At 61.4% G+C, this 56032-nt stretch carries 52 protein-coding genes, 2 tRNA genes and 3 pseudogenes (2 of these 57 running past the window's edge); 35 read left to right on the forward strand and 22 right to left on the reverse strand.

The window, feature by feature from the left end:
- Window positions 1–2832: pseudogene (locus tag QM694_RS00835) on the reverse strand (efflux RND transporter permease subunit) (it extends 280 nt beyond the left edge of the window).
- The gene (locus QM694_RS00840) at window positions 2829–4073 is read right to left on the reverse strand and encodes an efflux RND transporter periplasmic adaptor subunit (RefSeq protein WP_415005062.1); all 1245 of its coding nucleotides are present in this window, start codon (window positions 4071–4073) and stop codon (window positions 2829–2831) included. The pseudogene QM694_RS00835 and the gene QM694_RS00840 overlap by 4 nt, the downstream one beginning before the upstream one ends.
- Before the next feature lie 296 nt (window positions 4074–4369).
- Between QM694_RS00840 and QM694_RS00845 the strand changes: the two genes are divergently transcribed.
- From QM694_RS00845 to lon, 3 genes are all read left to right on the forward strand, one after another.
- Window positions 4370–5002, forward strand: a complete 633-nt coding sequence (locus tag QM694_RS00845; RefSeq protein WP_415005063.1) for an ATP-dependent Clp protease proteolytic subunit — start codon at window positions 4370–4372, stop codon at window positions 5000–5002.
- 181 nt (window positions 5003–5183) lie between these two features.
- Complete coding sequence (clpX, locus tag QM694_RS00850) at window positions 5184–6467, forward strand: ATP-dependent Clp protease ATP-binding subunit ClpX (protein ID WP_415005064.1); 1284 nt, start codon at window positions 5184–5186, stop codon at window positions 6465–6467.
- 238 nt (window positions 6468–6705) lie between these two features.
- On the forward strand, window positions 6706–9144 hold the full coding sequence (gene lon / locus QM694_RS00855) for an endopeptidase La (RefSeq protein ID WP_415005065.1): 2439 nt from the start codon (window positions 6706–6708) through the stop codon (window positions 9142–9144).
- A 48-nt stretch (window positions 9145–9192) separates the two neighbouring features.
- Here the strand turns inward: lon and QM694_RS00860 are convergent, their stop codons facing one another.
- Window positions 9193–9873 (reverse strand): transglycosylase domain-containing protein, encoded by a 681-nt coding sequence (locus QM694_RS00860; RefSeq protein ID WP_415005066.1) that lies wholly within the window; start codon window positions 9871–9873, stop codon window positions 9193–9195.
- A gap of 370 nt (window positions 9874–10243) precedes the next feature.
- Here QM694_RS00860 and QM694_RS00865 point away from each other — a divergent pair.
- The 3 genes from QM694_RS00865 (at window position 10244) to QM694_RS00875 (ending at window position 11444) form a co-directional block, all read left to right on the forward strand.
- A tRNA-Val gene (locus QM694_RS00865) sits at window positions 10244–10319 on the forward strand.
- A gap of 294 nt (window positions 10320–10613) precedes the next feature.
- Window positions 10614–11150 (forward strand): super-infection exclusion protein B, encoded by a 537-nt coding sequence (locus tag QM694_RS00870; protein WP_415005067.1) that lies wholly within the window; start codon window positions 10614–10616, stop codon window positions 11148–11150.
- Window positions 11151–11237: 87 nt separating this feature from the next.
- Window positions 11238–11444 carry a hypothetical protein gene (locus tag QM694_RS00875; RefSeq protein ID WP_415005068.1) on the forward strand — a complete coding sequence of 69 codons (207 nt, stop codon included), beginning with the start codon at window positions 11238–11240 and terminating at the stop codon, window positions 11442–11444.
- Window positions 11445–11513: 69 nt separating this feature from the next.
- On the opposite strand, the gene QM694_RS00880 is transcribed toward QM694_RS00875, so the two are convergent.
- The gene (locus QM694_RS00880) at window positions 11514–11843 is read right to left on the reverse strand and encodes a hypothetical protein (RefSeq protein WP_415005069.1); all 330 of its coding nucleotides are present in this window, start codon (window positions 11841–11843) and stop codon (window positions 11514–11516) included.
- Window positions 11844–12213: 370 nt separating this feature from the next.
- Here QM694_RS00880 and QM694_RS00885 point away from each other — a divergent pair, with 370 nt between their 5' ends.
- Window positions 12214–12498 carry a hypothetical protein gene (locus tag QM694_RS00885; RefSeq protein WP_415005070.1) on the forward strand — a complete coding sequence of 95 codons (285 nt, stop codon included), beginning with the start codon at window positions 12214–12216 and terminating at the stop codon, window positions 12496–12498.
- A gap of 30 nt (window positions 12499–12528) precedes the next feature.
- Here QM694_RS00885 and QM694_RS00890 read toward each other — a convergent pair whose 3' ends face one another.
- Window positions 12529–12948, reverse strand: coding sequence for a MerR family transcriptional regulator (locus QM694_RS00890; RefSeq protein ID WP_415005071.1), 420 nt, complete (start codon window positions 12946–12948; stop codon window positions 12529–12531).
- 73 nt (window positions 12949–13021) lie between these two features.
- Between QM694_RS00890 and QM694_RS00895 the strand changes: the two genes are divergently transcribed.
- Window positions 13022–15157 carry a heavy metal translocating P-type ATPase gene (locus tag QM694_RS00895; RefSeq protein WP_415005072.1) on the forward strand — a complete coding sequence of 712 codons (2136 nt, stop codon included), beginning with the start codon at window positions 13022–13024 and terminating at the stop codon, window positions 15155–15157.
- A gap of 170 nt (window positions 15158–15327) precedes the next feature.
- Window positions 15328–16086 carry a hypothetical protein gene (locus QM694_RS00900; RefSeq protein ID WP_415005073.1) on the forward strand — a complete coding sequence of 253 codons (759 nt, stop codon included), beginning with the start codon at window positions 15328–15330 and terminating at the stop codon, window positions 16084–16086.
- Window positions 16087–16089: 3 nt separating this feature from the next.
- On the opposite strand, the gene QM694_RS00905 is transcribed toward QM694_RS00900, so the two are convergent.
- The 3 genes from QM694_RS00905 to QM694_RS00915 form a co-directional block, all read right to left on the reverse strand.
- Window positions 16090–16842, reverse strand: coding sequence for a hypothetical protein (locus QM694_RS00905; protein WP_415005074.1), 753 nt, complete (start codon window positions 16840–16842; stop codon window positions 16090–16092).
- 124 nt (window positions 16843–16966) lie between these two features.
- Window positions 16967–17908 carry a DMT family transporter gene (locus tag QM694_RS00910; RefSeq protein WP_415005075.1) on the reverse strand — a complete coding sequence of 314 codons (942 nt, stop codon included), beginning with the start codon at window positions 17906–17908 and terminating at the stop codon, window positions 16967–16969.
- Window positions 17909–18068: 160 nt separating this feature from the next.
- On the reverse strand, window positions 18069–18794 hold the full coding sequence (locus QM694_RS00915) for an arginyltransferase (protein ID WP_415005076.1): 726 nt from the start codon (window positions 18792–18794) through the stop codon (window positions 18069–18071).
- A gap of 133 nt (window positions 18795–18927) precedes the next feature.
- Between QM694_RS00915 and QM694_RS00920 the strand changes: the two genes are divergently transcribed.
- On the forward strand, window positions 18928–19818 hold the full coding sequence (locus QM694_RS00920; RefSeq protein ID WP_415005077.1) for an NAD(P)-dependent oxidoreductase: 891 nt from the start codon (window positions 18928–18930) through the stop codon (window positions 19816–19818).
- A 12-nt stretch (window positions 19819–19830) separates the two neighbouring features.
- On the opposite strand, the gene hemB is transcribed toward QM694_RS00920, so the two are convergent.
- The gene (gene hemB, locus QM694_RS00925) at window positions 19831–20832 is read right to left on the reverse strand and encodes a porphobilinogen synthase (protein WP_415005078.1); all 1002 of its coding nucleotides are present in this window, start codon (window positions 20830–20832) and stop codon (window positions 19831–19833) included.
- Between the two features lie 175 nt (window positions 20833–21007).
- On the opposite strand from hemB, the gene QM694_RS00930 reads away from it, so the two are divergent.
- From QM694_RS00930 to QM694_RS00990, 13 genes and pseudogenes are all read left to right on the forward strand, one after another.
- Window positions 21008–21688, forward strand: a complete 681-nt coding sequence (locus QM694_RS00930) for a hypothetical protein (RefSeq protein ID WP_415005079.1) — start codon at window positions 21008–21010, stop codon at window positions 21686–21688.
- Window positions 21689–21979: 291 nt separating this feature from the next.
- Window positions 21980–22501 carry a transcriptional regulator LdtR gene (ldtR, locus tag QM694_RS00935; protein WP_415005080.1) on the forward strand — a complete coding sequence of 174 codons (522 nt, stop codon included), beginning with the start codon at window positions 21980–21982 and terminating at the stop codon, window positions 22499–22501.
- Window positions 22502–22785: 284 nt separating this feature from the next.
- The gene (locus QM694_RS00940) at window positions 22786–24183 is read left to right on the forward strand and encodes a L,D-transpeptidase family protein (protein WP_415005081.1); all 1398 of its coding nucleotides are present in this window, start codon (window positions 22786–22788) and stop codon (window positions 24181–24183) included.
- Window positions 24164–24637: a hypothetical protein gene (locus tag QM694_RS00945; protein ID WP_415005082.1), complete on the forward strand. Its 474-nt coding sequence runs from the start codon at window positions 24164–24166 to the stop codon at window positions 24635–24637. Before QM694_RS00940 ends, QM694_RS00945 begins: the two co-directional genes overlap by 20 nt.
- Before the next feature lie 174 nt (window positions 24638–24811).
- Window positions 24812–26176, forward strand: coding sequence for a serine hydroxymethyltransferase (gene glyA / locus QM694_RS00950; protein ID WP_415005083.1), 1365 nt, complete (start codon window positions 24812–24814; stop codon window positions 26174–26176).
- 34 nt (window positions 26177–26210) lie between these two features.
- Window positions 26211–26690 (forward strand): transcriptional regulator NrdR, encoded by a 480-nt coding sequence (nrdR, locus tag QM694_RS00955; RefSeq protein WP_415005084.1) that lies wholly within the window; start codon window positions 26211–26213, stop codon window positions 26688–26690.
- Window positions 26687–27679 (forward strand): annotated as a pseudogene (ribD, locus tag QM694_RS00960) (bifunctional diaminohydroxyphosphoribosylaminopyrimidine deaminase/5-amino-6-(5-phosphoribosylamino)uracil reductase RibD); the annotation flags it as partial. The gene nrdR and the pseudogene ribD, both read left to right, overlap by 4 nt.
- Window positions 27680–27706: 27 nt before the next feature.
- Window positions 27707–28288, forward strand: a pseudogene (locus QM694_RS00965) (riboflavin synthase); the annotation flags it as partial.
- A complete protein-coding gene (ribH, locus tag QM694_RS00970) occupies window positions 28285–28785 on the forward strand; it encodes a 6,7-dimethyl-8-ribityllumazine synthase (protein WP_415005085.1) in 501 nt (166 codons plus the stop codon). The pseudogene QM694_RS00965 and the gene ribH, both read left to right, overlap by 4 nt.
- Window positions 28782–29255, forward strand: a complete 474-nt coding sequence (gene nusB / locus QM694_RS00975; RefSeq protein ID WP_415005086.1) for a transcription antitermination factor NusB — start codon at window positions 28782–28784, stop codon at window positions 29253–29255. The genes ribH and nusB overlap by 4 nt, the downstream gene beginning before the upstream one ends.
- Entirely contained in the window at window positions 29252–30457 is a 1206-nt protein-coding gene (locus QM694_RS00980) for an MFS transporter (RefSeq protein ID WP_415005087.1), read from the forward strand. The genes nusB and QM694_RS00980 overlap by 4 nt, the downstream gene beginning before the upstream one ends.
- A 158-nt stretch (window positions 30458–30615) precedes the next feature.
- Entirely contained in the window at window positions 30616–32715 is a 2100-nt protein-coding gene (locus tag QM694_RS00985; RefSeq protein WP_415005088.1) for a sodium-translocating pyrophosphatase, read from the forward strand.
- A gap of 70 nt (window positions 32716–32785) precedes the next feature.
- Window positions 32786–33181: a hypothetical protein gene (locus tag QM694_RS00990; RefSeq protein ID WP_415005089.1), complete on the forward strand. Its 396-nt coding sequence runs from the start codon at window positions 32786–32788 to the stop codon at window positions 33179–33181.
- Between the two features lie 68 nt (window positions 33182–33249).
- Here QM694_RS00990 and QM694_RS00995 read toward each other — a convergent pair whose 3' ends face one another.
- The 6 genes from QM694_RS00995 to QM694_RS01020 form a co-directional block, all read right to left on the reverse strand.
- On the reverse strand, window positions 33250–33411 hold the full coding sequence (locus QM694_RS00995; protein ID WP_415005090.1) for a hypothetical protein: 162 nt from the start codon (window positions 33409–33411) through the stop codon (window positions 33250–33252).
- Between the two features lie 39 nt (window positions 33412–33450).
- On the reverse strand, window positions 33451–34698 hold the full coding sequence (locus tag QM694_RS01000) for a hypothetical protein (protein WP_415005091.1): 1248 nt from the start codon (window positions 34696–34698) through the stop codon (window positions 33451–33453).
- Between the two features lie 33 nt (window positions 34699–34731).
- Complete coding sequence (locus QM694_RS01005; protein ID WP_415005092.1) at window positions 34732–35526, reverse strand: DUF2189 domain-containing protein; 795 nt, start codon at window positions 35524–35526, stop codon at window positions 34732–34734.
- Window positions 35523–36527 (reverse strand): polyphosphate kinase 2, encoded by a 1005-nt coding sequence (ppk2, locus tag QM694_RS01010; RefSeq protein ID WP_415005093.1) that lies wholly within the window; start codon window positions 36525–36527, stop codon window positions 35523–35525. Before ppk2 ends, QM694_RS01005 begins: the two co-directional genes overlap by 4 nt.
- 81 nt (window positions 36528–36608) lie before the next feature.
- Complete coding sequence (locus tag QM694_RS01015) at window positions 36609–37736, reverse strand: amidohydrolase/deacetylase family metallohydrolase (protein WP_415005094.1); 1128 nt, start codon at window positions 37734–37736, stop codon at window positions 36609–36611.
- A gap of 1 nt (window position 37737) precedes the next feature.
- Window positions 37738–38118: an outer membrane protein assembly factor BamE gene (locus tag QM694_RS01020; protein ID WP_415005095.1), complete on the reverse strand. Its 381-nt coding sequence runs from the start codon at window positions 38116–38118 to the stop codon at window positions 37738–37740.
- Window positions 38119–38127: 9 nt separating this feature from the next.
- On the opposite strand from QM694_RS01020, the gene QM694_RS01025 reads away from it, so the two are divergent.
- The 9 genes from QM694_RS01025 (at window position 38128) to QM694_RS01065 (ending at window position 44216) form a co-directional block, all read left to right on the forward strand.
- The gene (locus QM694_RS01025) at window positions 38128–38808 is read left to right on the forward strand and encodes a ubiquinol-cytochrome C chaperone family protein (RefSeq protein ID WP_415005096.1); all 681 of its coding nucleotides are present in this window, start codon (window positions 38128–38130) and stop codon (window positions 38806–38808) included.
- On the forward strand, window positions 38805–39311 hold the full coding sequence (locus QM694_RS01030; RefSeq protein ID WP_415005097.1) for a YceD family protein: 507 nt from the start codon (window positions 38805–38807) through the stop codon (window positions 39309–39311). The genes QM694_RS01025 and QM694_RS01030 overlap by 4 nt, the downstream gene beginning before the upstream one ends.
- 83 nt (window positions 39312–39394) lie before the next feature.
- Window positions 39395–40453 (forward strand): phosphate acyltransferase PlsX, encoded by a 1059-nt coding sequence (gene plsX, locus QM694_RS01035; RefSeq protein ID WP_415005098.1) that lies wholly within the window; start codon window positions 39395–39397, stop codon window positions 40451–40453.
- 20 nt (window positions 40454–40473) lie between these two features.
- Window positions 40474–41445 (forward strand): beta-ketoacyl-ACP synthase III, encoded by a 972-nt coding sequence (locus QM694_RS01040; RefSeq protein WP_415005099.1) that lies wholly within the window; start codon window positions 40474–40476, stop codon window positions 41443–41445.
- Between the two features lie 98 nt (window positions 41446–41543).
- Window positions 41544–41858, forward strand: coding sequence for an integration host factor subunit alpha (locus tag QM694_RS01045; RefSeq protein WP_415005100.1), 315 nt, complete (start codon window positions 41544–41546; stop codon window positions 41856–41858).
- A gap of 28 nt (window positions 41859–41886) precedes the next feature.
- Window positions 41887–42381 (forward strand): MerR family transcriptional regulator, encoded by a 495-nt coding sequence (locus tag QM694_RS01050; protein ID WP_415005101.1) that lies wholly within the window; start codon window positions 41887–41889, stop codon window positions 42379–42381.
- A 66-nt stretch (window positions 42382–42447) separates the two neighbouring features.
- On the forward strand, window positions 42448–43743 hold the full coding sequence (locus tag QM694_RS01055) for a lipopolysaccharide biosynthesis protein (protein ID WP_415005102.1): 1296 nt from the start codon (window positions 42448–42450) through the stop codon (window positions 43741–43743).
- 55 nt (window positions 43744–43798) lie between these two features.
- Window positions 43799–43875 (forward strand) — tRNA-Pro (locus QM694_RS01060).
- A gap of 98 nt (window positions 43876–43973) precedes the next feature.
- Window positions 43974–44216, forward strand: coding sequence for a GIY-YIG nuclease family protein (locus QM694_RS01065; protein WP_415005103.1), 243 nt, complete (start codon window positions 43974–43976; stop codon window positions 44214–44216).
- A 12-nt stretch (window positions 44217–44228) separates the two neighbouring features.
- On the opposite strand, the gene QM694_RS01070 is transcribed toward QM694_RS01065, so the two are convergent.
- The 5 genes from QM694_RS01070 to QM694_RS01090 form a co-directional block, all read right to left on the reverse strand.
- Window positions 44229–45332, reverse strand: coding sequence for a 2OG-Fe(II) oxygenase (locus tag QM694_RS01070; protein WP_415005104.1), 1104 nt, complete (start codon window positions 45330–45332; stop codon window positions 44229–44231).
- Window positions 45333–45356: 24 nt separating this feature from the next.
- Window positions 45357–46616, reverse strand: coding sequence for an O-antigen ligase family protein (locus tag QM694_RS01075; RefSeq protein ID WP_415005105.1), 1260 nt, complete (start codon window positions 46614–46616; stop codon window positions 45357–45359).
- Window positions 46613–48142 carry an undecaprenyl-phosphate glucose phosphotransferase gene (locus QM694_RS01080; RefSeq protein ID WP_415005748.1) on the reverse strand — a complete coding sequence of 510 codons (1530 nt, stop codon included), beginning with the start codon at window positions 48140–48142 and terminating at the stop codon, window positions 46613–46615. Before QM694_RS01080 ends, QM694_RS01075 begins: the two co-directional genes overlap by 4 nt.
- A 142-nt stretch (window positions 48143–48284) precedes the next feature.
- Window positions 48285–49379 carry a glycosyltransferase family 4 protein gene (locus tag QM694_RS01085; protein ID WP_415005106.1) on the reverse strand — a complete coding sequence of 365 codons (1095 nt, stop codon included), beginning with the start codon at window positions 49377–49379 and terminating at the stop codon, window positions 48285–48287.
- A gap of 7 nt (window positions 49380–49386) precedes the next feature.
- On the reverse strand, window positions 49387–50070 hold the full coding sequence (locus tag QM694_RS01090; RefSeq protein ID WP_415005749.1) for a polysaccharide biosynthesis/export family protein: 684 nt from the start codon (window positions 50068–50070) through the stop codon (window positions 49387–49389).
- A 197-nt stretch (window positions 50071–50267) separates the two neighbouring features.
- On the opposite strand from QM694_RS01090, the gene QM694_RS01095 reads away from it, so the two are divergent.
- Together QM694_RS01095 and QM694_RS01100 are read left to right on the forward strand one after the other, a co-directional pair.
- Complete coding sequence (locus QM694_RS01095) at window positions 50268–52460, forward strand: GumC family protein (RefSeq protein ID WP_415005107.1); 2193 nt, start codon at window positions 50268–50270, stop codon at window positions 52458–52460.
- Between the two features lie 238 nt (window positions 52461–52698).
- Complete coding sequence (locus QM694_RS01100; RefSeq protein ID WP_415005108.1) at window positions 52699–53652, forward strand: polysaccharide deacetylase family protein; 954 nt, start codon at window positions 52699–52701, stop codon at window positions 53650–53652.
- Here QM694_RS01100 and QM694_RS01105 read toward each other — a convergent pair.
- A complete protein-coding gene (locus QM694_RS01105; protein WP_415005109.1) occupies window positions 53649–53861 on the reverse strand; it encodes a DUF2842 domain-containing protein in 213 nt (70 codons plus the stop codon). The genes QM694_RS01100 and QM694_RS01105 overlap by 4 nt on opposite strands.
- Window positions 53862–53961: 100 nt before the next feature.
- Here QM694_RS01105 and QM694_RS01110 point away from each other — a divergent pair, with 100 nt between their 5' ends.
- Complete coding sequence (locus tag QM694_RS01110; protein ID WP_415005750.1) at window positions 53962–54990, forward strand: COX15/CtaA family protein; 1029 nt, start codon at window positions 53962–53964, stop codon at window positions 54988–54990.
- Here the strand turns inward: QM694_RS01110 and QM694_RS01115 are convergent.
- On the reverse strand, window positions 54959–56032 hold the 3' portion of the coding sequence (locus QM694_RS01115; protein WP_415005110.1) for an O-acetylhomoserine aminocarboxypropyltransferase. Its footprint extends 204 nt past the window's final position; only the last 1074 of its 1278 coding nucleotides appear in the window; the start codon falls outside the window, past its right edge; the stop codon is at window positions 54959–54961. The genes QM694_RS01110 and QM694_RS01115 overlap by 32 nt on opposite strands.

A 56032-nucleotide genomic window follows, 5' to 3' on the forward strand; every position in this document is an offset into this window, starting at 1 on the left:
CGCGCACTCATTCCGGAGCGCCTCAACGTCAGCGCCACGTCGATCATCATGATGGCGTTCTTCTTCACGATGCCGATGAGCATGAGAAGGCCGATCACCGCTATCAGCGACAGGTCGAAGCCGAACAGTTCCAGCGCCAGCAGCGCACCCGCCGCCGCCGCCGGGAGGCCTGAGAGAATGGTGAGCGGATGGATGAAATTCTCATAGAGAATGCCGAGCACGATATAGATGGTGATGATGGCGCCGAGGATCAGCCAGCCCTGGTTGGCGACCGAATCCTGAAACGTCTTGGCCGTGCCATAGAAGGCGGTGGAGATCGATTTCGGCAGGCCGATCTGCTCTTTGAGCTTGTCGAGTTCGGCGATGCTGGAGCCAAGCGACACGCCTTCCGGCAGGTTGAAGGAGAGGGTGACGGCGGGAAGCTGGCCAAGCTGGTTCACGGTGAGAAGGCCAGCGCCCGTCTCGATCTTCGCAAAGGCGCTTAAAGGGGCAAGGCCGCCGCTCGCGGTGCCCACCTCGATGGCGCCCAGCCGCTCCGGCGTCCAGTCGATTTTGGGATCAAGCTCCATGATCACGTCGTAGCTGTCGGCGGAGCCATAGATGGTGGCCACCTGCTGCGTGCCGAAGCCGCCATAAAGTGTTGAGCGCAGCACGTCCGAGCCGATGCCCAGCGCCGCCGCCTTGTCACGGTCGATGACGAGGCGCACTTGCAGCGAGTTGTCCTGCAGGTCGGAGCTCACATCGGTGAAGAAGGCGTGGTCGTTGCGCATCGCGTCGATCAGCTTCTGCGACCACTCGTTCATCTGCGCCTGGTCGAGCGCCTGCATGACGATCTGGTATTGGCTGGAGGAGGAGCGCGCACCCACCGAAGAATTCTGCACCGGGTTCATGAAGGTGTTCATGCCGGGAATGCCGCCAAGCTGGCGGCGGAGATCGGCGAGCACCTTTTGCAAATCCGGGCGCTGCGTCTTGGGTTTCAGCTCCACGAAGAGACGGCCGGAATTCATGGCGCCGTTGAAGGCGCCGGTGACATTGACGACATGCGCGACGTAAGGCGATTTGGCGAAGACATCCGCCACCTCGGCCTGCAGCGCCTTCATCGCGTCGAAGGAAACATCCTCGCGGGCCTGCGTCGTCACCTGAAGCTGGCCGATATCTTCCTGCGGGAAAAATCCCTTGGGGATGGTGTTGAAGACCATCACCGTGACGGCGATGGTGGCAAAGAACACCAGAAGGATGAGAAACTGGAATCTCAGGCAAACGCGCAAGAGGGCGTGATAGCCGTTGACGACCGCCTGAAAGCCGCGCTCCAGCCATGCGTTCGAAGCCCTTTTCCTGCGCATGGGCATCGCCTTCGCCCAAAAGGCGCGACGCCAGCATGGGCGTGAGCGTGAGCGAGACGAACATCGAAACGATGATTGCTGCTGTCACGACGACCGCGAATTCGTTGAAGATGCGGCCGATGACGCCGCCCATCAGCAGCACGGGAATGAACACTGCGACGAGCGAAACGGAAATCGACAGAATGGTGAAGCCGATCTCGCGCGAGCCTTTGAGCGCCGCCTCATAGGCGTTGAGGCCGTCTTCCTCCATGTGGCGCACGATGTTTTCGAGCATGACGATGGCGTCGTCCACCACGAGGCCAACGGCGAGGGTGAGGCCCATCAGCGAAATATTGTCGATGGAAAAATCCATCAGATACATGATGCCCAGCGTGCCGATAAGCGAGATCGGCACGGCGAGTGTCGGGATGAGCGTGGCCCACACGCGGCGCACGAAGAGATAGATGACGAGGATCACCAGCACGATGGTGAGGCCCAGCGTGAACTCCACATCATGCACGGCCTGGCGGATCGAACTGGAGCGGTCGTTGAAAACCTCAAGCCCCACATCTCCCGGAAGCTGGTCGGCGAAGGTGGGAATCATGGCCTTCACCCGGTCCACCACCTGAACGGTGTTGGCATCGGGCTGGCGCTGGATGGCGAGAACGATGGCGCGCGTGCCGTCATACCAGCTGGCGATCTGGTTGTTGGCGACGGAATCGATCACCCGCGTGACATCGCCAAGCCGCACCGGATTGCCGTTGTGGGTGGCGATGATGAGGCGGCTGAAATCGGCGGCGTTGTTCAACTGCGTGTCGGCGACGATGGTGAGCTGCTGCTTGTCGTTCACCAGCGTGCCGAGCGGCGTGTTCTTGTTGGCGGCTGAGATAGCCGATTGCAGCTGGGCGATGGAAATGCCGCGCGCCGCCAGAGCGGACGGATCGATCTGGATGCGCACCGCATATTGCTGGCTGCCGAAAATCTGCACCTGCGCCACACCATCGAGCGTCGAAAGCGACGGCGAGATCACCTGCTGCGCAAAGGCGTCGAGATCGGTGAGGGGCGTGGTCGAACTCTTGAGCGCCAGCAGCAGGATGGGCGCATCCGCCGGATTCACCTTCCGGTAGGAGGGAGGCGACGTCATGTCATCCGGCAATTGCCGCTGCGTGCGCGTGATGGCCGCCTGAACGTCCGCCGCCGCCGCATCGATATCGCGATTCAATGCGAACTGGATGGCGATGGAGGTCGAGCCCAGCGAGTTGGACGTCGAAATGCTTTCAATGCCGGCGATGGTGGCGAATTGCTTGATGAGCGGTGTTGCCACCGAGGTCGCCATGGTGTCGGGCGAAGCGCCGGGCAGCGAGGCCGACACGTTGATGACCGGGAATTCGGCGCGCGGCAGCGCAGCCACGGGAAGCAGCGACCATGAGAACAGGCCGCCGATCACCGCGGCGATCGACATGAGGATCGTCGCGACCGGGTGGCGGATGCAGAATTCGGAAATGTTCATGGGGTGGTCTGCGCTGTTTCATTTTTGGGAGCGGCGGCAGCGGAGGTGGAGCTCTCCTTGGGCGGGATGACCTTCACGGCGGCATTCGGCTTGAGCCTGAGCTGGCCTTCCACCACCACCTGCTCGCCCGCCTTGAGACCCGCTGATACGGCGGATTTGTCACCTTCCATGCGGGCCACGGTGACGGGGCGCATCTCGACGGTCTTGCCGTCCTTCACCACCCACACATAGGGGCCGCTCTGGCCAGGCTGGATGGCCACGGTGGGAACGATGGCCACATTGGGCAGCGTGCCATACTGAACGGCCACGTCCACATGCTGGCCCGGCCACAGCATGAGATTGGCATTGTCGATGGTGGCCATCATGGTGATGGTGCCAGACGCGCTGTCGATGGTGGAATCGATGAAATCAAGCTGCCCGCTGCCCAGCACATCCGTGGTGGCGCTGCGCAGCACCTGCACGGTGATCTTGCCGTCCGCATCGCGCGTCTGCCGCATCGCCTGCAGATCGCGCTCCGGGAACTGGAAGCTGATGCGCAGCGGATCCATCTGCGTGATAGTCATCAGCGTGGGCGTGCCGCTGGCGCTGACGAGATTGCCGACCGTCGCCGCCACCGTGCCGAGGCGGCCGGAGATGGGCGCGATGATTTTCGTGTAGCCGAGCTGCACGGTGTCCGCATCGACAGCCGCTTGATCGGACGCGACGGTGGCGTTGGCGGCGAGGCTGGCGGCCAGCGCCTGATCATAGGCCTGCTGGGTGCCGGCGTTTTTTTCCGAGAGCGTCTTGGCGCGCTGGAGATCGAGCGCCGCGCTTTCGGCCAGCGCCTTGTCTTTTTCCAGAATGGCGCGGTTCTTGGCGGCTCCGGCCTGCAACGCCCGGTCATCGAGGGTGACGAGCAGATCGCCCGCCTTCACCATCTGCCCGTCCTTCACATGGACGGCGGTGATCTGGCTCGCCACCTGGGCGCCGATCTGCGCCACGGCGGGCGACTGCATGATGCCATAGGTGCGGTCGATCACCGGGAAGGCGCCATCATCAGCCGCCACGGCAGTGACGGCGATGGCATTGCCGCCCGCCTTCTTGCCTGCATCGGCGGAAGCGGCCTGCGTTTCGGCGGCGGGCAGCCAGCCTTGCGCGACGGCCGGAAGATGCGGCCTCACGGCCTCTCTCACCGGAGGCACGAAGCGAATGATGGCCAGAACGGCCACCACGGTGAGGAGCAGGCCCAACAGTTTTTTCATCCGCTTATCCCAATCCCTCACCGTGCCGCAGGCGCGCGCTCTGGGCATTTCAACTGCAAGACGCATGAATCGCCGCAAACCGTCGCTTAATCATGGCGAAAGGCCGTAGCGAGTGAAAATCATTTCAGGCGGGATTTGCGTGTGTTTCCGCTGCATTGAGCGGAATGGGGGCTGGCCCCGCGTTTCGCGCATGGGGCGCTTTTAACCCTCTGACGGAAGCCTCTTCCCGTTTGCCGGGGCCTCCCCTATCTATGGAGCATTCTTCATCGAACTGATTCACGAAAGACAAGAATTCCATGCGCGATCCCCTAGACATTGTGACAACCGGCTCGTTCTGGCCGTCGGTCATCCAGCAGGAATTGCGCGGCGAGCGGGTGTATGATCTGCCGTCGAGGCTTCTGCGCGAACGCATCATCTTCATCACCGGCGCCATCGACGATACCGTGGCGGCCTCGGTCTGCATGCAGCTTCTCTTCCTCGAGGCCGATAACCCGAAGAAGGAAATCTCGATGTACATCAACTCGCCGGGCGGCGTGGTGACATCGGGCCTGTCGATCTACGACACCATGCAGTTCATCCGCCCGCAGGTTTCGACCATCGTCATGGGGCAGGCAGCCTCCATGGGCTCGCTGCTGCTGTGCGCGGGCGAGAAGGGCCAGCGTTTCGCGCTGCCGCATTCGAGCGTGATGGTGCATCAGCCTTCCGGCGGCTTCCAGGGCCAGGTGACGGACATCCTGATCCATGCCCGGAACGTCGAGAACCTCAGGAAGCGGCTGAACGAGATTTACGTGAAGCACACCGGCCGCACCATCAAGGACGTGGAGGACGCGCTGGAGCGCGACAACTTCATGACCGCCGAGCAGGCCAAGGAGTTTGGCCTCGTCGACAAGATCCTCGACAAGCGCCCGGTTCCATCGGACGGCAAGTGAGCGCAGGAATTGCAATTGGAAGTTGTTCAAATCAATTCTTGATTAACCATATCGGCCCATGCTGAAATTGAGTTGGTTGAAGCAAGAGGCCGGGAGAATAAGGGCAAAATCGCGCAAGGCGCGGTGAATTCCTGTTAAAGTCCGCACGTCTATGGTGCGGACGTCTGGCCAAGGAGAGCACATGAGTAAGGCAAGCGGGAGCGACAACAAGAACACCTTGTACTGCTCCTTCTGCGGCAAGAGCCAGCATGAGGTGCGGAAGCTGATTGCCGGCCCCACGGTTTTCATCTGCGACGAATGCGTTGAGCTGTGCATGGACATCATCCGCGAGGAGAACAAGTCCTCGCTGGTCAAGTCCAAGGATGGCGTTCCCACCCCGCACGAAATCCGCAAGGTTCTCGACGATTATGTCATCGGCCAGGAGCACGCCAAGAAGGTGCTGTCTGTTGCGGTGCACAATCACTACAAGCGCCTGAACCACGCCCAGAAGAACAATGACGTCGAACTGGCGAAGTCCAACATCCTGCTGGTCGGCCCCACCGGCTCCGGCAAGACGCTCTTGGCCCAGACGCTGGCCCGCATCCTCGATGTGCCCTTCACCATGGCCGACGCCACGACGCTCACGGAAGCGGGCTATGTGGGCGAGGATGTGGAGAACATCATCCTCAAGCTGCTGCAGGCGGCCGACTATAATGTCGAGCGCGCCCAGCGCGGCATCGTCTATATCGACGAGGTCGACAAGATCAGCCGCAAGTCTGACAACCCCTCGATCACCCGCGATGTTTCGGGCGAGGGCGTGCAGCAGGCGCTACTCAAGATCATGGAAGGCACGGTGGCGAGCGTTCCCCCGCAGGGCGGCCGCAAGCATCCGCAGCAGGAATTCCTGCAGGTTGACACCACCAACATCCTGTTCATCTGTGGCGGCGCCTTCGCGGGGCTGGAACGCATCATCAGCCAGCGCGGCAAGGGGTCCGGCATCGGCTTCGGGGCGGAGGTGAAATCCGCCGATGACCGCCGCACCGGTGCGCTGCTGCGCGAACTGGAACCGGAAGATTTGCTGCGCTTCGGCCTGATCCCCGAATTCGTCGGCCGCCTGCCGGTGGTGGCGACGCTCGAGGACCTTGACGAACCGGCGCTGATGCAGATCCTGACCGAGCCCAAGAACGCGCTGGTCAAGCAGTATCAGCGGCTGTTCGAGATGGAGGGCGTGAAGCTCACCTTCCCGGACGAGGCGCTGCATGCGATTTCCCGCCGCGCCATCGAGCGCAAGACGGGCGCCCGCGGCCTCCGCTCCATCATGGAAGCCATCCTGCTCGAGACCATGTTCGACCTTCCCGCCATGAACGGCGTGGAGGAGGTGGTGATCTCGAAAGAGGTGGTGGAAGGCGATGCCAAGCCGCTGCTGATCTATGCCGACCGCGACAAGCAGGCCAACGCAAAGCTGGCGCCTGCGGCCTCGGCCTGAGCCTGAATGACCCATTGCAAGCCATGGCCGGAACGCAAGTTGTTCCGGCCATGCGCGTTTTCCGCCGGCATTGAAAACCCGTTCACGCGTCGCCATTTTTGCAATCGACCAAGAGGCCGGAGTGGTGTGAAGTCTCTCATGAAGTGATTTACAGCGACTGCGGCCTTGAAGCCACACAGGGCGCCACGGGTTTGCGGCAATTCTGCGCAAACTCAAGTGCGGCCCGCCCGCGAAAGGAATGATGATGTCGAAATCTCCCAAGTCTACCGCCGAAGGCAAGCCGGAAACGCTTCCCGTTCTGCCGTTGCGCGATATCGTTGTCTTCCCGCACATGATCGTGCCGCTCTTCGTGGGGCGCGCGAAATCGATCAAGGCGCTGGAAGAGGTGATGCGCGAGGACAAGCGCATTCTGCTGGTGGCGCAGAAGAACCCCTCCGATGACGATCCGGCGCTGGATGCGATTTATGAAGTGGGCACGCTTGCCCAGGTGCTTCAGCTTCTGAAGCTGCCCGACGGCACCGTGAAGGTGCTGGTGGAAGGCGTCGAGCGCGCCAAGGTTCACCGCTTCACCGACCGCGCCGATTTCTTCGAGGCCGAGGTGGAAGTGACGCCCGCGCCCGCCGGTGACACGGCGGAAGTCGAGGCATTGGCGCGCACCGCCGTGTCGCAGTTCGAGAGCTATGTGAAGCTCAACAAGAAGGTGCCGCAGGAGGTGATCGCCACCATTGGCCAGATCACCGACTTCTCCAAGCTCGCGGATACCATCGCCGCGCATCTGGCGATCAAGATCCCCGAGAAGCAGGAACTCCTCGAGATGGCCTCCGTGCAGGAGCGCCTCGAAAAGGTGTTCGCGCTGATGGAAGGCGAAATCTCCGTCCTCCAAGTGGAGAAGCGCATCCGCAGCCGCGTGAAGCGGCAGATGGAGAAGACGCAGCGCGAATATTACCTGAACGAGCAGATGAAGGCGATCCAGAAGGAACTCGGCGACGGCGAGGAAGGCCGCGACGAGATCGGCGAACTGGAAACCCGCATCAAGAACACCAAGCTCTCCAAGGAAGCGCGCGAGCGCGCCGACGCCGAGATCAAGAAGCTCAGGCAGATGAGCCCCATGTCGGCGGAGGCCACCGTGGTGCGCAACTATCTCGACTGGCTGCTCGGCATCCCGTGGGGCCAGAAGAGCAAGGTGAAGAAGGACCTCTCCTTCGCCGAAGGCGTGCTGAACGCCGATCACTTCGGCCTCGACAAGGTGAAGGAGCGGATCGTCGAATATCTCGCCGTCCAGAGCCGCACCAACAAGCTGCGCGGGCCCATCCTGTGCCTCGTCGGCCCTCCGGGCGTCGGCAAGACCTCGCTTGGCAAATCGATCGCCAAGGCGACGGGCCGCGAGTTCATCCGCATGTCGCTGGGCGGCGTGAGGGATGAGGCGGAAATCCGCGGCCACCGCCGCACCTACATCGGCTCGATGCCCGGCAAGGTCATCCAGTCGATGAAGAAGGCGAAGAAGCAGAATCCGCTCTTCCTGCTCGACGAGATCGACAAGATGGGCATGGATTTCCGCGGCGACCCTTCGGCGGCTTTGCTCGAGGTGCTTGATCCCGAGCAGAACGCCACCTTCATGGACCACTATCTCGAGGTCGAATACGATCTCTCGAACGTGATGTTCGTGACCACGTCGAACACGCTGAACATTCCGCCGGCGCTGCTCGACCGCATGGAGATCATCCGCATCGCCGGATACACCGAGGAAGAGAAGCTCGAGATCGCCAAGCGCCATCTCGTGCCGAAGTCCATGGAGCATCACGGCCTGCAGAAGAAGGAGTTCGAGATCACCGACGAGGGCCTCTATGAGGTGCTCCGCCGCTATACGCGGGAAGCCGGCGTGCGCTCGCTGGAACGCGAGATCAACACGCTCGCCCGCAAGGCGGTGAAGGACATCATGCTGTCCAAAAAGAAAAAGGTGAAGGTCACGCCGGAAGTCGTGAACCAGTACCTTGGCGTGCAGAAGTTCCGCTATGGCGAGATCGACCGCGAAGATCAGGTCGGCGTCGTGACGGGGCTGGCCTGGACGGAAGTGGGCGGCGAGATCCTGACGATCGAAGCGCTCATGATGCCGGGCAAGGGCAAGATGACGGTGACGGGCAATCTCAAGGACGTGATGAAGGAGTCGATCTCGGCCGCTTCATCCTATGTCCGGAGCCGCGCCACCTCGATCGGCCTCAAGCCGCCGGTGTTCGACAAGCGCGACATCCACGTGCACGTGCCGGAAGGCGCCACGCCCAAGGATGGCCCTTCGGCTGGCATCGCCATGGTCACCGCCATCGTCTCGGTGATGACCGGCATTCCCGTCCGCAAGGACGTGGCGATGACGGGCGAGATCACGCTCAGGGGCCGCGTGCTGCCAATCGGCGGCCTGAAGGAGAAGCTGCTGGCGGCGCTCCGCGCCGGGATCAAGAAGGTGATGATCCCCGAGGAGAACGCCAAGGACCTGGCCGACATTCCGGAGAATGTGAAATCCGGCATGGAGATCATCCCCGTCTCGCGCATGGACGAGGTGCTGAAGCACGCGCTGGTGCGGATGCCCGAGCCCATCACCTGGGACGAGGAAGCCGAGGAAGCCGCCGCCGCCGCCAAGGCCGCGGCGGGCGCCAGCACGGGCGAACCCGCCCGCGCGCACTGAAAGTCCTTGTACGAATGAAGAAGGGCGGGAGAGCAATCTCCCGCCTTTTTATTTTGCAATGAGGAGTTCAGCCTTTGCGGCAAGTGCGTCTGCATCGGAAATCGCGCCAGCGCTTTGCATCCCGTCGATGATTGTGTTCCGGCGCGACAGGGCTTCGTTGGGATGGAGGCCGGGATCGTAAAATGATGGAGCTTTTAGCAGCCCTGCCAGCGCAACCGTTTCACTAAGGCTGAGTGCGGATGGGCTTTTGCCGAAATAGACCTGCGCCGCGCAGGAAAATCCATAGGCGCCGCGCCCGAAAGAACTGTGCTGGAGCACGGCCTCCTCAATCTCATCCTTGCTGAGGTGAAGCGCCATCCGGTCGGTCTGAACCAGCCAGTTCAACTGCGAGCGCATTGTCCGCTGAGCGGTCTTCGCAAGTTGCAGACGCGCGGCAAGGGCCGGGAGCGGCAGGTTGTGAGCATCCCAGCCGAACAGCAGGTTGAGGCTGGGCAATCCCCGTTTCTTCGGGAAAGCCGGGTCTTCCGCCGCGATAAGCGCCGCCCTGATTGCCGGTGGAATGTTCGCATCAACGAAAGCAGGAGGTGCCGGGCAGGGCGCGGTTTCAGGATCGAGGACAGCGCGCGGATCAGGCAGATCGCTGGCAATCCAGAACCATGCCGCAACCGGCGCGATGACAAGCAGCGCGCACAGGCCGCCGAGGAGATAGAGGAAGGCTCTGAGGATCATGCGCTATCCTCATGGCGTTTTCATGCGCCTGAATTGTGATGGTGAAGCGAACGTCCTTCTCCCCCTGTGGGAGAAGGTCCGGCGAAGCCGGGGATGAGGGGGCGCGCTGGCCTCAACCACCCCCTCATCCGGCGCTTCGCGCCACCTTCCCCCGCGAGGGGGGAAGGATGAAATCCGGGCGTGCAAATCCTTGCCAAACCAGCCGAATCGCCTGAATTTCATGGGCGTCACCCAAGGGGCAGGAGGCAGCGCACCCGGAAGCTGAACGGAACGTTCAAATCACATCAGCCCCGTGCGCCCTCAGAACCCGCACGGGGCATTTTTGTGGGCGCTTGCGTTGCGGGAATGCCGCCGCTAAGAGCCTGCGCGGGGGCGATTAGCTCAGTTGGTAGAGCGCTTCGTTTACACCGAAGATGTCGGGAGTTCAAGTCTCTCATCGCCCACCAGAATTTGATTTTGAAATCAATTGCTTAAAAGAAATCTTGCTCGGTTTGTGTAGCAACAATGCGTAGCAAGTATGTGTAGCAGCCACGAGTTTCAGATCCCTTTTTGTTTTCATGGCCGGATCGTGCCATGAATCCCGGTCATGTCGCATCAATCATTCCGGCCAAGGTTCCCGCCTCTATGGGAGATTAAGGTCAACTCCGAGTTGTTCACTGTCGCGTGCGGCTTCAAGTCATTGACCGAACGTAAAGTCGAGTATTAGCTGAACTGAAAGAATCGCGTTTGCCGGGGTCTGTATGGGCGATTGGCTCAAGTTTTTAGAGATGAAATATAACGTAGTCGCGGGCGTGTTTTTGGCATGCCTGATTGCGCTATTTTTTCTGTCACCATCTGAATTTCGGGCGCAGCCTGGGTGGGTGCATCCGGCCATCGAATTGTTAGCGGTGCTGTCTGGTAGTCTGACAGCGATGAATATTTTCAAGTTCGGTGCGGACAAAAGCAAAACTTGGCTTCAGAATCGTTCGCTTGATCAAAAAAAGCAATTAGCTCTTCAAAGCACCTTTGCCTATCTCGAAACACTGAGTGAAGAGGAATACACTATATTGGCGTGTTTAGTGACTCGCAATCAGCAATCGTTCAACGCAAAATTGGTTGAGCCTAAAATTCAGACTTTGCTACAAAAAAGATTGTTGATCCGGGCAAACGGCGCTGCAAATTTCTTTAATGTCGCGTATATGGTTCCAGATGCGGTTTGGGCAGAACTAAAGCGGCGTTCTGAGGAATTCGTGTATGCGGGTAATGACAAACCATGGACTAGTCATGCGCCATACTAGAAAAGCGACCGCGGTCGAGCCAAGCCGAAGAAAATTACTGTTCGTTGTGTAAAAATATTTATTCGTGCAAACAAGTGGAGGGCTTGTATGAATAGTTATGAGACAAAGGAAGCACTTAAGAAAATCGGCGACAAACTATCACGAGCCAATCAGGAGATTGGCTTATACGTGATGGGAATGAAGGATGGCGAAAAGAAAGAACTGAACAAAATCGCTTTTGACGTAACGGAGTGTCTCGATAGCTTGAATGATGTCATTGCAAATCTAGCAATCGACCACATTAAGAACAAATAAAACAGGCGCGGCCGCAAGGTCGCGCCCATGTCAGGATTGTTCCTGGCCTAGATGGGATAACCCGCCACCTTAAGCTCGTATGCCTTTCGCGCCCATGTCATTGGCGCTCCCGATGGCGGGCTCGTAATAGTCATCAACGCAAGTTCGGAATTTTGTGGAAAATTCGCAGAGGTAGTCAGCGCAGCTTTCGAGGGATTCAAAATCGCCTTCATTGCCGCTGTTGGAAATTGTGCCCTCAACAATGCCCTTTATTGTATTAAGAATATTTTTGATAACGTCACTTTGAAGGTGGGCGAGGAAAATCTCGGCATTTGATGAACCCTGTATATCCTCCAAGTTCCATGCGCCAGGGATGCTCTTCTTCGTAAGGGTGTTCAAAAACTCACTAAACTTTTTCATCTTTAATCCTCTAAACTCTGTGCTTAAGTCAGCGCGTGGCTGTCCATTTTGCGCTATAGCGTCAAATCTGAGGATTGCTCGTAATATCTGCTATGCAAAGCTTGCAAGTTCCTCATGTGGAAAAAATAAAGGCACGGCCTCTTAGGTCGCACCTTTCACGTCGACCTTTATCGAGGTCGGCCAGATATCCCTACTTCGCCCAAAGCAACCCTGATCGTATAATGGTGAACAGAGATAAGCATTGTGGACAGGTGGATTGAGTTCCGCTTCCTGTGCGTAAAGTAGGGCTTTTCCAAAATCCTGAAATTCGCGTAATAATCCTTTCGACACAGCCGGGCAGGGTGCTGCCCGGCTATTCCGGAGTGCCTAAATGATCAAAGCCATCATGGTCACGATGATGATAACAACCTCTCCGCAGGGGGAAGTTAGCCTCGCGTTGCCAATCGTAAACTATGAGGTGATGGAGTTCGCTAAATGCGGCCGCCTTGCCAAACAGCTAGACGACCAAGAGGAACTGCTCAAGCAGGCGAAGAAAGATGCGAGCGCAAATGTCACTGAAATCAGAGTTACGCGGCGTCAATGTATTCCTGTCCGAGTTCAGGATATGGCCGTGTTCATGACTACGTTCTCCGATCCTGGCAATCCCAACGACTGATCTTCCGGCCAGACGAGCGCGCATTTCCCCTCAATGCTCGCCCCCGCAGTGCCTATGGTCCTTCAGCACTTCGAGCACGCGGCAGTTTCCGGCTCTGCCATGCGTGCCGTCGTCCACCATGCGGCGGAGTTCCTTGCGGAGCGCCTGGAGTTTCTTGATGCGCAGCTCCACCTGTTCGAGATGGGTTTCGACCATCCGGTCGGCGGCGGCGCAGCTTGTTTCGGGATTGTCGGAAAGCTTGAGCAGTCCTCGAATCTCGTCAATGCTGAAACCCAGCTCGCGCGCGTGGCGGATGAATTTGAGGCGCTTGGCATCCTCCGCGTCATAAAGCCTGTGCCCGCCTTCCGAGCGCATGAAGGGGCGGATGAGGCCAATCTCCTCGTAATAGCGGATGGTCTGCACCTTGGTTGAGGCCATTTCCGCCAGCCTGCCGATTTGAAGCGTGGCCATCGCTTTTCTCCTTGAAGCTCCAGTGACTGGAGATTCTATGTAAGGGAGAGTTTCCGTTCAAGCCCGAGGCCCCATGACCACATCAGCCAAGTTCCGCGTCCACGGCATGGATTGCGCGGCCTGCGTGACCAAGATCGAGACGGCGGTGCGCCGGATCGACGGCGTGTCGGATGTGGCGGTGGGATTGCAGACCGAAACGCTTTCCATCACCTATGCGGGCGAGGCCAAAGATGAGGCCGTGACGCGCGCCGTGACGGCGCTCGGCTATGCGCTGGGTGGCGCCGATGGCGCAGCGGTGCATGATCACGCAGGCCATGACCATGATGATGACCACGGCGCGCCCATCGAAGGGCCGTGGTGGCAATCCGATCGCGGCAGGCTGGTGATCGCCACCGGCCTCCTTCTGGCGGCGGCCTATGCGGTGGATCATCTTCTGGGGCAGGGCGGCTGGTACGTGTTTCTCGCCGCCGCGTTGATCGGCGCGGCCCCGGTGGCGAAGCGCGCCTTTGCGGCCCTGCGCTCGGGGTCGGTCTTCACCATCGAACTGCTGATGACCATTGCGGTGGCGGGCGCCATCGCCATCCACGCGGTGGAGGAGGCGGCGGTGGTGGTGTTCCTCTTCGCGGTGGGCGAAATGCTGGAGGGGATCGCCGCAGGCCGGGCGCGCGCCGGCATCCGCGCGCTGGCCAAGATCGCGCCGGCCACCGCCATGGTGGAAACGCCGTCCGGCCTTGCCGAAACGCCGGTGGGCGACATTGCCGTGGGCAGCATCATCGTGGTGCGCCCGGGCGACCGCGTGCCCGCCGACGGGGTGATCGTCTCGGGCCGCTCGGCGGTGGATGAATCGGCATTGACGGGCGAATCCGTGCCGCGCGGGAAGGGCGAGGGTGATGTGATCCTCGCCGGTTCCATCAACACCGAGGCCGTGCTCAGGATGCGCATGGAAAAACCGGCGGGAGACACGCTGATCGCCCGCGTGGTGCGCCTTGTGGAAGAGGCGGCGGACGCCAAAGCCCCCTCCGAACGCTTCATCGAACGCTTCGCCCGTTGGTACATGCCGCTGATCTGCGGCCTGGCTTTGGCAGTGGCAGTGCTGCCGCCGCTGGTCTGGCAGGAGCCTTGGGCCACATGGATTTATCGCGGGCTGGCGCTGCTGCTGATCGGCTGCCCCTGCGCGCTGGTGATTTCAACACCTGCCGCCATTGCCTCAGCACTTGCTGCGGGTGCGCGGCGCGGCCTTCTGGTGAAGGGTGGCGGCGTGCTGGAACAGATCGGCAAGGTGAAGCACATCGCCTTCGACAAGACGGGCACGCTGACGGCGGGAAAACCTGTCGTCACCGATGTGGTGACATTCGGCGCGGCGAAGGAAGAGGACGTGCTGCGGCTGGCGGCGGCGGTGGAGCAGGGCTCGTCGCATCCCCTGGCACTCGCCATCGTGGCGGCTGCGGAGGCGCGGAAGATCATTGTCAAGGCCGTGGCCTCGCAGGTGCTGCCGGGCAAGGGCGTAGCGGGCCGCGCCGAGGGCAAGATGATTACCGTGGGCGCCGCCGCGCGGTTGAACGTGGTGGACAAGGATGTGCTGGCGCGCGCCGCCTCTCTTGAATCTCAAGGCAAGAGCGTCTCGGTGGTGCTGGCCGGCACAACACCTCTGGGCCTGATCGCCATGCGCGACGAACCGCGCGCCGATGCGGTTTCGGGCGTGGCCGAGATCAAGGCGCTGGGCATCACGCCCATCATGCTGACGGGCGACAACCGCGCCAATGCGGAAGCGGTGGGGCAGATCGTCGGCATGGCGGTGAAGGCCGAGCTTCTGCCCGAGGACAAGCTGGCGGTGATCCGCGCGCTTTCGGGCGATGGCGGCATCGCCAAGGTGGGCGACGGCATCAATGATGCGCCGGCCCTTGCCGCCGCCACGGTGGGGATCGCCATGGGCTCCGGCACCGATGTGGCGCTGGAGGCGGCGGATGCGGCGGTGCTCAACAACCGCATTTCCGATGTCGCCAATCTGGTGCGCCTGTCACGCCGCACCCTCAGCGTGATCTGGCAGAACGTGGCGATCGCGCTGGGGTTGAAGGCGGTGTTCCTGGTGACCACGGTTCTGGGCATGACCGGCCTGTGGATCGCCATTCTCGCCGATACCGGTGCCACCGTGCTGGTGACGCTGAACGCGCTCCGCCTGCTTGGCGCAAGCAAGGGCAATTTAAAGTAAAACGGCAACGGAAAATTAACGCAAACCCAAGCCCCCCTTTGGTGAACGGAACTTCAACCATATTTGAGGGCTTTGCCAATCGGAAGAAAACGGGGGGTGAGACTTAAGACTTCATTTCACCAAATCCGACAGAGTTCGGATTGGATGAACGTATAAATTCGGAATCGACGATGCCCGCAGGCACAATCTGGGTTCATAAGGCAGAGGTGACGGCGCCCCCGTTGGCGGCGGACGGCCTGCCGGACGAACGCGACCTGCTGCACCGGCGCGGCTACGTGAAGATCACCGAGGATGCAGGCGGCACCACCGTCAAGTGGACCATGTTCACGCCCAACTGGGCCTCGCTCTATTTCGCCATCGAATACATTCTCAACAGCCCCGGCCCCTATCATCTCAATTATTATTCCGCCGGCTGGTTTCAGGAGCGCTTTGATCTCGCGTCCGACGCCGCTGACCGCCTGACGCAGCTCATCTACAAGAGCGACATTCACCTTTCGCGCACCGTCTATATCCAGCCCGCCAGCGAGAACAATCCGCGCGTGCCGCCGCTGCTGCGCGCCGCGCTGGAAAAGAACGAGATCGACGAGGAACATTCCGTCGATTGCATTTACGACCAGCAGTCGCAGAAGTTCCGCGTGCAGCGCGTCGGCGCCGAATCCACCATCGCCAAGCTGTGGGGCATGAGCCCGGTGTCCTATCCCTGCCTCACCGGCCACAGCTATGACCAGGCGGTGAGCCGCATCTATCCGGAAGTGAGCCGCACCGGCGATCCCCACTATGATCACATCTATGCGGCGATGACCTCGCCCAATGGCGAGGTGGTGTGGGTGCCCTATCAGCGCGTGGTGCTGCCGCTTAAGGGAACCCGCAGCAAGAAGGGCGTGCGCATCGTCACCGAACTGGCGCGGGTGGATATTTCGCCGCTGTAGATTTCAGCTTTCGGCCGCCGCTTCCGCGTTGATTGCCATTTCGGCGACGCAAAATTCGAGATGCCGCCGTTCGGCGATGGCAATCCATTCGTGAGGTTCAGCGCCTTCCGGTTCCCAGTCCCAGGTGAGGAAAGAGGGTTCGAGATGGCCGTAGCCCATGCGGATCAAATGGCCGCGCGTCGCCATCGAGTCACCCGTCAGCGCCCATATGGCGTCGGGCTGCCATTTCACCAGTGCCAGCAGCATGCCGAGGCGGGGAAATACGTTGAAGCAGCCTTTGGAATGTTTCTCGATCCACAATTCACCGTGATAGACGGCCTTGCCGCGGATCAGGGCGGCGAGCGAATGATCGGGCGCGTGAAGCTGGTTGGGCACGATCATTTCGCGCCGCTTGGCATAAAGCCCCATCATCCAGCCCAGCACCCAATCGGCAAGATTTGGCGAGGCATCATCAAGGCGGAAGGCCTGGATGCCTACCGTTTCGCCTGCCGCATTGTGGGCGGACAGCCAGAAGCCGGTTTCGCCCAATTCGCGGCTGACCGTGATATCGAACATCGGCGAGACGGCGGAGTTGCGTACCGCAAGACGCTCGCGGGCGAGCGCAGCGAAGTCAGAGGAAATCTTGAAGGTGTAGCCGATCGCCTGGCCTTCATCGATGAGGCGGGCAATGGCCGAAACAGTGCGCAGCGGATCGGACAGGCCGTGCGCTTCCGTCAGCGGCTGGGCTCCACGTAACCCCACTCCCAACGCATACATGCTCTGACGCCCTTTCGTACTTCGCTTCGCGGCAAGCCCGTGGAAGGCAGGTCCCGCGTGGGAAGTCTCGCATTTTTCTCCTACATTAACGTTACCAAATACCCCAACCGGGTTAACGTCAAGGTCAATCTGCCGGGCAATCCGCATTGGCTGTTTCGCCATCGCAACCGCGCAGCGTCATCCTGAGCCGCCACCAGCTATGGACGATGAGCGTGACAATCACCAGCATGCCGCCAAACAGTACCATGGAACTCGGCACCTCGTTGAACAGCATCCAGATCCACAAAGGTGTCAGCACTGTTTCCAGCAGAAAGAACATCGACACATCAGCGGATGGAATGAAGCGCGGCCCGTTGGCGATGAGCGCCGTGGCGAGCGGAATGGCGATGAGGCCGTTGAGTGCGATCCACACCCAGGCCGGTACCTGATAGGCGCTTGTGGCGGTCAACGCGCCAAAGTCCACATGCGCAAAAAGAAGCGCGATGATCGCTGAAAGCAGGCTGCCGACGGCGACGCTGGTGGCGACGTTCTTGCCGCTGGCCCGGATAATCGTGAAATTGGTGGCCGTGCATATGGCCGAGACAAGCGCCATGAGATCGCCCATGACATGGCCGCTGCCAATGCCATCCCAGACGATAAGCCCCACGCCGAGGAAAGATGCTGCAATGGCAGCCCATGTGAAAGGATGTACCCGCTCGCCGATGAACAGCCGGGAAAAGCATGCGGCGAGGAGGGGAATGAGGGCGATGATGAACACCACATTGGCGCCACTGGTGGTCTTGATGGCGCCGATATAGGTGATGTTGGAAATCGTGTTGCTGATGATGACCGCCAGCCCGGCGATGCCAGCGATATAGGGTGCGCGTGACTTGCCGGACGCGCGGATGAGATACCAGCAGGCGGTGATGGAGAGAAACAGGAAAACGCCGCGCGCGAAGACGAGAGTCCAAATGTCAGCGCCCGCCAGCCGCAACAGCGGCAGGTCGAGCGTAAAAAGCAAACCGCCGATTGCCGTGATGGCAAGGCCCTTGCGAACCTGAGCCGCGGCGCTTGCTGGGGACGTCATGATCGCGGTTGCTTCCAAGATCTCAATACTGCGCCAGTTCTAGGGCCGGAATCATTAACGCAGCGTCAGTATGGAGAGCGGATTTGAACCGAGCAAGTGCCTATTTCCTGGGCGAAAGCTGTTTTAATGTTGGCTGGCCATCAAATGGTAAACGGCCGATTTAACGGCGCACCAGATCCCAGCCATTGGGTGTCAGCCGTTCCTGCGGCATGAATCGCGCCTTGTAGTCCATCTTGCGCGAACCGTTCACCCAGTACCCCAGATAGAGGTAAGGCAGCCCCAGCCTGCGCACCCGTTCGATATTGTCGAGGATCATGTAGGTGCCGAGGCTGCGGCTGGCGAAATCCGGCTCATAGAAGCTGTAGATCATCGAAATGCCGTCGCCCAGAATGTCGATCAGCACCGCGGCGATGAGGGCGCCGTCCTCGCCAGCCAGACGATACTCCACCAGCCGGTTGTCGACGAAGCTGTCGTCCACCATGGCGGCGAAATCCAGCACCGTCATGTCGGCCATTCCGCCGTCGCCATGGCGCGCGTCGATATATCCGCGGAACAGGGAATAATGTTCGCTCGAGGCCTTGGGCTTCACCACCTGCGACTGAAGGTCGGCATTGCGCTCCATCACCCGCCGGAAGGAGCGCGATTGGGTGAATGTGTTGACCGGCACGCGCACCGAAACGCAGGCCTGGCATCCCTCGCAGGCCGGGCGATAGGCGATGTTCTGGCTGCGGCGGAATCCCCCTTGCGAAAGCTGGGTGTTCAAGCCGCGCGCATCCGCCCCGACGAGATGGGTGAACACCTTGCGTTCCAGCATGCCGGGCAGATAGGGACAGGGCGCGGGCGCGGTGATGAAGAACTGCGGAAAGTTGCGGCGTTCGATACTCACGGAATTTGCGCTCCGGTGAAGGCAGGCGGAAAACTCGCATATTGCAAGCGGCGGGCATCCCGTTTCAAGTGTCTTCTCGGCCTTGCGCCGGGCAATTAAATCTGAAGTCAATCCACCGGGCAAACGGCATAATATGCAGGAGAATGCGATGAAGGCGGCATGGATCGGGCTGGGCGTGATGGGATATCCGATGGCGAGGCATCTCGCCGCGAAAGGCGGCATACCCGTCACCGTCTACAACCGCACCTCTGCCAAGGCCGCGAAATGGGCGGCGCAGAACAAGGGGGCGAGCGCGCCAACGCCGCGCGAGGTTGTGAAAGACGCGGATTTCGTTTTCGCCTGCGTCGGCAATGACGATGATCTCAGGCAAGTGACCATCGGCCCCGATGGCGCGTTTCAGGCCATGAAGCCGGGCGCGGTGTTTGTCGATCACACCACCGCCTCCGCCAACGTGGCGCGTGAACTTCACGCGGAAGCAAAGACGCGCGGGCTTGGCTTTGTCGACGCGCCGGTCTCGGGCGGGCAGGCGGGGGCGGAGAATGGCGTCCTCACCGTGATGTGCGGCGGCGATGAAGAAGACTATGCCAGGGCCGAGCCGCTGATCGCCCATTATTCGCGCATGTGCCGCCTGCTGGGGCCCGCCGGATCGGGCCAGCTTGCCAAGATGTGCAACCAGATCGCTATTGCAGGCCTGGTGCAGGGGCTGGCGGAGGCTGTCAATTTCGGCATGAAGGCGGGGCTCGACATGCAGGCCGTCACCGAGGTGATCTCCAAGGGCGCCGCCGGTTCATGGCAGATGGAGAACCGCCACAAGACGATGATTGCCGGGAAATTCGACTTCGGCTTCGCGGTGGACTGGATGCGCAAGGACTTGGGCATCTGCCTCGAGGAATCCCGCCGCAACGGCGCGCCGCTGCCTGTGACGGCGCTGGTCGACCAGTTCTATGCCGAAGTGCAGAAGCTGGGCGGCAATCGCTGGGACACGTCGAGCCTGATTGCGCGATTCCAGAAGCTCGGTAAGTAAATTTAGTTACGCTCAGCGCAGCTTGCGCGCGATCTCGAGTGCGAAATAAGTCAGCACCCCGTCCGCCCCGGCGCGCTTGAAGGCCATGAGGCTTTCGGGGATCACCCTGGCGGGATCGAGCCAGCCGTTCTGGCACGCCGCCATGATCATCGCATATTCGCCCGACACCTGATAGGCGAAGGTGGGCACGCCGAAGGTCTGCTTCACGCGCGCCACGATGTCGAGATAGGGCATGCCCGGCTTTACCATCACCATGTCCGCGCCTTCGGCGAGGTCGAGCGCCACTTCGCGCATCGCTTCGTCGGTGTTGGCGGGATCCATCTGATAGGTGCGCTTGTCGCCGGTGAGGGTTCCTGACGAACCAACCGCATCGCGGAAGGGGCCATAAAACCCGCTCGCATATTTGGCGCTGTAGGCCATGATCTGGACGTGCTGGAGCTTTGCTGACTCGAGCGCCGACCGGATGGCCGCCACCCGGCCGTCCATCATGTCGGAGGGGGCGATGATGTCGCACCCCGCTTCAGCCTGCACCATGGCCTGCTTCACCAGCGTTTCGAGCGTCAGATCATTGACGATCTGGTCGCCCTCCATCAGCCCGTCATGGCCGTGGCTGGTATAGGGATCGAGCGCCACATCGCACATGACGCCGATCCTGGGCACGGCCTTTTTGATGGCCCGCACGGCGCGGCAGACAAGGTTGCCGGCATTCAGCGCCTCAGAGCCATCCGGCGTGCGGAGCGCCGGGTCGGTATAGGGAAAGAGCGCGATGGCGGGGATGCCAAGATCGGCGGCTTCCTTTGCCTTTTCCGTCACCAGATCGACCGACACGCGCTCGACACCGGGCATCGAGGCTACGGGAACTTTGGTATTGGCGCCCTCAACCACGAAAACCGGCCAGATGAGATCGGAGGCGAGCAGGGTGTTTTCGCGCACCAGGTCGCGCGACCACGGCGCCTGCCGGGTGCGGCGCATCCGCAAGGCCGGGTATTGCGCGGAAGGATAGGACCGTTTCATGCCCGCTCCTTAACAAGTCTGAACGGCAGGCGGAAGCACCCCTGCCGCCGCACCCTTTGCGTCAGCTTTGTGATTTGGTTAACCCTGTTATCCGGAATTCCTTTGGATTTGATTCAATTTAACAGGCCTCCCTTAACCTGCGCGGCCAGTCACAAACCCGCCGGGGCCTTTGCCGATGCCTGTTTCCCGAATGCTGATCTCCTTGCCGATCCTCGTGTTGCCGCTGGCCGGAATGAGTGTGAATCCCGCGCACGCGGCAAGCCCGTCTGAAGAAGCCGTGCGCTACCTTGCCCGCGCCCAGCAGACCGACAGCAAGTGCCATTTCCTGTCATCCCCGCAGCGCAACGAACTGGCGCGCTATGCTGCCCGCGCCCAGCTTGCCGCCGCCAGCCAGATGTCTTCAGGCGCGGCGCGCAATGCCGCCAGCCGGGGTGCCGCGGAAGGCCGGGCACAACCCTGCACCGCCGCCACCAAGAGCGATGTGGTGGACACGCTTGTGGCCGCCCGCACGGCAGTTGCCGCAGCGGATCGTGGGCAGAATACGCCAACCACGGCTGCGCCAGCGTCAAATGCTTCGATCGCCCTGGCGTCCGGCCCACGCGGTGGCCTGAAATTCTATAGTGGGCAGGTGAAGGCCTATTACATCGAACGCAAGTGCAAGCACCTCTCTGCAAGCCAGGACAGGCGCTACTGGCAGGCCATCGGCGACCTGCACCGGGAGACGGTCGCCCGCAACGGCTCCGCATCCGTGGCGCCGGTGATGCGCAATGCCGAGGCGAGCGCCAATTCGCTCTCCTGCGGGGCCGCCACCGAAGCGGCCGTTGAACAGGGATACGAGACCGTCGCCGGAGACTGAATTCTTGCCCGCGGTTGGGGACGCGGGGTGAGGGGCGTGGGGCGCAGGTGCCGTGGTTAACGGACCGCCCCACGCCCCTTGCATTTTGCGCCACACCTTGCCGGATTTATTAAGAACGGTCGAAAAGACTCTGCTAACTCTCTGATACAGCAATGCAAATCTTCGAAAATATAAGGACAAATTTACTCAGATCATTGAGCACCCCTTAAGCCGCCCGAACGTAAGGTGAGGTCATTCGAGGACTGGGATCGATACAGAGTTCCGGCCCGGATTAAGGGATAGGTGGTAAACATGCGTACAGACGTTTTGGGCGCGCAGCGCCCGCTTGCGGTGGTTGGGGAAACCGTCCGCAATCCGGTGAAGACCCGGTATCTTGAAGCTCTCACCCTCATTGAACGGCTGCATCGCCGCCTGCTGGATGTCATCAAGGATGACTTCGAGCGGTCCGGCGAGCCGGAAGTGAACCCGGTGCAGGCGCTTCTGCTTTTCAATATCGCCGACTCGGAGCTGACGGCTGGAGAACTCAAGACCCGTGGGCACTATCAGGGCTCCAACGTGTCTTACAATCTGAAGAAGCTGGTCGAGGCGGGCTATGTGAACCATGAGCGTTCCAGCGCCGACAAGCGTTCGGTGCGCATCAAGCTGACGCCCAAGGGCCAGGCGATCCGCGAGCGCGTGGACCAGCTCTATAATCGCCAGCTCGCCTCGGTGGAGCAGGTGGTGGGCCTGAGCGTCGAGGAGTTCGACCGCCTGAACAAGGCGCTGACCCGTCTCGAGCGCTTCTGGACCGACCAGATCCTCTATCGCCTCTAAATTCTCCTGCAATGTCCTGACGCTGCCCTGTGGCCCAAAAGCCGCAGGGCAGTTGTTTTTGGGCACCGCTCTACACTTCAATCACCCAAAACCGCATTCTCGCCCCACTTGGTGCCATACCGGAGGCAGAAACATGGCCGGCTTTTGACGAGTCGGGCCATGGATGATACGCTTTTCCGGTCGTGATTGGAGTGCAGAGCATGGGTCTTTTCAGGTCGAATACGCAGCGTCTGGGTGCGCATATTTGTTCAGCGGCATTCGCGGCTGCCCTGGTTGTTCCCCTGATGATGGCGCATCCAGCGCTTGCCGGGAGCGGAGAACCCGCCAACCAGGTGCTCAAGAAGATGAAGGGCGGCGCTGACAAGAACATCAACGTCACCAACAACGCGACCGGCGGTTTTGGAAATGACGATGACGACGGCGCGCCGACCGTCCTCTCAAACTGGACCCACGCGGGTGCTGGCGGCGGCAAAGCCACCACGCTGACGCAAGTGGTGACTGATGGCACGGTAGCGCCCTTCCTCTCGGCAGACAGTTCCTCTGCCATGCAGGCGCTTGAGGCGCATTATGCGTCAATCGTTTCATCTGGTGGCTGGGGCACCGTGTCGGGCAGCCGCCTGAAGCTGGGCTCGACGGGAAAAGCTGCCGCCGCACTGAACCGCCGCCTGTCTATCGAGGGATATCTTGGAGCGGATGCGGGTGGGGACACCTATACCGCCGCCACGGCTGAAGCCGTGAAGCGCTTCCAGCGCAACAATGGATTGTTCGTGACCGGCGCGACAGACGCTCCCACCGTGGCGGCGCTGAATATCTCCGCCGACAAGCGTCTCGCCGCCATCCGCGCCAACCTGCCGCGCGTGGCCGAATACTCCAAAGACCTGGGCCCCCGCTATGTGGTGGTGAACGTGCCCGCCCAGCAGATCGAAGCCATCGACAACGGCAAGGTCTATTCGATCCACAACGCCATCGTGGGCCGCCCGTCGCGCCCGACGCCGGTTGTGGAAACCCATCTGGTGACGGTGAAGTTCAATCCCTACTGGAACGCCCCGGCTTCCATCGTCGAGCGCGATCTGGTGCCGCGCATGCTGTCGACCGGCCCCTCGCGCGTGCTCGACTCCATGAACATCAAGGTATTTGACGGCGTGGGCGGCCCCGAAGTTGACCCCGACACCATCGACTGGCGCACGGCGATCGTCGACAACTATCATTTCCGCCAGGAACCGGGCGGCAGCAACGCCATGGCGACCGCCAAGATCGAGTTCAACAGCCCCTTCGGCATTTATCTGCACGACACGCCGGAGCCGCAGCTCTTCTCGACCAGCGACCGCTTCTATAGCTCGGGCTGCGTGCGCGTCGAAAAGGTGGCGGTTCTCATCAACTGGATCATGAATGGTCAGGACGGGATCAATCCCGCCCGCATTGCCAATCTTGCCCAGACCAAGGAACGGCTGGACGAGCAGATCACCAACCCCCCGCAGTTGCGCGTGGCCTATCTCACGGCCTGGCCGGCAGGCGGCAATGTCGCGGCGTTTCGCAACGACATCTATCAGCTTGATGGCACCGGCTTCGTGACCGGCCAGCCGCTGCCGGTGGGCGAAAGCATGAATGGCCAGCGCTTCGTGTTGAAGCCGGTGCCGCGCACGCCATCCGCCGTGGACGCGGATGAGGCCTCGGGTTTTTAGCGCCTTCGCCAGCCCGCGCAAGGCGAAGTCGCAGAGCGGCGTTCTGCCCGGCTCTGACAGCATGGCCTCCGCCAAGCCGGGCAAGCTTGGCAAGCCCGACGATACGGTTTCGGCCAACAACTGGGTGAGCAGCAAGCCCAACGCCCCGGTGAAAAAACTGGCCAAGAAGCCGGTCACCACAGCCAAGGCCGGTACGGCCTCAAAGGACAAGCTGGCGGCAAAGAAGACCTTGAAGAAGGCAACCGAGGTGGCCTCCGCCTCGCCCGACACGGCCAAGAAGGCTGCAACCGTGAAACCGGTGAGCAAGCCTGCCGCGGCAACCGCCAAGGCGCCTGCCACAGCCGACAAGTGCAAGCCCGGCGCGGATGGCAAGCTGTCTTCGGGCTGCAAGTCCGCCACCGCCACGCCTGCCAAGCCCAAGGTGAAACCAACGGCCGAGACGGCTGCCAACTGATCTGTTCGATCTGAACGGGAAACGGCGCGGAAAATTTCCGCGCCGTTTGTTTTTGCGGCGCGTTTTCATGCTGCGAGGTCGCTCCCCCGTCAGCGGTAGCATGCGCCACAATGTATCTGGACCGCCATGCCGCAATCTGTCATGTGCAGCGGCACGCTCTGAAGGGGAATTGCGATGGCGAAGGCAGCGAAGAAGAAGCCGGTGAAGAAGATGGCGAAGAAGGCGGTGAAGAAAGCCGCGAAGAAGCCGTCAGGCCCCAGGCCGCTGTTCCTCGGATTTTTCAACGAGACCTTGGCCCGCAGCGACGCGAAGGTGGCAAAGGCGATTGCTGCCGAACTGGGCCGCCAGCAGCATGAGATCGAACTGATCGCCTCCGAGAACATCGTCTCGCGCGCCGTGATGGAGGCGCAGGGCTCGGTGATGACCAACAAATATGCCGAGGGCTATCCGGGCCGTCGCTATTATGGCGGCTGCCAGTATGTGGATATCAGCGAAAACCTCGCCATTGACCGGGCGCGCGAACTGTTCGACTGCGCCTTCGCCAATGTGCAGCCCCATTCCGGCGCGCAGGCCAATCAGGCGGTGTTCTTCGCGCTGCTGCAGCCCGGCGATACTTACATGGGCCTCGACCTTGCCTGCGGCGGTCACTTGACGCACGGCTCGCCCGTCAACCAGTCCGGCAAGTGGTTCAATGTGTCACCCTACAAGGTGCGTGAGGACAATCACCAGATTGACTATGATCTCCTCGCCTCGCAGGCGCTGGACATGAAGCCCAAGCTGATCATTGCGGGCGGCTCCGCCTATCCGCGCACGCTCGACTTCAAGCGCTTCCGCGAGATCGCCGATTCCGTGGGCGCTTACCTGATGGTTGACATGGCGCATTTCGCCGGGCTTGTGGCGGGCGGCGCGCATCCCTCGCCGCTGCCACACGCCCATGTGGTGACGACCACCACCCACAAGACATTGCGCGGCCCCCGCGGCGGCATGATCCTTTCCAATGATGAGGCGATCGGCAAGAAGATCAACTCCTCGGTGTTCCCCGGCCTTCAGGGCGGGCCTCTGGAGCATGTGATTGCCGCCAAGGCTGTCGCTTTCGGCGAGGCGCTGAAGCCTGCTTTCAGGAAATACGCCAAGGCCGTTGTCGACAACGCGCAGGCACTGGCCAAGGCGATGAGCGATGGCGGCTGCGATCTCGTCTCCGGCGGCACCGATACGCATCTGATGCTGGTTGACCTCCGCAAGAAGGGCGTGACCGGCAAGGCCTCCGAGCAGGCGCTGGGCCGCGCGTGGATCACCTGCAACAAGAACGGCATTCCCTTCGATCCCGCACCCTTCACCATCACCTCCGGCATCAGGCTCGGGACACCAGCGGGCACCACCCGCGGCTTTGGGCCGAAGGAGTTCGCCGAAATCGGCGCGCTCATCACCGAGGTGCTGGACGGCCTTGCGAAGAACGGCGAAGAAGGCAATGCTAAGGTCGAGGCGTCGGTGAAAAAGCGCGTCAAGGCATTGACGGACCGGTTCCCGATCTATTCATAGGCTCTCCCGCACGGGGAGAGAGGGGATTTGAAGGTTGCGCTGTCCGTTCTGTTCCAATGAAGAGACGCAGGTGAAGGATTCCCGTCCGACCGAGGACGGGACAGCCATTCGCCGGAGGCGCTATTGCCCCGATTGTTCGGGCCGCTTCACGACATTCGAGCGCGTGCAACTGCGCGAGCTGATGGTGCTGAAACGCTCGGGCCGCCGCGTGCCCTTCGACCGCGACAAGCTGATGCGCTCGATCCAGGTGGCGCTCAGGAAGCGCCCGGTGGACCCCGAGCGGGTGGAGCGCATGGTCTCCGGCATCGTGCGCCGCCTCGAGGGCCTGGGCGAAAGCGAAATCCGCTCCGAGACAGTGGGCAAGCTCGTCATGGAAGCGCTGAAGATGATGGACGATGTGGCCTATGTGCGCTTCGCCTCCGTCTACAAGAATTTCCGCGAGGCCAAGGACTTCGAGGAACTGCTGGGCGAGCTTTCGGGCGATGAGGCCGAAGGCCAGGGCGAGCGCGATTGACCACCGACAGCCGCTGGATGGACTACGCCCTGCGGCTTGGCCACAGGGCGCTGGGGACCACCGCCGAAAATCCCCCCGTGGGCTGCGTGATCGTGAAGGACGGCGCAGTCGTGGGCATCGGCTGGACTGAAGCCGGCGGCCGCCCGCATGCCGAAACGCAGGCCCTCGCCATGGCCCGGGAGAAGGCCAGAGGGGCCACCGCCTATACAACCCTTGAACCCTGTGCCCACCACGGGCGAACGCCGCCTTGCGCCGATGCGCTGGTGAGGGCCGGCGTGGCGCGTGTCGTCTCGGCCATCGTCGATCCCGATCCGCGCGTGGGCGGCAAAGGGCTTTCGATTTTGCGTGCGGCGGGGATCGAGGTTCAAAGTGGAGTGCGGGCCCGGCAGGCGGCGCGCGACCTCGATGGTTTCTTCCACCGCATTGTGCGGGATCGCCCGCAAGTGATTCTGAAGCTTGCGGTTTCCGCCGATGGCAAGATCGCTGCCGAAGCCGGAAAACCCACCGCCATCACCGGCGAGGAAGCCCGGGCGCGGGTGCATTTATTGCGCGCCCAATGCAATGCGATCATGGTCGGCATGGGCACGGCGCTGGCCGATGATCCCGCACTTGATTGCCGCTTGCCGGGGCTGGAAAGCCGTTCGCCGAAACCCTTCGTGCTGGGTTCCAAAGGAAAGACCCTGCCGCCCGCAAGCAGGCTGGCGCAGCGCGGGGCCGAGGTTCTGTCCGGGCCCCTCAATGTGATCCTGCCGGACCTCGCGGGGCGCGGCATCAACCGGCTGCTGGTCGAAGGCGGTGCCAGGGTGGCGCGGAGTTTCCTGGGGCAGGGGCTGGTGGATGAATTTCACCTCTACCGTTCGCCGAAGGTGCTTGGGCCTCAAGGCGTGGATGCGCTGGCGGGCATGGCGCTGGCGGAGGCGCTCGATGAATTCTCCCTCATCGAAACGCAAAGGCTTGGGAACGACGACCTCTACGTCTATGAACGGCGCGAGAAAGGATCGACCATGTTTACAGGAATTGTGACCGACATCGGTACGGTGCGCCGGGTGGAGAAGCGTGGCGATACCCGCTTCGTGATAGGCACAGGATACCAGATGGTGGGGATCGACATTGGCGCTTCGATCGCCTGCTCGGGCGTGTGCCTGACGGTGGTGGAAAAGGGCAATGACTGCTTCAGCGTCGATGCCTCCGCCGAAACCCTGTCCAAGACCAATCTCGACGAATGGAAAGAGGGCACGCGCATCAACCTCGAGCGGCCGCTCAAGATGGGTGACGAACTGGGCGGGCATGTCGTCTCTGGGCATGTCGATGGCGTGGGCACCATTGCCTCGATCAGGCCGGAAGGTGACTCGAAGCGTTTTGTCATCAAGCTGCCCCATCACCTCGCGCGCTTCGTGGCGCCCAAGGGTTCCGTGGCGGTGGACGGCACATCGCTGACCGTGAACGAGGTCGAGGGCGCGAGCTTCGGCGTCAACATCATTCCCCACACGCAGGCGGTTACCACATGGGGAGCCATGCGCGAGGGGCAGGCTGTCAACATTGAAATCGACATGCTGGCGCGCTATGTGGCCCGCCTCACAGAGTTCAAGGCATCATGAAAGTCGAAAAGAAATCCGGCGCGGCTGAAAAGACCAAGGCGCATCTCCTCATCCTCGAAGCGCGCTTCTATGGCGACATGTGCGACGAGCTGGCGAAAGGCGCCATCGCCGCCATCGAGCGCGCGGGGGCGACATGGGAACGCATGGCGGTGCCGGGCGCGCTGGAGCTTCCAGGCGCCATCGCACTGGCCGAAGCGAGCAGCCGCTATGACGGCTATGTGGCGCTGGGCTGCGTGCTGCGCGGCGAAACCACGCATTACGATATCGTCGCCAATGAAAGCGCGCGCGGCATCATGGAGCTGACGCTCTATGGCCTTGCCATCGGCAACGGCATCCTCACCTGCGAGAACGAGGCGCAGGCCTGGGCGCGCGCCAAGGTGAACGAGATGGACAAGGGCGGGGGCGCTGCTGACGCGGCGCTGACGATGATCCGCTTTGCCCGCGCCATGGCGCCGAAAAAGAAATCCGCCGCCAAAAAGAAAAAGGCCGGCAAGTGAGCAGCAAGCCGAGACCCGCTCCCGTTGAACGCGCCGCCGCACGGCTGGGCGCGGTGCAGGCGCTCTACCAGATGGACATTGCCGGAACCGATGTGGGCGAAACGCTGGCGCAGTTTTCTTCGCGCGCGGCGGGCGATGATTTCGAGGACGGCCAGTGCGGCGAAGCCGACTACAAGCTGCTGAAGGAAGTGGTCGACGGCACGGTGCGCGAGCAGAAGGCCATCGATCCGGCACTCGACCGGCTTCTCGATACCGGCTGGCCGGTGCACCGCCTTGATGCCACGGTGCGCGCCATCCTCCGCGCCGGGGCCTATGAGCTGATGTTCATGCCGCGCGTGCCCGCCCGCGTGGCGGTGAGCCAGTATGTGGATGTCGCCTCCGCCTTCTTCGACGGCGAAGAGCAGAACTTCATCAATGGCGTGCTGGACAGGCTGGCCCGGCAATCGCGCGCCGCCGAGTTTGCCGCGTGACCACGTCCTCGATGGTGTATGACGACGGCAAGGCCCGCCGCAACGCCATCATCCTCGCCTTCGCCAGCGCGCTCTATGGATCGGTGACGACGATGCTGACGGCCACCGTAGGCCTTGTCGGCGCGCAGCTTGCACCCGATGTCTCCTGGGCGACGATGCCCATGTCGACCTTCGTGATCGGCTCGGCGATCAGCACCTTTCCCATGTCATTGCTGATGAAGCGCATCGGCAGGCGGGCGGGTTTCACACTGGGAGCATCGGGCGGCATCATCGGGGCCGCGCTCGGCGTGGTGGCGATCTATTATCGCCTGTTCGGGCTGTTTCTGCTGGCCACCATGTGCGTGGGGCTGTTCCAGGCCTCTTCTTCCTATTACCGCTTTGCCGCCGCCGACATGGCAAGCCCCGCCTTCCGCCCCAAGGCGATCTCCTGGGTGATGACGGGCGGCGTGGTGGCGGCGCTCATCGGCACGCTGCTGGTGATGGGCACGGTTGATCTCTTCGCGCCGGTGACTTTCGCGGGCTGCTACGCCGCCATGGCCGTGCTGGCGATGGGCAGCATCGGCGTTCTCTCGTTCCTCGATGCTCCGTCCACGGAACATAAGGATTTGCATGGCGGCAGGCCGTTGGCTGAAATTGCCCGGCAGCCGCGCTATGCCGTGGCGGTGCTGGTGGGCATGCTCACCTATGCCATCATGGTGATGGTGATGACGGCAACGCCCGTGGCCATGCTGGGCTGCGGCTTCCACGTTCAGGATTCAAGCTGGGTGATCCAGTGGCATGTGCTGGCGATGTTCGTGCCTTCGTTCTTCACCGGCAGCCTGATCCAGCGCGTGGGGGCGGAGAAGATCGCCGCCATCGGCCTCATGCTGCTGACCGGCGCTGCCATTTCGGGCCTCATGGGCATAAGGTTCGAGAACTTCGCGGCCGGATTGATTCTGCTGGGGCTGGGCTGGAACTTCGGCTTCATCGGCGCCACCACCATGCTGACAAGCTGTTACAGGCCAGCCGAGCGCGCCAAGGCGCAGGGGCTCAATGATTTTCTGATCTTCGGCAGCAACGCCGTTGCCTCGCTCAGCGCCGGGAAGCTGCTGGCGATCAGCTGGAGTGCCGTAAACTACGCCGTGTTTCCGCTGGTTCTGCTGGGTGCCGCGGCCATCATCTGGCTGCTGCTGCAAAGGCCTGAGGCCGCAGCCGAACACTAAGGCATCCGTGCCTTGCGCCGCTCAACTCCTGATGGAATGAACGCAAGGCATCACAAGGGCTTGCCCCATTGCACTCATGCCCTTGATTTGGCATACGCATGCCACATTCCGGGGCAGGGGCTTCGGGGAACAGCAACCATAAACAGGGGTTTGATCCCATGACTTCACTTTGGCTGATCGTGCTCGCGGGCGCGCTCTCCATCGTGTACGGCATCATCACGACGCGCGGCCTGATGGCTGCGGATGCCGGCACGGCACGCATGCAGGAAATTTCCGCCGCCGTGCGCGAAGGCGCGCAGGCCTATCTGAAGCGCCAGTACACGACCATCGGCATCGTCGGCATCGTGATCTTCCTGATCGCCTTCTGGCTGCTGGGCTGGGAATCGGCGGTAGGCTTCGCCATCGGCGCCATCCTCTCGGGCGTCGCCGGCTTCATCGGCATGAACGTCTCGGTGCGCGCCAACGTGCGCGTGGCGCAGGCGGCCACCAAGTCGCTGGCCGGCGGCCTTGACCTCGCCTTCAAGTCTGGCGCGGTGACGGGCCTTCTCGTGGCGGGCCTCGGCCTTCTGGGCATCACCCTCTATTTCATGTTTCTCGTGTACGGGCTGAAGCTCGAGCCTTCGAGCCGCGCGGTGATCAACGCGCTGGTCGCCACCTCCTTCGGCGCTTCGCTGATCTCGATCTTCGCGCGTCTTGGCGGCGGCATCTTCACCAAGGGCGCCGACGTGGGCGGCGACATGGTGGGCAAGGTTGAAGCGGGCATTCCCGAAGACGATCCGAGGAACCCCGCCACCATCGCCGACAACGTGGGCGACAACGTGGGTGACTGCGCCGGCATGGCCGCCGACCTGTTTGAAACCTATGTGGTGACGACCGTCGCCACCATGGTGCTGGCGGCGATCTCCCTGGCGACGCCCGAACTCAAGCTGGCCGGCATGATCCTGCCGCTGGCGATCGGCGGCGCCTGTGTGGTGACCTCGATCATCGGCACCTATTTTGTGAAGCTGGGCGCCTCGAACAACATCATGGGCGCGCTCTACAAGGGCGTGATTGCCACCGGCATCCTGTCGCTGATTGTGCTCTATCCGCTGATGTCCTATGCCTTCGGCGGCATGAACGTCGATCTCGGCGGCTTCACGCCGATGAGTCTGTTCTGGTGCGGCGTGGTGGGCCTTGTCATCACCGCCCTCATCATCTGGATCACCGAATACTACACCGGCACCGGCAAGCGCCCGGTGAACTCGATCGCCGAGGCCTCGATCACCGGCCACGGCACCAACGTGATCCAGGGCCTCGCCGTCTCGATGGAAGCGACGGCACTTCCGGCCCTCGTCATCGTGGCGGGCATCATCATCACCTATTCGCTGGCGGGCCTGTTCGGCACGGCGGTGGCGGTGACGACCATGCTGGCGCTGGCGGGCTTCATCGTGGCGCTCGACGCCTTCGGCCCCGTCACCGACAATGCCGGCGGCATTGCCGAAATGGCGGGACTGCCCAAGGAAGTGCGCCACAACACCGACGCGCTGGACGCCGTGGGCAACACCACCAAGGCCGTGACCAAGGGCTATGCCATTGGCTCGGCGGGCCTGGGCGCGCTGGTGCTCTTCGCCGCCTATACGCAGGACTTGAAGACGTTCTTCCCCGAAACCCCGGTGAGTTTCGATCTCTCGAGCCCCTGGGTGGTGGTGGGCCTGCTGTTCGGCGGCTTGCTGCCCTACCTCTTCGGCGGCATGGCGATGACGGCCGTTGGCCGCGCCGCGCAGTCTGTCGTGGTGGAAGTGCGCCGCCAGTTCAAGGAAAACCCCGGCATCATGGCGGGCACCTCCAAGCCCGACTATGCACGCGCGGTTGACCTTCTCACCCGCTCGGCGATCAAGGAAATGATCATCCCCTCGCTGCTGCCGGTGCTGTCGCCGATCGTCGTCTATTATGTCATCAAGGCGATTGCCGGCCAGGCGCAGGCCTTCTCGGCGGTGGGCGCCATGCTGATGGGCGTGATCGTGACGGGCGTGTTCGTCGCCATCTCCATGACGGCGGGCGGCGGCGCCTGGGACAATGCGAAGAAGTCCTTCGAGGACGGCTTCGTGGACTCCAAGGGCGTCAAGCACTTCAAGGGCTCCGACGCCCACAAAGCGAGCGTGACCGGCGACACCGTCGGCGATCCCTATAAGGACACGGCGGGCCCCGCGGTGAACCCGATGATCAAGATCACCAACATTGTGGCGCTGCTGCTCCTCGCGGTGCTGGCGGGACACTGATCGCCAGCCAACGGACGAAAATGAAGCCGGAGCAAAAAGCTCCGGCTTTTTTTATAGAGGGAGATTGAAAATGCCAAAGTCCGACATCACGCCTCTCGGATCGGCTTTTTTGCGCGCTCTATCCTCGGATAAGAGAATGCCTCCCTACATGGCCGCCAACTCCCCTCGATGCCTCGTGACGTTTCCGGCCATGAACCCTGAAACAGGCCCGGTGATCGTTGATGATGACGAGGAGGAGTTGACGATTTTCTTCGGCAGCATCACCCACATTCACGTGGGCAACGACGATGAAGGGATAGCTGCGGATGAAAGAATAAGGAGGATCGTGGCGCGCGCGACAGATACGCTCGCCGATTTTTTCGAGGGCCGCACGGAGGTTTGCCAGAGATCTTGGGGAGGTAGCTACGTTCCGAAAGGAACAGGTAAAGGAAAAATCTTCCGCTGGTCTGGCCCTGCCGAAAAGTGAAACGCAGACTGGATGGCTGGGTCAAGCCCAGTCAAGGAGAGAAATGGTGCGATCCCATTTCAGCGAGGTTATTTCCTATCGCTGTCTGGCGGCTGCTTCAGCTCGTAACGATCCAACAGGATTCCTTTTAGGCCCTCCTCAATAAGTTCATCCAGAGATCGCTTTTCCTTCGCAGCAATTGCTCGCGCTTCAGCGAGAAGCTCGTCAGGGATGTCCAATGTCAGGTCCATGATCAAAGACTATCACAAACTGCCAACTTTGCACTGCCCTCAATTAAACCACGCCGCATAGCCGAAGAAATTTCCTTCAAACAGGCCCATGATGCGGTTCCAGTCGCTGCTTGAGGCGATGGGGCCGGTTTCGAGATAGGGGATCGCGGCATAGCCTTGCGCCCACAGGATGGGATCGAAGGTCTGGGGCTCAAGGAATACGCGGCGCAGGTTGATACCCTTCTCGAAACGCCAGTGCGGCAGCAGCACTTTGCCCTGTAGCATGCCATCGAAGGAATTGAGGAAGGCCATCCATGCGGTGACGGTTTCCTGCGTGACGGGAATGCCGAGCACGCCGTTCTTCTGCCGGGGCGAGGGGATCCATTCCGCATCATCGTCGGTTTCGGAGAGGATGAAGCTCCAGCTTTCACGGCTCATCGCCACCACAGTTTCCAGATGCGCGAGCGAGGCTTTCATGCGCTCGGGCTCCGTCACCGGCCAGTGGGCGAGATGGATGAACGTGATGAGGTCTGCGAAGGTGCCGTCATCGAAGCCCGAATATTGGAACGGCCGCTCATATTCGTTCACCACCGCCCCCGGCAGGCCCGCATTGGGGAACAGCATGTGGAAGGTGACGTCGAAGCTCTCGTGCCAATCATGCGCAAGCTGGAAATCGAGAATGGCGCTGAGCAGGTTTGCATAGCCGCGCAGCCACGAGGCATCACCCCGGTCGAACTTGATGACGAACTGCGCGGCCTGTTCCGGCTGGATCATGTTGCCGCCCAGCGTGGCGTCGAACACCTTCCACAGCGTCTCCGATTCATCGGCCTTGCCGTCGCCATTGAGATCAAGCCGCACAAGGCCGATGGCGATCGGAAGCGTTACCTCCGTCTTGCCCATTTTTGACAGCGTAGCGTCGGCAGTCTCGAAACCCTTGAGCGCGTCGCTGAAGATTGTTTGCATCTTCGCATAATCGAGGTGCTCGGGATGCGGATTGACGGGAACGGGGAAGCGGAAGAAGGGCATCACGCGCGAGACCTGCCGCGTGGGCGCGAGACCATAGCGGTACATGGATTGCGCCATCTGCTCCACCGTGCGCAGGAATTGCGTGGCGCCCAACGCGAAGCGCAGCTGATCATCAGAGGGAGAAACGGCAAGGCGCTGGGAGAGTTCATTCTCCAGCGGCTTTAACTCACCGGCGCGAAGCTTCTGATCCACCAGTTCTTCGGTGCTTTGGGCAGCCAGCGCCTCCGGCACAAACAGCAGAAAGGCTGCAAGAACGGCGGTGGCAAGGCGCATGACGGGCATCTGATCCTCCGGGTTGCGGGAGGCAGCATATCCTCAAGCGGGCGGGGCCACCACCTTCCTGTAAATATGCCAGGTCGTGTGTCCGAGCAGCGGAAACACCACGATCAATCCCGCAAACAGCGACACCAGCGACAGGAACAGCAGGAAGCCGATGATGGCGCACCACAGCAGCATGGGCTTGGGGTTTTTCAGCACCGCCTTGACAGACGTGATCATCGCTGTGACGAAATCCACCTGACGGTCGTAGATGATGGGCAGCGACACCACCATGATTGAAAACACCGTGACCGCCAGCGCCGCACCAATGGCATTGCCGATGGCAAGGAATAGGAGCCCGCGAACACTCATCAGCACGTTAGTGAAGAGCGTATCGAACCTGATGTTCTGCATGCCCCAGAAGGCCACATAGATGGCGGCGGCAATGTCCAGCCAGATGATATAGGCGAAGGTCGACACCACCGTCATGATGCGCACCTGCGAACTGCCCGGCCCGAACAGGCAGGAGAGCAGGCCGCCCCATGTGACAGTCTGGCCTTTCTCAAGGCGGCGCGAAATATCGTAGAGGCCTGCCGCCGCGATGGGCGCCACCAGCGCAAAACCGGTGGCGAAAGGATAGGCATACGAGCCCCATTCCATGCGGATCATCAGGAACAGGATGAGCCAACCGAAGGCCGCGTAGAGCAGGCCGAAGGCGAGGCTTTTGGCTGGCGCCCCCTGCATGTCGCGGAGGCCTGATGCCATGGCGCGGAACACGTCCGAAACCGTGATCTTGACAATCTGCGGAGCCTTCGGCTGCGGCCGTTCGATGGTATCTGTGCCGCCGCTCATTTGCCGCGCCTCTTGGAAGGATGCAGCGACTTGCCGAGGATGCTTTCGTCGCGCCCGATCACATGGCTGGTCGAGCCGACGATCAGCGGATCGGGCGCCTTGATCAGGTGCCTGTCCTTGTTGGGGTAGGGAAGCGAGGAGAGGAAATGCATCATGCAATTGATGCGGGCGCGCTTCTTGTCGTCCGACTTGATGATCGTCCACGGCGCGTCGGCGGTGTCGGTGTAGAAGAACATCGCCTCCTTGGCTTCCGTATATTCGTCCCACTTGTCGAGCGAGGCCTTGTCTATGGGCGAAAGCTTCCACTGTTTCAGCGGGTCATGCTCACGCGACAGGAAGCGTTTGCGCTGTTCGTCTTTGGTGACGGAGAACCAGTATTTGAACAGGCGGATACCGGAACGCACCAGCATCTGTTCGATCTGCGGGCATTGGCGCATGAATTCGAGATAGTCATTGGCGGTGCAGAAGCCCATCACGCGCTCAACCCCGGCGCGATTGTACCAGGAGCGGTCGAAGAACACGAATTCGCCGCCCGACGGTAGGTTTTCGATGTAGCGCTGGAAGTACCATTGCGTGCGTTCACGCTCGGTGGGCTTTTCAAGCGCCACCACGCGGGCGCCGCGCGGATTGAGATGTTCCATGAAGCGCTTGATGGTGCCGCCCTTGCCGGCGGCATCGCGGCCCTCGAACAGCACGACGATTTTCTCGCCGGTTTCCTTCACCCAGCTCTGCGCTTTCAGAAGCTCAACCTGCAGCGCCGCCATTTCGGCCTCATAGGCCTGCGTGCGCATCTGGGTTTCATATGGATAGGCCCCGGTCTCGAAGGCCTTGCGAATGAATTCAGGATCATGCCGCATCTGCTGATGAGAGGGCTTCGGCGGCTTCGGGCGATCTTCATCGACGGGAGTCTTGTCGGACACAGGCGGAATCGCCGCCAGGCTGGCCGGAGTCTCCGCTGCCTGACCCATTGGCTGTACGCGCGGCGTTTCTTCGTCGATCATTCTCAGCCTCCTGTCTGCCGCCAGAGCGGCGCCCAAAAGGTCAGTCTGCGGCGAAGTGTCCGGTGCTGTCTTTGATTCCCGTCAATGCGGCCACCACCAGTGGCCGCCCACCACCACGCCGCGCGAGAACAGGCGCTGGCGTCCGGTCAAATGTTCACCCACCACGTCGACATAGTCGAACGCGCCGTCTTCCAGAGACAGCACGGTAGCATCGCCCACGCTGCCGGGCTTGAGGGAACCCAGTTCCGGGCGCTTGAGGGCGAAGGCGGCGCGCTCGGTCGACGCGCGGATCACTTCGTTCAGCGGCGTGCCCATGCAGAGGAATTTCGACAGGGTCGTGACCTGATCGAAGGCGGGGCCATTGATGCAGAGCGCATGAACGTCCGAGGAAATCGTATCGGGCATGAAGCCGTTGGCCAGCATGGCACGCGCCGTCTTGAAAGCAAAAGAGCCCATGCCATGGCCGATATCGAACAGCACGCCCTTCTTGCGCGCTGCCAGCACGGCCGGTTTGACGGTTCCCTGCGCCGTGCAGGGCGCATTGGGGAAGGGGCGGAACGCATGGGTGAGCACATCGCCCGGCCGCAGCATGCCGATTACTTCCTCATAGCTGGGCGGCGGATCGTCGATATGCGCCATGAGCGGCATGCCAACCTCTTCCGCCACCTGCAGCGCGATGTTGAGCGGCGCCGTTCCCTGATCGCCCGAGGCATGGGCGCCGACGCGCACCTTGATGCCGACGATCACATCGCGGTTGGCATCCGCCACCTCGGCCGCGGTAATGGGGTCCATCAGCCGCATGTCCTGGCTTTCGCCGATCATCACGCGATTGGAAAAGCCGTAAATCCCGGCGTGGCTGACATGCAGATAGGCAAGGATACGAACCTGGCTCTTTTCGATCACATGCTTGCGGAAGCCAGGAAAATTGCCGGGGCCTGCCGATCCCGTATCAATGGCCGTGGTGACGCCGCTGGTGCGGCAGAATTCTTCCGCATCAATGCCCAGCGACGTGCCGCCCCAGTAGACATGGGTGTGCAGATCGATGAGGCCGGGAGTCACAATTTTTCCCGAGACGTCGCGGACGTCCGAACCTGTAAGGCCCGGCCCGATTGCGGCCACCTTGCCGTTGGCAAAACCGACATCGGTGATGGCATCGATCCCTTGTGATGGATCGATCACCCGGCCGCCGCGCAAAACCGTATCGAGCATGTCAGAGCTTGCTGTTGAGGATTGGTCCGCCAGGGCCGGCCTTGGAGTTCAGCAGGCCCTTGAAGATGTTTTGCAGGATTGTCAGGTCATCGCCCACCACCGGCGTGGTGTTGGTATTAATGTCGATCACCCGGCCATCCGCCAGACCATATTGGCCGAAGCTCTGGACCTGGTCGTTCTTGTCGAAGCGCACCGCGATTACTTGCCGGTCGATTTCCTGCGGCGTGAGAAAGGCGCGGGCCTTCGTGGTGCTGGTGATGTAGTAATAGCTGTCGCCCTGGAATTTGACGCTGGCCGTTGTCGAAGGCGAGCCCAGCACAGCCTCGACCTGTGATTTCGGCATGCCGTTGGTAATCTGCTCGAATGCACCGGGTTTCGCCATATAACCCCTGTGTTCGATGTCTTCGGCACAACCTGCGAGAAGGGTTGCGCAAGCCCCCGCAAGCAGCCACATAGGGGCGCGCGTCAGGTGCAGGACTTTATGTGCAGGCAAGCGAATCCCCATGCATTGTTCCATGACCTTGTGCCTCAGCCGGGAAGGCTCAGCAAGCCGATGATCTTCCAGCGTTTGTTCCGCAAGGAAGCATCTCCAGCCCGCCGTCTCTATGCGCCAATTGTGGCTGCCGCGCGGCATCCTGTCTTCTACGCCGATTGGGGGGCGCCCGATACGGTGGATGGCCGGTTTGATCTGCTCGTCTTGCACCTCTATCTGGTCCTCGAACGACTAAAGGGAGGCAACGAGGAGCTGCGGCAGGCGCTGGTGGACGAGTTTTTCGCCGATATGGACCGCTCCCTGCGCGAAATGGGCGTGGGCGATCTGTCGGTGGGCAAAAAAGTGCGCAAGATGGCGGAGTCCGTCTATGGCCGTATCAATGCCTATGAAACGGCGCAGTCCGAAGGCCACGACGCTTTTGTTGCCGCGCTGGCGCGCAACGTATTTCCTGATGGAACTCCCGCCGGAGCTGCCGAAAGGCTGGCTGGCTATGCGGGACAGGTACAAATGGAATTGCAGGCCCAGTCCGTTGAAAGCCTGATGGCCGGAACGCTATCTATACCGGAGCCCCGTTCATGACCGGCCCGTCTCCCGAGTTTTCCCGTCCTCTCCGGGTTGACCGTGTGCCCAAGCTGGGCAGTACGGAAAAGATCGAGGCCGATCCGGCGGAACGGACCGCGCTCGCGAAGCGCCTGGAGATACCCGCCCTGCATGGCCTTAGCGCGAAATTGCGCGCCACCCCATGGCGGGGCGGGGGCCTTCAATTGGATGGTGCCGTGGAAGCTGATCTTGAACAGGTCTCGGTCGTCAGCCTCGAGCTGTTCCGGCACAGCGTGGCGTTTCCGGTGCTGCGCTATTTCCTGCCGCCGGGACGGGAAGCCGAAGCGGACGAAGAAGAGATCGATGTCATCGAAAATGGCATTGTGGACTTGGGCGAGGTGGTGGCTGAAGCCCTGGCGCTGGAGCTTGATCCCTATCCCCGAAGGCCCGGAGAGGCGTTTGACGACCAGCCTGCACCCGAAGTCGAGGAAAAGCCGCCATCACCCTTCGCCGCTCTGTCCCGCCTGCACCGCAAGGAATGAGGCGTTTTGAAATCGACTTTCCCGGTGCTATCCCCTAGTGAAGCCGGTGAAAGCGCCCGAGGGATTGAGTCTTTAAAATCTGCATGGCTGACACATTGACCATAGCGCTGGATGCCATGGGAGGCGACGCGGGCGCCGATATGGTGGTGCCGGGCGCGGCGCTTTCGGCCGAGCGCCATCCGGACATGAGGTTTCAGCTTTTCGGCGATCAGGCCCGGATTGCGCCGTTGCTCGACAAGCACCCGAAACTGAAAGAACGTGCCACCATCCGTCACTCCGATGTCTTCGTGGCCATGGATGCGAAACCCAGCCAGGCGCTCAGGCAGGGGCGCGGCAAGAGCAGCATGTGGCAGGCCATCGACGCGGTGAAGCTCGGCGATGCCAATTGCGCCGTTTCAGCCGGAAACACGGGCGCGCTGATGGCCATGGCCCGGTTTGTGTTGAAAACCCTGCCCGGCATCGAGCGCCCCGCTATCGCGGCGATCTGGCCGACACTGCGCAGTGAAAGCATCGTGCTGGATGTTGGCGCGACCATCGGTGCCGATGCGCAGCAGCTGGTTGAATTCGCCATCATGGGCGAGGCCATGGCGCGCTGCCTGTTCGGAGTGGAAAAGCCCACGGTTGGCCTTCTCAATATCGGCGTGGAAGAAATCAAGGGCGTCGAGCAGGTGAAGGAGGCCGCACAGCTTTTGCGCAATCTCAACCTGCCGCTGGAGTATGTGGGTTTCGTCGAGGGTGACGATATCGGCAAGGGCACCGTGGACGTGGTGGTGACGGAAGGCTTCACCGGCAACATCGCGCTGAAGACGGCGGAGGGCACGGCGAAACAGCTTGCCGCTTATCTCAAGCTGTCGCTCACCCGCACACTCCTGTCGAAGATCGGCGCGGTTTTGGCCTTTGACGCATTCCGCGCGTTGCGTGACCGCATGGATCCGCGCAAGCACAATGGCGGCGTGTTTCTCGGGCTCAACGGCGTGGTGGTAAAGAGCCACGGCGGCACCGACGCCCTGGGATTTGCCACCGCCATCGATGTTGCCATCGAGATGGTCCGCAACGACCTCGTGAATAAGATCAAGACGGACATGGCCGGGTTGGGCCACGCAAATGCCGCCATCGAAGCGGATGCCCTGCCGGCCGGTTGAATGGGAGTTTGAGTTTCAGCATGCGCCGCAGTTTGATTCTTGGCGTCGGATCGGCATTGCCCGAACGGGTGATGACCAACGAGGATATCAGCAAGATCGTCGATACAACGGATGACTGGATCGTCGAACGCACCGGTATCCGCCAGCGCCGTATCGCCTGTGAAGGCGAAACGACGCGGAGCCTAGGGGCCGCTGCGGCACGTGCTGCGCTGGCGCATGCAAGCGTTGATGCCGCCGAGGTTGATCTGGTGATCGTCGCCACCTCCACGCCCGACCGCACCTTTCCCGCGACCGCCACGCAGATACAATCTGACCTGGGGATTACCCGAGGCGCTGCCTTCGACGTGCAGGCCGTCTGCTCGGGCTTCGTCTATGCGCTGACCACCGCCGATGCCCTGATGCGGGCGGGGCAATCGAATTGCGCGCTGGTGATCGGCTCTGAAACCTTCTCGCGCATTCTCGACTGGAATGACCGGGGCACCTGCGTGCTGTTCGGCGATGGCGCCGGTGCCGTCGTCCTGAAAGCGGGGGAGGGGAAGGGAACGGTCGCTGATCGCGGCATTCTGGCAAGCCGCATCCGTGCCGATGGTCGCTATGCCGACAAGCTCTATGTTGATGGCGGCCCGTCCACCACCGGCACGGTCGGCCATCTCCGCATGGAGGGCCGGGAAGTGTTCAAGCACGCCGTGACCAATATTTCTTCCGTGATGGAAGAAACGATTGAAGCATCGGGTCTCAAGCCCTCTGAAATTGACTGGTTCGTGCCGCACCAGGCGAACCGCCGCATTCTCGAAGGCACGGCGAAGAAGCTGGGCATTTCCGAAGACAAGATCGTCATCACGCTCGACCGCCACGGAAATACCTCCGCAGCCTCCGTTCCGCTGGCGCTGGACGCGGCGTGGAAGGATGGCCGCATCAAGCCGGGCCAGCTGGTGCTGATGGAGGCCATGGGCGGCGGCTTCACCTGGGGCGCAGTTTTGGCACGGCTCTGAGCCTCTGCGTCTAAGCCCTTGAGTTCCCGCTATTTTCTATTGACCTCCCCAGAGAGCCGGAATAGCTTTGGGCAAAATTGTGGTGGGGAGTTCTGGGAATGACGGGGAAAACGCTGACCCGCGCCGATCTGAGCGAGGCTGTCCACCGGCAGATTGGCCTGTCGCGCAGTGAATCGGCGGATCTTGTGAAGGCCGTTCTCGATCTCATGTCGGATACGCTCGTCGACGGTCATTCCGTCAAGCTCTCGTCATTCGGCACCTTCATGGTGCGCTCCAAGAATGGCCGCGTGGGCCGCAATCCGAAAACCGGGGAAGAAGTGCCGATTACACCCCGCCGCGTCTTGGTGTTCCGTCCGAGTCAGGTCATGAAGAACGTCATCAACGGGCTTGAGCCCGGAGACAGTGAAGACTGAGTCTCTCAGCCATCCACCGAGGACTGCCATGGACAAGGCCCCGGATGCTTTCCGGACCATCAGCGAAGCCGCCGAGGAACTGAATGTTCCCCAGCATGTGCTGCGCTTCTGGGAAACCCGCTTCACCCAGATCAAGCCAATGAAGCGGGCAGGCGGCCGGCGTTATTATCGCCCCGCCGATGTGGAGTTGCTGAAAGGCATTCGCGGCCTGCTCTACGCCGAGGGCTATACCATCCGCGGCGTGCAGAAGATTTTGAAGGAAGATGGCGTAGCCTATGTGGCCGCCGTCGGACGGGGCGAAATCGTCGCCCGCAAGCGCGATGGCGAGATGGAGGGCGCCCCTCCGCCCGGCATGGCGAAGGCAGCGCCCCGCCTTGGGAAGCCCGCCCCTGGCAAGGCGCCGCTGGCGCGCGAACCTGTGGCGCCGCCGCCCCGCCTGAGCACGAGCCACGTTGACAATCTCAAGGCTGCCCTGCGCGACCTGGGCGACGCCCGCAAGCTGCTCGACCCCGCTGCGCGCTAGCCGCAACAGAAATTAAAGACGCTTCGCCTACAAATTCCGGAAAGACCATTCCGGAAAGTAGTGCCCATGCCGCTGTGGCGGATGATCCTGACGGCCATCAATCTTGTCGGCGTGCGCTTCGGCGGCGCGGGGATTGGCCTTGTCAGCCAGATTCTGCTGGCCCGCCTGCTGCCGCAGGCGGATGTGGGCGTGGTGTTCCTCGGCATGAGCGCCGCCGCCGTTTTGAGCCAGATCGTGACGGTGGGCTATCCGCCGCTCGCCATGACATGGTTGCCAAGATATTACGCGCTGGGCCGCGGCAATCTCGTCCATGCCTTTCACGCTGCCTTCTGGCGCGACTGGTTCTGGATGTCGCTGGCCTGCGCCGCCGTCGTGGCGGGCGTCTGGTATGCAGCGCCGATTGATTCCGGCCTCAAAACCGCACTAGTGTTCGGATTGCTCTCGGCACCCGCCTCGAGCCTGATCCGCATCAACAGCGCCACCGCCAATTCGCTGCGCCGCTTCTCCCTCTCCTATGTGCCGGATTTCATTTACCGGCCCGGGCTGCTGCTTCTGTATCTGGGAGCTTCATGGTTTTTCCATTGGCCGCTCACCGTGCAGAGCGTGCTGTGGGCCTTCGTGATCGGCAACTCGATCATCGCATTGGCGCAGGCGTGGATCATCGGCGGCAAGGGGGCCATCCCGCCGCCCTTCCGGACAGTGCGGCATAATCTGGCGCCGGTTTTGAGGAGCCGTGCGGCGGCGCTGATCATCGTCGCCGCCGTCTCGGCTTCCTTTGCGGACCTCGTGAACATCATCGGTGGCCTGTTCCTGAAGCCGGATGATGTGGCCGTGCTGGGCGTTTGCATCAGGCTGGCGGCGCTGGTGGGCTTCATCACCCAGGCCACGCAGAATTTCATCCTGCCTGATCTTGCCCATGCCTTGATCAAAGGCAAGCCGGGCGAGGTGCGGGGGCTTCTGCTGCGCATCAATGTCATCGCCATGGCGGCAATCGGGGCTTGCATTCTGGGGGCCATCGTTGCGGGGCCCTTTGCGCTCAAGGTGTTCGGCCCGCAATATGTGGCAGGCCACTGGCCGCTGGTGATCTTCATGGTGAGCCAGGGCCTCAGGGCGGCGAGCGGCATGAATCAGCATCTTCTGTCGATCAGGGGCTATCAGGCCCGTACGGCGACTGCCTGCGTGTTTGCGCTGGCGGCGCTGGCGGCAGCGGCGGCACTGCTCTGTCCGCACTACGGCGTTCTCGGCATGGCCATGGCTGTGGTGATCTCAGATGTGGTTTGGGCCGTGCTTCTCGCGCATCAAGCGCAGAAATTCACTGGCCGCCGGGGCGATCTGCTGGGCCTGCTGCGGGCACCCGCCTGATCCTCGAAACAGGGCTTTCGCTTTTCAGAAAGGGGTGCTAGACGCTCCCCCGTGTCGGAGCGTAGCGCAGCCCGGTAGCGCACTATTCTGGGGGGATAGGGGTCGCTGGTTCGAATCCAGTCGCTCCGACCACCCTTCGCCGAGGCTTCGGGTGGCTGCCGCCACCACCGGATCGAAGCCGCGGCGAAGGGTGTCGCCCGTAGCTCTATGGGAGCGAAGGGGGACGGCACATGTTTTATGTTTATCTGCTCCGCAGCCTCAGCGCGCCCAAGCAGACATACATAGGGTTTACCGCCGAATTGAAGCGCCGCATCGCGGAACACAATTCGGGCCAATCCTCGCACACCAGCAAATTCATGCCTTGGGAACTCGTCACTTATCACGCCTTTTTGGATGAGGCGGCAGCGCGAAAGTTCGAGGCTTATCTCAAGTCTGGCTCTGGACAGGCCTTCGCGAAACGTCACTTTTGGTAAAAGCCAGGCCCGCTACGTCTTATAGCTGCCGATGCCTTCGCCCAGGAACCTGTTGTTCTCTTCCCTGATTTTCGCCGCCGCATCGTCGTAGAGAAACGGCAGGAACGCGTAGCGCCGCCCATGCGTGACTTTCGAAACGGCATGCAGCAGTGAACATGAGAAGACGATCGCGCCGCCCGCCGGCGCCTTGAAGCTGCGCGGGCCATATTCCGGGAAACTCACCTCGCCGCCATCAAAATCATCGTTGAGATTGATCGACACCGCGAAGCGCCGGTGCGCGGTGCCTGATGTGGTGTTGTCGCGGTGGGCGTTGAAATGGGCTTCGTCCTCCGCCGCGTAGCAGGCGACGATGTAGCGTTCCATGCGGGTGACGTGAAACTGGTGGACCTTGGCGATTTCCGGCACCACCCGGCGATGGATGCGATGCCGCGTATCCGCCATCACATCTTCCTCGATGATGTCATAGTCCTTGCGGCGCTTGTGGGCGTGATCGTTCACCTTCACGGTCTTTCCATCCACCTCGCGCACGAAGCCCGATTCGATGCCGCCGTGTTTTTCGTAAAGCCCGATGAGCTTCCGGCAAAACTCTGGCTCGAATACATTGGGCAGCACCAGGATGGGCGCCTGCAATTCGATGCCGGCGAAACGCTGCGGCGGCGGCAGCGATTTCACATAGGAAAGCACCGTTTCAACGCTGCTTGAGGCAAACTCGAAGACTTTCAGAACCCGCAAGGTGGGATCGAGGATGACCCAGATGGGCCGCACGCTCGCCTTGCCGCCTTGTTGCGCATCGACTGGAAGCGCACCGAACAACTGCCCTGCAGTACCGTCGAAATCGAGAAAGAACCGGATGCCGGGAATACGCTCGGCAAGGCGTGCTTCGTCACCCACATCGTTGCTGATGCCGAAGAAACTGGCCTTCACATCGTCGAAGGAGGGATCGGCTGCGACGGCCTTGAAGATCGCCTGTGTCTGTGGCGCGCTGGCGCTGCCGAAGAAACACAGCACTGCATAGCGTCCACCGATGCTGTCGAAATTGAACTTGGGATTGCTCAGCGTCCGCTGCTTGAACCAGGGCGCCGGGTCGCCAGCCGTGAGATTGCGATATTTTGCCATGTCAGGAACCGCTCACCGAGATCGTCAGACAGTTGCCATAGTCTTTTGCCTGCGCATGCGGATCGCATAGGCCGAGCTTGCCGCGAACAATCCCCATTGCAGGCCCATCAGCCAGTAGAAATGCCGCCAATGATCGGTGTCGATCTGGACACCTTGCAGGATGGTCGTCAAGAGCGGAAAAAACACCACGATCGAATAATGCTGCCACGGAGTGCGGATCAGCATGGTGCGGAAGCCAATGGCGATGGTCGTGGTCGTCATCATCAGATAGGTGATGCCGCCCAGCCAGCCATAGCTCGCAAAGGCATTGAGAAAGACATTGTGAGGATCCTGCCCGAAGATTTTGCGGAACAGGGTGGGGCCGAACCCCTGCGGCGACACCAGCAGATACTGGATGGAATTAGCCTGGATGCCAAAACGGCCATGCTCGCCCGCGTCGTATTTTTTCTCCAGCGTCAGGCGGTCAAGAAACAGGCTGCGCACGGATTCGATGGACAACAGGGCAACCAGCAGCAAGGCGACAATGCCTGCTCCCAGCACCGACAGGAAGATGATGCGGCTGCGCAAGGGCGCAGACGGCGTGAGTGAGAATGTAAACACGATCATCAGCAGCGTGGACGCGGTGAAGCTGATCCATGCGCCGCGCGAGAAGGCGAGGAACAGGGCCGCCATGATGACCAGAAGGGCGGCTGCGCGGATGAGTGCGAAACGCTGCCCGCCCAGCATGAAGCTTTGCACCAGCAGCAGCCCCGGAAAGATGAGATAGGTTGATATGACGTTCGGATCCTTGAATGTGCCTTGCACGCGCTGCAGCGGCGACATGGTGGCCGCCCAGCCATGAAAGTTGAAATAACCCATCAATCCGATGATGGAAGCGATCACAGCCCCTACCACATAGCCATTGGTGAATATCTTCATGCGGCGCAGCGGGTCTTCCGCCACGAAACATGCAAAGAACACACCCGACACCGCCATATAGGTGGAGGTAATGACGAACATGCCGGCCTTACCTTCGTTCGAGACCTCGAGGAAGGAGATAAAGCCACCCATGTTATAGATGAGCAAAAAGAAGAACAGCGGCGCCACTAGGACGGGAAAGCTCAGTCCCGTCGCCGCGTAAAGCACTAGCGCGATTATGAACAGCAGGTCGCAGGGCGCCGGTTCAATCACCACGAAGAAGCTCGACGCCATCATGATCCAAACGGCGAAGGCCCGCACGTGCTCCATGGAAATGCCGAGCAGCGTGACGGGCCTGTGCGTTGGGGTGAAGGCGTCAGCCGTCAATATGCGCTCTCCGTATTCAACAGCGAGATGGGCGTTCTCCAGAGAATGTAGAGGTCGAGTGCGATGGACCAGTTCTCGATGTAATAGAGGTCGTGCTCGACGCGGCGCTGCAGCTTTTCCGTCGTGTCGGTTTCGCCACGCCAGCCATTCACCTGCGCCCAGCCGGTGATGCCGGGCTTCACGCGGTGGCGGGCGAAATAGCCATCCACGACGTCGTTATAAAGCTGGTCCGCCGCCTTGGCTTTGGTGGCATGGGGACGGGGCCCCACGAGCGAAAGCTGGCCCTTCAGAACGTTGAAAAGTTGCGGCAGCTCATCAAGCGACGTCTTGCGGATGAAGCGGCCCACGCGGGTGACGCGCGGATCGCCCTTGATGACGAGCTTCGACGCCGTTGCATCGCCCATCTCGTGATACATGGAGCGGAATTTGTAGACGCCGATCAGCTCATTGTTGAAGCCATAGCGCTTTTGGGTGAACAGGACAGGGCCCTTGCTGTCAAGCTTGATGGCCAGCGCCACGAGAGCCATGACCGGCGACAGCAGCACGAGCGCCGCAACGGCGATCACCTTGTCCTCGATGGTCTTGAGGATCGAGCCCCAGTCGCCCAGCGGCTTGTCGAAGACGTCGAGGAAGGGCACGTTGCCGATCCACGAATAGGCGCGCGGACGATAGTGCAGCTTCTGCGCATAGGCGGACAGGCGGATATCGACGGGGAGAACCCACAGTTTTTTCAGGATTTGCAGAAGCCGTTCTTCCGCCGCCAGAGGCAGCGTCACGATCAGCATGTCAATGCGCGCGCGGCGCACGAAATCGATCAGTTCGCTGACGTTGCCGAGCTTGGCCATGCCGTCGATGCTGGCGGGGGAGCGCTGATTGTCGCGGTCATCAAAAATTCCGACGACGGCGATGTCGGTGTCACGCGAGGCATCGAACGCGCCGATGAGGTCTGCCGCAGGCTTGCCGCCCCCCACTAGAACGGCGTGGCGATTCAACTGGCCATTGCGATTCCACCGCCGCACCAGAAATGCCGTGGCAACGCGGCTGATGATCAGCATGGCAAGCCCGCCCATGTACCAGACGCTGAGCCAGGCGCGGGAATAGCTGTCTCCCGCCTTGCTCAGGAACACGGCAGTGATGATGACCGCAAACAGCAGGGTCCACGCCGCCGAAAGGCGCGTGACATGGGCCGCGGGCCTCAGCAGCGACTGGATGGAATAAAGCCCGAAGACATTGGCCAGCGCCGGAAGCGCCACGGCGGCGGCAATCATCAGCAGCACATAATGGCTGTCGGCCGACAACGGCGACAGCGTTGGATTGGTCCACGCGATGCCGAGGCCGGTCAATCCAACGAGCAGCCCTTCCACGGAGCGGACGATGCTGGAAATGACGCGCGTCGAGATAAAGGGAGCAGGCGGAAGCTCGGCGATCGTGCGTTCACGGAGCGTTTCGCTCTCAACGGCAGGCACCGGCATGATGCGGGCCAGAACGTCGGAGGGAGCTACGCGGGCGAGATTGTCGTGATTCATGCGCATGATAAAGGCTGTTCCGTAGCGGGACTCAAGTTGGCAGTCGGCGCTCTTAGGAGCAAACGCCTTGCCGCACTCGGAACCGCTAATTTTATGGGAGGAATTCGGTTAAGAGGGAGTTAACCGGTCGCTCCGGAACGGATCAGGAGATGGCCGCGCGATAGAGCGCCAGTACGCCGTTCACCATGTCTCCGGCGCTGAAGTGCTGCTTGACGCGGAGACGCTGGATGGCGGCAGCGGTTTGCGCCGCGGCCGGATTGTTCAGCAGGCTGAGGAGCCGGTCCGCCAGCGCCTGCGGATTGTCAGGCGGAACCAGCATGTCAGAGCCGAGGATTTCGGGAATGCCGCCAACGCCCGACGCCACAAGGGGCTTTCCCGCCGCACAGGCTTCGAGCACCACATAGGGAAAGCTCTCGGCGCGCGACGGCATCACCACGAGATTGCCGCGCGAGAAGGCTTCGGCAGCTGGCATGCGCCCGGCGAAGACAACTTTATCATTGAGTTCCAAAGCCTTGGATTGGGTCTTGAATTTTTCGAGATCAGGCCCGTCACCCACCATGAGCGCCGTCGTGGGCCTTGCCCGGTTACAGATCGAGACGGCTTCAATGAGCGTGTCGACGCCCTTGATCATCCGCATGTCGCCGATGAACAGCAAGTCCGATGCATCGTCCGCAAGCGGAAAATCGGCAAATTCCTCCGGCCACAAACCATTGTGGATCACGGCATTGAGCTTTTTGCCGATGCCGATCTTGGCCACGAAGGTGTCTTTCTCATATTGGCAAACAAAATGAAGGGCCGTGCCGATCAGGGTCAGGGCCTTTTCCGCCGAGAGAAAGGCAACGCCCGATGGGCTGGCCCAGGAATAATGCAGGCTGCCGCCATGTGCGGTGTAGACGGAGGGAATGCCAAGCCGCCAGGCGGCGATGCGGCCGTAAAGACCGCCCTTTGCCCCATGGCAGTGAATAATGTCCGGCTTGAGAACCTTCGCTTGAGCCATGACCGCCTTCGCGCCGGAAAGATCGCCGAGACCCGGGAGGCGTGAGATCGGGATGCGGATGATGCCAAGCGAACAATGAGGTGCGATGCTGTCCAGCAGTGCTGTTGCCGTGATGCCGCCGGTTGTTGAATCGCAGATCACGCCAACCTCATGGCCTTCCGCGCATTGGCCGCGCGTGAGGTCGCGCACATGGCGGAAGAGGCCGCCGACCGGAGTGCGGAAGACATGAAGTATCCGCATCGCCGCCTCAGAACCAGCGTTCGCGCACGTAGATAATATCGCCGGGATAAATCTGCGTCGTGACCGGCACCTTGAACGTGCCCGTGCCGGTGGCGTTCTTCCGCGTCACGAGCACCATGTCATGGTCCGCGCGGGGGCTGTAGCCCCCAGCGATCGCGATGGCGTTCTGCACAGTGATGCCCGGCTGATAGGCAAAGCTGCCGGAAGTCGTGACTTCGCCGAGAATGTAGAAGGGGCGAAGCGTCGTCACCTGCACGGAAACCTGCGGATCACGCAGGTAGCCCGCGCGCAGGCGTTGGGTGATGAGCTTTTCGATTTGTGGCGTCGTCATGCCGGCCACGCTCACCGACTGGACATAGGGCATGGAAATGTCGCCCGAGCCATCGACCAGATAATCGGCGGTGAGATCAGCCTCGCCGGCCACCCGGACTGTCAGCTTGTCGCCCGATCCGACGCGGTATCCGGAGGAGTATTCGTAGGCCGCCTCTTTGCCCTTCGTGCCGAAGGGATCGACTGGGCCGGCCTTGTTGCGGGCCGGGAGCTGCGAAACGCTGGAAACGGCGCCTTCTTCAACCGTGCCATCCACTGTCAATCCCGTGCCGCCCGGAGATGAAGAGGGGCGCATATCATCCCAGCCCTGCGAGCAGCCTGCCAGCGGGAGTATAAAAATGAGGGTGGCAAGAAAACGCATACGCACGATGGGCAAATCCAGGAAAAGGTGAGGCGGCAGCAGGGCCGTTGGCCGGAGAATATGTGCGTATGGTTAGCAACAGCTTAAGCATGCGAACCGAAATGCGCGGGCGGATATTGATCCGTTAACAGATTGGTTACCATGCCAAAGGCATTTTGCCCTCAAACCCATCGTCCAGCGCGCCGCTTGAAAGTGTCATGAGTTTGAACCAGGAACCTGCCGGGGCCATCAACCCCGCGATCAATATCATGGACGTGTTGCGTGGCGTGGCGCGGCGCAAGATGATGATCAGCGTCCTGGCGCTCTCCGCCTTCGCCGGTGGCTTCGCATTGGTAAACTATCTCAAGCCCAGCTACTCCACCGAATCCCAAGTGCTGATCGGCACGCTCGAAACGCCCTTCGACAAGGTACAGCCCAATGACAATCAGGCCGCGCCCGGCGTCGATGACCGGGTGATCGAAAGCCAGATGGCGGTTCTGAAATCAGACGATCTCGGGCGCCGTGTCGTGGCCGCTCTTGATCTTCAAAAGGATCCCGCGTTCAATCCACTGCTCAAGGGCCTCAGCTTCTTTCGCAAGCTCAGGATCAATACGGGGTTTGCCGACGATCCGCGCCTGAAGTCGCCAGAAGAATTGGCGCTCGATATCTATGACGACGGACTTTCGGTGTATCAGCAGCCGAACTCCAATGTCATCTCCATCAAATATACGGCGGGCAGTGGCGCCACGGCAGCCAAGGTGGCGAACACGCTGGCGGAAGTCTATGTGATGGCAACGCGGGAAAGCCAGGCGCAGCCGACGGAGCGCGCGCGGGAGTGGCTGGCCCAGCAAATCGATGCGCTGCGCAAGAAGCTTGCAGATTCCGAACAGGCCGTGGAGGAATTCCGCTCCAAGGCCGGGTTGATCCAGGGCGCCACCACAACGCTTGGCGCTCAGGAGATTTCCGAACTCAACACGCAAATCACCGTGGCGCAAACGGCAAGTGCCGAAGCGCAGGCCAAGGCGCAATCGATTCGCGATCTCATGGCCAGCAAGGGCTCGGTGGACGGCTCCGCAGACGTTATGGCGTCGCCCGTCATCCAGCGCCTGAAGGAGCAGCGCGTCGACGCAACCCGCGCCATCTCCGAATTGTCTGCCACCTATCTCCCCAATCATCCAAAGATGATCGCGGCCCGCAGCCACCTGAGCGATATCGACAAGCAGATCCGCGCCGAGGCGCTGCGCGTGGTGTCGGGCCTCGATGATCAGGCACGCGTCGCGCAGGCGCGGGAGAAATCGCTGCGTGACAGCCTCGAGCAATTGAAAGGCAAGGAAACCACAGCAAGTTTCGACGACGTCAAGCTCAAGGCGCTGGAACGTGATGCCGCTGCCAACCGGGCACTGCTTGAAACCATGTTGAGCCGCTATGCGGAAGCAAGCACCCGGCAGGATGAGCAGGCGCAGCCGGGCTTTGCCCGCATCATCCAGACGGCCAGCGCCCCCACCTCGCCGTCATTTCCAAAGCGTGGCCCTCTGGTGGTTCTCATTACGATTGCCGGATTGGCGTTCGGATTGGGACTTGCTTTCCTGCTGGAACTCATGGCTGCAGCCGCCCGTTTGACGGAGCGGATGGCCGCGCAACCTGTTGCGCAAACTCCCGTTAGCGCACCGGCCTTGCCGCCGGCCGTTTTCTCGACCCCCGTTCCGCAACAGCAGCCCGAAATCCGGATCGCTCCGGAACACGCCGCGCCTGCGCCTCTCCCGCCGCTGGGTGTTTTTCCTGCTGCTGGTTCGACACCGGAAGAAACGCTACTTTCGGGCGCAGAGATCGAGGGGAGCGCGGCGGAAATCGCTGATTGGATCGGCGCGCTTGCGGGAAATCAGCGATTCCAGCGCATCACCGTGGCCACGATTGGGGCAGGTACAGGCGATGGCTCGGCCGCCGCTGTTGTGCTGGCGCGCACGCTGTCCTTGCGTGGCCGCCGCGTGGTGCTGGCCGATTTGTCTCGCGGTGGGTCATGGATCGAGCCGCTGTGTGGGCTGGCGCCGGGGCAGGGTATTGCCGATCTCATCACCGGCGCGGCCCCCTTCACCAAGGTTTTGGCGCGCGATCCCAAATCCGGCATGCATGTGTTGCGCTTTGGCGTAGACCGTTCTCCTGCGGCCACGGACCTACTGGACAGCCGGTTGCCCAATGTTTTGTCGGCGTTGGGCCAATCCTATGATGCTGTCGTCGTCTATGCGGGTGAATGGGGGGCTGTAATCGCGCCGCTGCTTGGCGTTACCGACGCAGCGATTATTCTCACATCGCCTGCGCGCTTTGCCGATTTCGGCAACGACGGTTCAGTCTCTAAACTCCAAGGGCCTTGCCGTTCGCCAGGTTCTCATTGGCGCACCGGCCACGCGCCATGATTATATGTCGGCTCCCAATCTTCACGCGGTGCCGGCTTAGCTCTTATCGGCAAAGTTGATTGCCTGCCGCGCAAGGCTTTTTTCATGCGTGCGTGCGTAAACTCGGCACGATTTCTGCTCAGCCACGCGCAAGATGATGCCCACACCATCCATTCTCAAAACCAGCCTTGATGTGCTGTATTATTCTGGTGCATCCCAGGCCCTTGGAAACATCCTCGGCGGGGAGGGTGCGATATTCATGCTCCATCACGTGCGGCCGGGCGGCCTGCGCGGGGGATTCGCGCCCAACAACGGCCTTGAGGTGACGCCCGAATTTCTGTCAGGCGTGCTTGATCTCGTGGCGTCGAAAGGGTTTGAATTTGTGAGCCTGGACGAGGCGGTGGCCCGCATCGGCGAGGATCGGCGTCGGACCAAGCCATTTGCCGCGCTCACCCTTGACGACGGCTATCGCGACAATCTGGTGCATGCACTGCCGGTATTCCGCCGCCATCACTGCCCGTTCACCATTTATGTCGCGCCCGCCATCGCGGACGGTATCTGTGAATTGTGGTGGAAGGGGTTAGAGGCGGTGATTGCCGGAACGCCGCATCTGATGGTGGAGATCAACGGCGAAACGATTGATCTGGACACCGCCACCGATCACCAGAAAAAACTGGCCTGGCAGCGCCTTTATTGGCCGGTGCGCAAGCTCGAGCAGCATGAACAGCGCCGGTGGATTCTCGATCTCTGCCTGAAGCAGGGTGTGAATCTCGAAGCCATCTGCCGCGCCGAAGCCATGGGCTGGGACGAACTGCGTGGGATTGCGAAGGACCCGCTCTGCACCATCGGAGCCCATACGATCAATCATTTCGCGGTGGCGGAACTGGATGAGGCAGAGGCGCTGCATGAAATGGTGGCGTCCGCCGATAGGATTGAGAAGGAACTGGGAAAACGTCCCTTCCACTTCGCTTATCCCTATGGAGACGAAGGCTCGGCGGCGGCGCGCGATTTCCGCCTTGCGGCACAGGCGGGTTTCCGCTCCGCCGTGACGACGCGAAAAGGCCTGATCCATTCCGGCCACAAGGATCATCTCATGGCCTTGCCTCGCGTATCATTGTCCGGTGAGTACCAGAAGCTTCGTTACGTGGATGTGCTCATGTCCGGCACGGCCTTCGCTTTGTTCAACGGATTTAGAAAAGTGAATGCGGCCTAGGGTGTTGGGTCCGGCTTCGCCATCCACAGGATGAGCAGCATCACCACCGGCACCCAGAGTAAGCCGGCGGAGATGTAGTAGGCGAGTTCGACGGCTATCCCGTTGCCGATGGCGTAGTTGCCGCCGATTGCCATGGCAACCAGCGCATAGATGATCATGAAGATCACCGTCACGATCATGCCGAAAAACTTGCGCGTGCGCTGCCTCATGGGGCCTTGAGCTAGCCGCTTGCAGCCGCGTCCGCAAGCCTCAACGCCTGCGGCGCTTCACCCCTTGCGGCGGTGGCGGAACCGCGCCTATCTCCGCCCCATGGAACAGCTCAATGCGAAGCAGGAAAGGGCATTGCCCGCCGTGCGCCTGTGGCTTTTTGCCGTGGCGCTGCTCATCTTCGCCATGGTCATCGTGGGCGGGGCCACGCGCCTCACCAACAGCGGTCTCTCGATCACCGAATGGAAGCCCTTGCTGGGCGCCATCCCGCCGCTGGACGAGGCGGATTGGCAACTCGCCTTCGACAAATACAAGCTGATCCCGCAGGCCCGTGAACTTAACAGCGCCATGACGCTGGAGGAATTCAAGTTCATCTTCTGGTGGGAATGGGCGCACCGCTTTCTCGGCCGCTTCATCGGCGTGGCTTTTGCCGTGCCGTTCCTGTTTTTCGCGGTCACCGGCCGCATTGCGAAGTCACAATGGCCGAAGTTGGTTGCCCTGTTTGTTCTGGGCGGCCTTCAGGGTGCGCTTGGCTGGTACATGGTGGCATCCGGCCTTGAGACGCGCGTGGATGTGAGCCAGTACCGGCTGGCCGCGCATCTGACTCTTGCCGCTGCGATCTATGCCGCGATGCTGTGGGTGGCGCTTGGGCTGGGCCGTGCGCGGCAAGAGCCTGCGTCAAGCGTTCAATGGGCTGCGCTGCTCCTGCCGTTTCTCGTGCTGCTTCAGATGGCGGCTGGCGGCTTCGTCGCGGGACTGGATGCCGGCCTCGCCTTCAACACCTGGCCATTGATGGATGGCACACTGGTGCCAAACGGCCTCTTTGTGATGACTCCGGCGTGGCGTAACTTTTTCGAGAATGCCATGACGGTGCAGTTCGATCACCGCCTGCTGGCCTATGGCATCACCCTCTATGCGCTGCTACTCGCTTTGGTGCAGCGCACGAAAACGGCGGCGCTGGTGGCCGCCGCCGTGCTGTTGCAGGTCTGCCTTGGCATCTGGACACTGCTGGCCCATGTGCCGCTGCATGTGGCCTTGACCCATCAGGGCGGAGCACTCGCAGTGCTTGCCGCCGCTGTGTGGAATCTTCACGCCACGCTTATGAGATCGCCTGCTCCAGATCGGCGATGATGTCGCCCACGTCTTCGATGCCGATCGACAGGCGCACCACATCGGGCGTGGCGCCCGCCAGCTTCAACTGCTCCGGCGAAAGCTGGCTGTGCGTCGTGGACGCCGGATGGATGATGAGCGAGCGCGCATCGCCGAGATTGGCGAGATGCGAAAACAGTTTCACCGATGAGACGGCCTTCACGCCTGCATCGTAGCCACCCTTGAGGCCGAAGGTGAACACCGAGCCGGCACCCTTGGGGCAGTATTTCTTTGCCAGCGCATGATACTTGTCGTCCGGCAGGCCGGCGTAGCTCACCCATGCCACGTTCGGATTGGTTTTCAGCCATTGCGCCACTTTAAGTGCATTGTCGCAGTGGCGCTGCATGCGCAGGCCAAGCGTTTCCATGCCGGTGAGAATGAGAAACGCGTTCATCGGCGCAATGGCGGGACCCAGATCGCGAAGCCCCAGCACGCGGGCGGCAATCGCGAAGGCGATGTTGCCGAACGTCTCATGCAGCTTGAGGCCGTGATAGGACCCATTGGGTTCCGAGAGCAGGGGGTAGCGCCCGCTTGCCGACCAGTCGAAATTGCCGCCGTCGACAATCACGCCGCCCATCGAGTTGCCGTGGCCGCCCATAAATTTGGTGAGCGAGTGAAGCACGATATTCGCGCCATGCTCGATGGGCTTGCACAGGTAAGGCGTGGCCAGAGTGTTGTCGACGATGAGCGGCACGCCCGCCGCGCGTGCAATCTTTGCCACGGCGCCGATATCGGTGATGATGCCGCCGGGATTGGCAATCGACTCGATGAAGATCGCCTTGGTCTTGGGCGACAAAGCCTTCTCGATGGACGCCGGATCGGTGGCGTCCGCCCACACCACATGCCAGCCGAAGGATTTGAACGATTGCGCGAACTGGTTGATCGATCCGCCGTAGAGCTGACGCGCCGCCACGAACTCATCGCCCGGCTGCATCATGGTGTGGAAGGCCAGCATCTGCGCGGCATGCCCTGAGGCAACGGCAAGCGCCGCGGAGCCTCCTTCGAGCGCCGCGACCTTCGATTC

The organism is Aestuariivirga sp., assembly GCF_047602625.1.
Taxonomy (GTDB): Bacteria; Pseudomonadota; Alphaproteobacteria; order Rhizobiales; family Aestuariivirgaceae; genus Aestuariivirga.

Coding starts and splice junctions, on each gene's coding strand:
- QM694_RS00840 (WP_415005062.1), bottom strand. CDS start 4,073: ATGAAAAAACTGTTGGGCCTGCTCCTCACCGTGGTGGCCGTTCTGGCC.
- QM694_RS00845 (WP_415005063.1), top strand. CDS start 4,370: ATGCGCGATCCCCTAGACATTGTGACAACCGGCTCGTTCTGGCCGTCG.
- clpX (WP_415005064.1), top strand. CDS start 5,184: ATGAGTAAGGCAAGCGGGAGCGACAACAAGAACACCTTGTACTGCTCC.
- lon (WP_415005065.1), top strand. CDS start 6,706: ATGATGATGTCGAAATCTCCCAAGTCTACCGCCGAAGGCAAGCCGGAA.
- QM694_RS00860 (WP_415005066.1), bottom strand. CDS start 9,873: ATGATCCTCAGAGCCTTCCTCTATCTCCTCGGCGGCCTGTGCGCGCTG.
- QM694_RS00870 (WP_415005067.1), top strand. CDS start 10,614: ATGGGCGATTGGCTCAAGTTTTTAGAGATGAAATATAACGTAGTCGCG.
- QM694_RS00875 (WP_415005068.1), top strand. CDS start 11,238: ATGAATAGTTATGAGACAAAGGAAGCACTTAAGAAAATCGGCGACAAA.
- QM694_RS00880 (WP_415005069.1), bottom strand. CDS start 11,843: ATGAAAAAGTTTAGTGAGTTTTTGAACACCCTTACGAAGAAGAGCATC.
- QM694_RS00885 (WP_415005070.1), top strand. CDS start 12,214: ATGATCAAAGCCATCATGGTCACGATGATGATAACAACCTCTCCGCAG.
- QM694_RS00890 (WP_415005071.1), bottom strand. CDS start 12,948: ATGGCCACGCTTCAAATCGGCAGGCTGGCGGAAATGGCCTCAACCAAG.
- QM694_RS00895 (WP_415005072.1), top strand. CDS start 13,022: ATGACCACATCAGCCAAGTTCCGCGTCCACGGCATGGATTGCGCGGCC.
- QM694_RS00900 (WP_415005073.1), top strand. CDS start 15,328: ATGCCCGCAGGCACAATCTGGGTTCATAAGGCAGAGGTGACGGCGCCC.
- QM694_RS00905 (WP_415005074.1), bottom strand. CDS start 16,842: ATGTATGCGTTGGGAGTGGGGTTACGTGGAGCCCAGCCGCTGACGGAA.
- QM694_RS00910 (WP_415005075.1), bottom strand. CDS start 17,908: ATGACGTCCCCAGCAAGCGCCGCGGCTCAGGTTCGCAAGGGCCTTGCC.
- QM694_RS00920 (WP_415005077.1), top strand. CDS start 18,928: ATGCAGGAGAATGCGATGAAGGCGGCATGGATCGGGCTGGGCGTGATG.
- hemB (WP_415005078.1), bottom strand. CDS start 20,832: ATGAAACGGTCCTATCCTTCCGCGCAATACCCGGCCTTGCGGATGCGC.
- QM694_RS00930 (WP_415005079.1), top strand. CDS start 21,008: ATGCCTGTTTCCCGAATGCTGATCTCCTTGCCGATCCTCGTGTTGCCG.
- ldtR (WP_415005080.1), top strand. CDS start 21,980: ATGCGTACAGACGTTTTGGGCGCGCAGCGCCCGCTTGCGGTGGTTGGG.
- QM694_RS00940 (WP_415005081.1), top strand. CDS start 22,786: ATGATGGCGCATCCAGCGCTTGCCGGGAGCGGAGAACCCGCCAACCAG.
- QM694_RS00945 (WP_415005082.1), top strand. CDS start 24,164: ATGAGGCCTCGGGTTTTTAGCGCCTTCGCCAGCCCGCGCAAGGCGAAG.
- glyA (WP_415005083.1), top strand. CDS start 24,812: ATGGCGAAGGCAGCGAAGAAGAAGCCGGTGAAGAAGATGGCGAAGAAG.
- ribH (WP_415005085.1), top strand. CDS start 28,285: ATGAAAGTCGAAAAGAAATCCGGCGCGGCTGAAAAGACCAAGGCGCAT.
- QM694_RS00985 (WP_415005088.1), top strand. CDS start 30,616: ATGACTTCACTTTGGCTGATCGTGCTCGCGGGCGCGCTCTCCATCGTG.
- QM694_RS00990 (WP_415005089.1), top strand. CDS start 32,786: ATGCCAAAGTCCGACATCACGCCTCTCGGATCGGCTTTTTTGCGCGCT.
- QM694_RS00995 (WP_415005090.1), bottom strand. CDS start 33,411: ATGGACCTGACATTGGACATCCCTGACGAGCTTCTCGCTGAAGCGCGA.
- QM694_RS01000 (WP_415005091.1), bottom strand. CDS start 34,698: ATGCCCGTCATGCGCCTTGCCACCGCCGTTCTTGCAGCCTTTCTGCTG.
- QM694_RS01005 (WP_415005092.1), bottom strand. CDS start 35,526: ATGAGCGGCGGCACAGATACCATCGAACGGCCGCAGCCGAAGGCTCCG.
- ppk2 (WP_415005093.1), bottom strand. CDS start 36,527: ATGATCGACGAAGAAACGCCGCGCGTACAGCCAATGGGTCAGGCAGCG.
- QM694_RS01015 (WP_415005094.1), bottom strand. CDS start 37,736: ATGCTCGATACGGTTTTGCGCGGCGGCCGGGTGATCGATCCATCACAA.
- QM694_RS01020 (WP_415005095.1), bottom strand. CDS start 38,118: ATGGCGAAACCCGGTGCATTCGAGCAGATTACCAACGGCATGCCGAAA.
- QM694_RS01030 (WP_415005097.1), top strand. CDS start 38,805: ATGACCGGCCCGTCTCCCGAGTTTTCCCGTCCTCTCCGGGTTGACCGT.
- plsX (WP_415005098.1), top strand. CDS start 39,395: ATGGCTGACACATTGACCATAGCGCTGGATGCCATGGGAGGCGACGCG.
- QM694_RS01040 (WP_415005099.1), top strand. CDS start 40,474: ATGCGCCGCAGTTTGATTCTTGGCGTCGGATCGGCATTGCCCGAACGG.
- QM694_RS01045 (WP_415005100.1), top strand. CDS start 41,544: ATGACGGGGAAAACGCTGACCCGCGCCGATCTGAGCGAGGCTGTCCAC.
- QM694_RS01050 (WP_415005101.1), top strand. CDS start 41,887: ATGGACAAGGCCCCGGATGCTTTCCGGACCATCAGCGAAGCCGCCGAG.
- QM694_RS01055 (WP_415005102.1), top strand. CDS start 42,448: ATGCCGCTGTGGCGGATGATCCTGACGGCCATCAATCTTGTCGGCGTG.
- QM694_RS01065 (WP_415005103.1), top strand. CDS start 43,974: ATGTTTTATGTTTATCTGCTCCGCAGCCTCAGCGCGCCCAAGCAGACA.
- QM694_RS01070 (WP_415005104.1), bottom strand. CDS start 45,332: ATGGCAAAATATCGCAATCTCACGGCTGGCGACCCGGCGCCCTGGTTC.
- QM694_RS01080 (WP_415005748.1), bottom strand. CDS start 48,142: ATGAATCACGACAATCTCGCCCGCGTAGCTCCCTCCGACGTTCTGGCC.
- QM694_RS01085 (WP_415005106.1), bottom strand. CDS start 49,379: ATGCGGATACTTCATGTCTTCCGCACTCCGGTCGGCGGCCTCTTCCGC.
- QM694_RS01090 (WP_415005749.1), bottom strand. CDS start 50,070: ATGCGTTTTCTTGCCACCCTCATTTTTATACTCCCGCTGGCAGGCTGC.
- QM694_RS01095 (WP_415005107.1), top strand. CDS start 50,268: ATGAGTTTGAACCAGGAACCTGCCGGGGCCATCAACCCCGCGATCAAT.
- QM694_RS01100 (WP_415005108.1), top strand. CDS start 52,699: ATGCTCCATCACGTGCGGCCGGGCGGCCTGCGCGGGGGATTCGCGCCC.
- QM694_RS01105 (WP_415005109.1), bottom strand. CDS start 53,861: ATGAGGCAGCGCACGCGCAAGTTTTTCGGCATGATCGTGACGGTGATC.
- QM694_RS01110 (WP_415005750.1), top strand. CDS start 53,962: ATGGAACAGCTCAATGCGAAGCAGGAAAGGGCATTGCCCGCCGTGCGC.